The following is a 55,804-nucleotide window of genomic DNA, read 5'->3' as shown; positions in this document are numbered from 1 at the left end:
GCGATGATCCCTGCCCTGCTCTGGCGGCGGAGCCGACCCCTGGCAGCCGCTCTGGTCGGGTGGGGCATCGCCGGGCTGCTCTCCGTCCTGCAGCTCACGGCGCACGTCGCGGACCTCGGCCTCTACTCCATGACGGCCGTGCTGATCCTGCTCTACTCCTTGGTGCGGTGGGGTGCGGGACGCGAGATCGTGCTGGGGGTGGCGTTCGTGGCGGTCGTGGTGGGGCTGGGGACGTTCGCCTCGGCCGCGGGCTGGGCCGACGTCGTCGGAGGGACGGCGCTCGTGGTGTCGCTCGTCGCCCTCGCCGCGGTGTTCCGCCACCGCGCAGACCTCTGGCACCGTCGACAGCGCGAGATCCGCAACCAGGAGCGCGTGGCGCTGGCGCGCGACCTGCACGACACGGTGGCGCACCACGTCTCGGCCATCGCGGTGCAGGCGCAGGCCGGTGGCGTGGTCGCCCGCACCCAGCCGGAGATGGCTGCCGACGTCCTGGCCGCGATCGAGTCCGAGGCGTCCCGGACCCTGGCGGAGATGAGGTCCATGGTGCGGCTGCTGCGGGAGGAGGAAGCCGTGGCCTACGCGCCGCAGCCGGGTGTCGTGGACCTGCCCGCCCTGGCGCGAGTCGACGCGACGCCCGCCGTCGAGGTCTCGACGGACGGCCCGTGGACCGGGCTGACAGGCTCCGTGGACTCCGCGCTCTACCGGCTCGCGCAGGAGTCGCTGACCAACGCCCTGCGGCACGCCCGGGGCGCGACCCGTGTCACGATCGACGTCCGCCAGGAGGACGGTGTCGTCAGGCTTCGTGTCACCGACGACGGACGGACGGAGCCGAGGCCCGCCCCGGAACCAGGCTTCGGTCTGCTGGGCATGGCGGAACGCGCCCGCCTCCTCGGCGGGTCGTTCTCGGCCGGTCCGGGGCCCGTGGGCGGCTGGGTCGTCGAAGCCGTGCTGCCGGTGGGGGCCCTGCCATGAGCATCCGTGTGGTCGTCGCCGACGACCAGGACCTGGTCCGGACCGGGCTGGCGATGATCGTCGATGCGCAACCCGACCTCGAGGTCGTGGGAGAGGCGGCGGACGGGCTCGTCGCGCTCGACCTGGCGACCCGGCTGCGTCCCGACGTCGTGCTCGTCGACATCCGGATGCCCGGGCTCGACGGCGTCGAGGTGACACGGCGACTGGCCGGGCCTCAGGTGACGGACCCGATGGCGGTCGTCGTGATCACCACCTTCGACCTCGACGAGTACGTCGTCGGGGCTCTGCGCGCCGGCGCCAGAGGCTTCCTGCTCAAGGACGCCGGCCCGGAGCTTCTCGTCCAGGCGATCCACGCGGCGTCACGCGGGGACGCGCTGATCGCCCCCGACATCACGCGCCGGCTGCTCGCGACGTTCGCCGACCAGGTGCCGGCGGTCGCGGCCCAGCCCACCGACCACCTCACCGAGCGCGAGGAGGAGGTGCTCGCACTGGTCGCACGAGGTCGCACCAACGCCGAGATCGCCGCCGACCTCTACGTCGGCCTGAGCACGGTCAAGACCCACGTCGCGTCGTTGATGACCAAGATCGGCGCCCGCAACCGCGTCGAGATCGCGATCTGGGCCTACGACACCCGGCGCACCCGGGGGCTGTCGCACGGCTAGGTGCTGCGCCCCTCGGGCGGCACCACCCTGAAGCCGTCACCTCGTTCGCCGGCCCGCTCGTGACGCGCTCACCACACCCGCACGTGCTGCCCCGTCAACGCGGGACCGTCGGGTCCGAGCCGGCGGCAGAGCTCGACGAGGACGAGCGCGCACTGGCGGGCGTCGGCGCCGGCGTCGTGGTGGGCGTGCGCGGGGACGCCGAGTGCGGCGGACACGACCGGCAGGCGGTAGGAGTCGAGCCTCAGGTGCGCCTTGACGGTGTCGCGGGTGCAGAGCCAGCGGCTGCGGCCGGTGGGGACGCCGTAGGCCTCGCTGGCTCGGGTGAGGACGGAGCGGTCGAACGCGGCGTTGTGCGCGACGAGGACGTCGCCGCCGGTGAACTCGGTGAGCTTGGGCAGCACGACGTCCCAGGTGGGTGCGCCGACGACGTCGGCCGCGGTGATGCCGTGGACCTCGACGTTGCGCCAGTGGAACGTGTCGTGACCGGGCGGCGGCTGCACGAGAGTGTCGAGGGTGCCCACGACGAGGCCGTCGCGGACCTTGGTGACGCCGACGGCGCAGACGGAGGCACGTTGGGCGTTGGCGGTCTCGAAGTCGATCGCGGTGAACGACAGGCCGGGGATCGACATGGAGGGCATGCCGGACATGGTAGACAGTGCCGCCTTGTCGTCCGACCGTCGCCGGCCCACCTGCCGGAGGGCGGGACCTCGGGGGTCACGGCCGCTGCGGCCCCGTCGACTCGCGCCACACGATCCGGGCGACGGCGGCGCCCCGCTCCGGCGGGTCATCGCCACGCACGGCGGCGAGGAGCCGCTGCATCGCGCGGCGGCCGGCCTCGGTGAAGTCGACGTCGACGGTGGTGAGCGACGGCGTGAGGTACGCGCCCACGGCGTCGTCGTCCCAGCCCGTGACGACGACGTCGCCGGGCGCCGTCCAGCCGCGTTCGGCGGCGCCGCGCAGCACGCCCGCGGCCAGCAGGTCGTTGGCGGCGACGACGGCCAGGGGTGGCGCGGAGTCGGGCAGAGCCCGCAGTGCCAGTCGAGCCGCCTCGGGCGACCAGCTGCCGCCCACGACGCCGAGCGACACGACGTCGGCGGTGGCCGGATCCGTCGCGGCGCGCTCGATCGCCGCCAGGTAGGCGTCGCGCCGGGCACGTGCGGAGGCGAACTGGTCGGGGCCGGCGACGTGCAGGAACCGGCGGTGCCCCGCCTGCAGCAGAGCCTCGACGAACACCCCCACCGCCGTGGCGTCCGCAAGCTCGCCCAGGGATCGCATGTGCTCGTCGAAGGTCGCCTCGGCCACGACGACGGTGGCGCCGTCGCGCTCTCCCGGGGCTGCCGCCACGTCGGTGAGCACGTGCGGCAGCACGGGCACGAGGGTGAGGATGCCTTCGTGCTGGCGTGCGTCGGCCAGGGCCCGCACCTGGTCGGTGCGTTCCTCGATCGTGCCGTCGACGGTGTGCGTCTCGGTGGTGTAGCCGGCGGCCGCGGCGATCTCCCCGGCGCCGACGAGCACGCGAAGCTGGTGGTCGAGCGTGGGGCCCGACACGACGGCGAGGCGTCCGGTGCGGCGCGTGCGCATCGAACGTGCCGCCAGGTTCGGTCGGTACCCGACGGACTCGGCGACCTCGAGCACACGTTCGCGGGTGGCCGCGGAGATCGTCCCGCGGCCTGTCAGCGCGTACGACACGGTCGCCTGTGACACCCCGGCGATCCGGGCGACGTCGTGGCTCGTGGGCGGGTTCGGCACCGGCACAGCATGACCTCTCGATCGACGAGCACGCCAGTCGTCTTGACACGGCGACCGGGCGCGACAAGGCTGTTGCTCCTCGACATGATACGTATCATGTCGCGGGGTGACGCCGTCGTTCCACGGAGGGAAACATGCTCAGCATCGGGATCGTGGGAACCGGCGGCATCGCGCGCGCCCACGTCGAGGGATACCGCCGGTTCGGCGAGGAGTGCCGGATCGTCGCCCTGTGCGACCCCGCGCCGGGCCGCACGGAAGCGCTGCGCGACGAGCTCGGCCTGGAGGGTGCTCGCGTCCACACCGACGCCGCCGACATGCTGGCCGCGGAGTCGCTCGACCTCGTCAGCGTCGCCACTCCGCCCTCCACCCACGCGGCCCTGTCGATCGCCGCGCTGGAGGCCGGCGTCGACGTGCTCGTCGAGAAGCCGATGGCACCGTCGCTCGAGGAGTGCGACGCCATGATCGAGGTGGCGGCGCGCCACGGGCGCCTGCTGTCCGTCGTCGCGCAGAACCGCTTCCGCGACGACATGGCGACGCTCAAGGAGGTGCTGGACTCCGGGCTCGTGGGCCCTGTCTCGCACGCCCAGGTCAGCTCGTCCTGGTGGCGCTCGACCGCCTACTACGACCTGTGGTGGCGCGGGACCTGGGAGTCCGAGGGCGGCGGCTGCACCCTCAACCACGCCATCCACCACCTGGATCTCACGCTGTGGATGCTCGGTGCCCCGCGCGCCGTCACGTCGGTGCTGACCAACGCAGCCCACGAGAACGCCGAGGTCGAGGACCTCTCGGTCACCGTGCTGCAGTACGACCGTGCCCTGGCCGAGGTCACCGCGTCGGTGGTGCACCACGGCGAGGAGCAGGCGATCGTGGTCCAGGGCCGCGACGCCCGCGTCTCCCAGCCGTGGAAGGTCACGGCAGAGCTCGCCGACCCCAACGGGTTCCCCGCCCCGGTCGGCGACACCGAGCGGGAGGCTGCGATCGAGGCGGTGGCCGCCGCCCACGTCCCGCTGGAGCACCTGGGCCACGCCGGGCAGATCGGCGACGTGCTCGCCGCCGTCCGCGAGCGCCGCCGTCCCACCGTCGACGGGACGGACGGGCGCCGCGCGATCGAGCTCGTGACCGCGATCTACCGAGCGGGCATCGAGCGCCGCACCGTGGACCTGCCCCTGTCCCCCGACGACGTGTACTACCGCGCCGGGACGCTCGCGGAGCGGGCACCGCACTTCTTCGCCAAGTCGGCGTCGGTGGACTCCCTGCCCGGTGCGATCACGGTCGGGGCGAAGCGATGAGCCGGGCGAGCGGGGCGGCGTACGCGCCGGAACCGGTGCCGGCACCCGTGGTGGAGGCCGGGGAGTTCGTCTTCGCGGCGACGAGCCTCGACCACGGCCACGTGTACGGGATGTGCGAGGGCCTGGCCGGTGCGGGCGGCACGCTCAGGTGGGTCCACGACCCGGATCCGGCCAAGGTGGCGGTGATGCGGGAGAAGTTCCCGGACGTCCGGGTGGCGCGCAGCGAGGCCGAGATCCTCGACGACGCCGAGGTCCGGCTCGTCGCCGGTGCCGCGGTGACGTCGCAGCGCTGCGACCTGGGGCTGCGTGTCATCGAGGCGGGCAAGGACTACTTCACCGACAAGGCTCCCCTGACGACGCTCGACCAGCTCGCCGCCGCGCGCGAGGCGACGGCCCGCACCGGTCGTAAGTACGCCGTGTACTACTCGGAGCGGATCCATGTCGAGGCGGCGGTGCTCGCCGAGCAGCTCGTCGAACGGGGCGCGATCGGCCGGGTGCTGCAGGTCATCGGGCTCGGGCCGCACCGTCTGGGTACCGGCCGTCCCGACTGGTTCTTCGACAAGGACCGGTACGGCGGGATCCTGTGCGACATCGGCAGTCACAACTTCGACCAGATGCTGCACTACGCCGGGGCGAGGGACGCCGAGGTGAGCCACGCGGCGATCGCGAACTACCACCACCCGGAGCACCCTGGTCTCGACGACTTCGGCGAGGCGGGCATCGTCATGGACAACGGCGCCACCGGCTACTGCCGGGTCGACTGGTTCACCCCGGCCGGCCTGAGCACGTGGGGCGACGGACGCACCGTGATCCTCGGCACCGACGGTTACCTCGAGCTGCGCAAGTACGTGGACGTCGGCACGGGCCGGGGCGGCGGGCACGTGTTCCTCGTGGACGGCACCGGGGAGCACCACCTGGTGGCGAACGGCCAGGTCGGTTTCCCCTACTTCGGCCGGCTCGTCCTCGACTGCCTGGAACGCACCGAGACCGCGATGACGCAGGAGCACGCGTTCAAGGCGGCGGAGCTCAGCGTGCTGGCGCAGCGCCAGGCTCGTGAGCTCACCCCCGGTCGCACGGGACGGCTCGCGCACCCGGGGTCCTAGGGGCTACAGCACCTCACGCCGGGTGAGGATGCGGAACGCGGCGGCACCCGGCGCGATGGGCAGCCAGAAGGTCGCGAGCCGGTACAGCACCACCGCGGCCAGCGCCGTCGCGCCGTCCAGGCCGATCCCGGTCAGCGAGGCGACCAGGACCGCCTCGACGGCGCCGACGCCGCCGGGCACGGGCGCCGCGGTCGCGACGGTGCCGGCGGTGAGGGACACCAGGGCGACGGCCACGAAGGTCGCGTCGCCGTCGAACGCCCGCACCGAGAAGTACAGGCAGACCGCGTACCCGAGCGGCAGCAGGACCACGCCGCCGAGCAGCGCCGCCATCTTGCCGGGGCTGCTGACGACGTCGTGCATGGCCGTGGCGGAGGACCGGACGGCCGGCAGGACGCGCTCGACCATGATCCGCCGCACCACCGGCACCAGGAAGGCCCCCGCGACCACCACGACCACGACGCCGCCCACGAGGAGCAGGGTGCGACCGGAGGGGAGGCTGTCGACCTCCTGGGCGAGGGCGTCCGTGGTGCCCGCCCAGAGGGCGAAGGCGGCGAGCAGCGTGAGGTGCACGCACAGGACGGCGGCCTCCTTGGCGGCCGACGCGGACACGGCGACCGGTGTGGGGAACCCGCGGCGTTGCAGGTAGCGGACGTTGAGCCCCACCTGGCCGATGCCGGGAGGCGCGAACGTCGCCACGAAGGACGACGCGAGCGCGACCGCGGCGGCCTGCCCGACGGGGACGCGTCCGGGCGTGCCGCCGGCCAGGCCGAGCGCCGCACCGAGGTACGTCGCCGCCGAGGCGAGGACGACAGGTACCAACCAGGCCACGTCCACGTCCCGCACGGCCTCGACGAGCCCGGGAAGATCGGCGAGCTGGGGTGCCAGGAAGTAGACGGCGACCACCAGCATCCCGGCAGCGATCAAGGTCCGGGGCTTGAACCGTTCGATCTTCTCGAAGGTCGGTTCGTCGACGCCGCCCACGCGGCACGCCTCGGCCACGACGTCGTCGAGGCTCGTCCCGGCATGCTTCAGGGCCCCGCGGGTCTGCGACGTGAGAGCGGCCGGGACCATGCGCCCGACCGCCGCCACCACCGGCCCGCGACCGAGCACGGCCTGGGCGGCGTCCAGCGCACGCCGTGGCCCGACGACGGCGCTCGTGGCGACCGCCAGCTCGGCCACGTCCCCCGCCAGCACCGCGTCCGGCGCACCGGGCTCACCGTGCGCGAAACCCGTCACCCACACCGTGCCGTCCTCGGCGAGCACGAGACGGTGCAGCGACAGCTCACGGTGCGCCACGTGCGCCGCCCGCAGGTGCGCCACCTGCGACCACGCCTCACGCAGCAGGTCGTCGGTGACCTCGTGCTCCTCCATCATGTCCAGCCGGCGACCCGGCACCCGGTCCCCCACGAGCAGCGCCTCCCCCTCGGGCGCCCGCACCAGGGTGCGGACGGCGGGCACCCGGGCGCCGTGCGTGGCGGCCAGCTGCACCAGGACGGCCTCCAGCGCCGCAGCGCGCGCCGGTGACGCCGTCCCCTCCTCGACGAGACCCGTGCGCAGCCGCACCCGGCGATAGGCACGGCCGAGCCGTTCTCGCTGCCAGGACCGTCGGTCGACCACCCGCACGTGCAGGAGCGCCCCGTCCGGCGTGCGCGCACAGAAAGCGTCCGCGCCGTCCGCCTCGGGCAGACCCACCACGTCGACGCCGGCGTCGCCGAGAGCAGCACGCACCCCCGACGGCGTCAGGACACGCACGGTGCGCCCCACGGCGGCGGTCACGGCCAGCCCGACCAGGCCCCCCGCCCCGACCGCCTGCACGACGTCGAGCGGACCTGACGGCTCGAGCATCACGTCGAGGGCCACGAGCAGGACCACCAGGCCCCACCAGGTGCGCGCCCACACCCGCGACGGACGCAGCGCCGCCAGGACGGCCGAGAGCGCGGCCACCGCACCGAGCCCCGGACCGAAGTCGATCGGCCCCCCGGCCCCGACGCTCAGCTCCGCCTCGCCGAACCGCGCCACCACGGCGTTGCGCAGCAGCGTGGAGACGAGCACGGCCAGCACGATCGCCAGCGCCCCGGTGAGCAGCAGGCGGACGCGCCGCCGGGCGAGCAGGACCACGGGCGCCACCACCGCCGCGACGATCACCACCGCCTGCGCCGCGATCGAGATCCCGGCCAGGACCTGCCAGGGCAGCCGACCAGCCGCGGATCTCGCGTCGGCGGCCATCCCCACGGACGTCTCCGGCCCGACCGTCGCGAGCAGGATCCCGAGGAGCAACACGAGCAGGAACACACCCGCGGCACGCAGGTCACCCGCGTCCGCACGGACCACCACGTCGCGGTAGCCGCGGTCGAGGACCGGGTCACCGGTCCTGGCGCGGTCCGCTGTCATGGCAGTTACCTTGACACCGTGCCGGTCCTCCGGCACGTCGGACCGCGGCCGTCAGGCTCGACCCGGCACCGCACCGAGGGAGTGCACCCGCTCGAGGCGCTCGACGAGCGCCACGACGCCCGCCGCGAGCGGCACCAGGACGAGGTTGCCCAGCAGCATCGGACGCAGGAACGGCAGACCCGCCACATAGCTGGCGACCAGACCGTCGACGCCCGCCGGGTAGAACGTCCCGCGGCCCTGCAGCCACACCCCGAAGTTGGTCCACAGGTAGAACCACAGCGAGCTGCCGACGCCGAACCCGAGCGCGACCACGAACCGGCGCGCCCCGGAGGAACGACGCGTCCACCACGACGCGACACCGATGACGGCCCACGCGCTCCACGTGAAGACCAGGATCGCCGAGTTCGTCAGCAGCACGTCGCTCACGGCCACCACCACCAGCGGAGCGAGCATCGCGGCCCGGTGGCGCAGCAGGCCGGCCGCCGCGAACGCGGCCGCGGTGGACAGCTCCAGGTTCGGCGGGGCGCCGAGGTCGTCCTTGACGAGGCGCCACACGATCGCGGCCACGACCAGAAGCACGGCCGCGGCGGGGCGCCACCAACGCTCACCCAGGTCGCGCAGCATCAGGTCCCTGGTCCGGTCCGGCGTCGTGGAGCGCGTCACTGGTCGATCGCCTCGAGCTTCCACTGGATCTGCTGACCGTCCTCGGTCACCAGCGACCCGGCGCCCACCTCGGCCATCTCGCCGTCGACGTACAGGCCCCAGAACTCCTTGCCGTCCTCGGCGGTACGACCCTTGATGGTGGTCACGAACGCCATCTCGCCCTCACCGGTGGTCTGCGCCTCCGGGTCCTGCACGAGCAGGAGGTCCAGGGCCGTCTCACCGTCCTGGCCCGCGTAGGAGAACTCCGTGATGTTCTCGGCCATGTGCTCGTCGGCGGCCGCGTCGGAGCCGGCGCTCGCGGAGGCGCTGGGAGCGGGCGCGGGCTCGTCGTCGCTGCAGCCCGCGAGCAGGCCGACCGAGAGCAGCCCCGCGGCCGTCGCGGCGATCAGACGGGCGGGGAGGGAGAGGGTGGAGGTCGTCACGATCGACAAGCCTATCCGCTGGCCGGCCGGCCGTGCGTCAGGCGACCGGCATGCGAACGCCCGTCACGCGTCGATCTGGGACCGGTCCAGCGCGTGCGCCCCGGCCACGATGAACTCCTTGCGCGGCGCGACGTCGGACCCCATCAGGAGCTCGAACACCCGCTCGGCCGCCTCGGCGCCCTCGACGGTGACGCGGCGCAGCGTGCGGTGGCGCGGGTCCATCGTCGTCTCGGCGAGCTGGTCGGCGTCCATCTCCCCCAGGCCCTTGTACCGCTGGATGTCGTCCTTGTAGCGGCGTCCGGCCCGGTCGAGCTTCTTCAGCGTCGCGTTGAGCTCCGCCTCGGAGTAGGTGTAGACGTACTCGTTCTTGCGCCGTCCCGCACCGAGCACCTCGATGCGGTGCAGGGGCGGCACCGCCGCGAACACCCGACCGGCCTCCAGCATGGGGCGCATGTACCGGTAGAAGAGCGTGAGCAGCAGCGTCCGGATGTGCGCGCCGTCGACGTCGGCGTCGGTCATCAGCACGATCTTGCCGTACCGGGCGGCCTCGAGCTCGAACGAGCGGCCCGACCCGGCACCGAGCACCTGGATGATCGCCGCGCACTCGGCGTTGCGCAGCATGTCGCTGATGGACGCCTTCTGGACGTTGAGGATCTTGCCGCGGATCGGCAGCAGCGCCTGGAAGTCGCTGGAGCGGGCCAGCTTGGCGGTGCCGAGCGCGCTGTCACCCTCGACGATGAACAGCTCGCTGCGGGAGACGTCGTCGCTGCGGCAGTCCGCCAGCTTGGCCGGCAACGACGACGACTCCAGGGCGTTCTTGCGCCGCGAGATCTCCTTCTGCTTGCGGGCCGTCACCCGGGCCCGCATCTCGGCGACGACCTTCTCCAGAAGCAGGGACGCCTGGGCCTTCTCGTCACGCTTCGCCGAGGTCAGCAGCGCACCGAGCTCGGTCTCCACCACACGCGCGACGATGGCCCGCACCGGGGCCGTCCCCAGGACCTCCTTCGTCTGTCCCTCGAACTGCGGCTCCGCCAGCCGGACGGTGACCACGGCGGTCAGGCCCGCCAGGGCGTCGTCCTTCTCGATGCGCTCGGCCGAGTCCTTCGCCGACACCTTCAGGCGGCGCGCGTTGGCCTCCACCTGCTTGCGGATCGTCTTGAGCAGGCCCTGCTCGAAGCCGGTGCGGTGGGACCCGCCCTTGGGCGTGGCGATGATGTTGACGAAGGTGCGCAGCTCGGTGTCGTACCCGCCGCCCCACCGCAGCGCGATGTCGACCTCGCAGTCGCGGTTCACCTCCTGCGGCGACATGTGGCCCTTGGCGTCCAGCACCGGCACGGTCTCGGTGAACGACCCGGAGCCCTTCAGCTGCCAGGTCGAGGTAACCGGGGCGTCCGGGGCGAGGAACTCCACGAAGTCCACGGCACCGCCGGAGTGCTGGAACACCTCCTCGTGCGGCCCCGACTCCCCCGGCGTGCCCGCCAGGCCCCGCTCGTCGCGCACCGTGATCTTCAGTCCCGGCACGAGGAACGTCGTCTGACGGGCCCGTGTGACGAGCTCGTCGTACGCGAACACCGCAGACTTCGGGAAGATCTGACGGTCCGCCCAGTACCGCACGCGGGTGCCGGTGCGCCCGCGCGGCACCTTGCCGACGACCGTCAGCTCCGAGTGGTCCACGAACGGGGTGAACGCCGCCTCCGGCGTCGGGCCGGCGGCCGGGTCGGCGAACGTCCCCGGCTCCCCCCGGTGGAACGTCATGCGGTACGTCCTGCCCGCCCGGTCGACGTCGACGTCGAGCCGTGAGGACAGGGCGTTGACGACCGAGGCGCCCACACCGTGCAGACCGCCGGACGCGGTGTACGAGCCACCGCCGAACTTGCCGCCCGCGTGCAGCTTGGTGAAGACGACCTCGACGCCGGACAGGCCCGTCTTGGGCTCGGCGTCGACGGGGATGCCCCGGCCGTCGTCCTCCACCGTGACGGAGGAGTCCGCGTGCAGCACCACGCGGATGTCGGTGGCGTACCCGCCCAGGGCCTCGTCGACCGAGTTGTCGATGATCTCCCACAGGCAGTGCATCAGTCCGCGCGAGTCCGTCGAGCCGATGTACATGCCGGGTCGCTTGCGGACCGCCTCAAGACCTTCGAGGACGGACAGGTGGCGTGCGGTGTACCCGGACTCGGAGGTGGCTGTCACGCGCACGAGACTAGCCGAGGGCGGCGACACCACCGCGCAGACCCTCCGCCCCGTGGTGACGCCGCGACCCGGGGAGCTGATCGCCAGCAGCGAACCCCGACCCCCGGGCGGGAACATCCGGGGCCGCAGATGGTTTGATGGTGTCGTGACCACGACGACAGATTCGACGACCCAGCCGCTGACCGCTGCCGACCGCTGCGACCGCTGCGGGGCGCAGGCCTACGTCCGCGTCGTGCTGCCCGTCGGAGAGCTCCTCTTCTGCGGCCACCACGCACGTGCCCACGCCGACGCGTACCGCGAGGTCGCGCAGTCCGTGCAGGACGAGACCGACCGTCTCCACGCCGAGCACGGCCAGGCACGGCCCGAGACCGACTGACGGGCCAGGCCCGCCACCCGAGGTTCCCGAGAGCCCCGCACCGACCGGTGCGGGGCTCTCGTGCTCCACCCGCGATTCACCCGCACCCGACGTCACGAACGACCGCCCCCACCCTCCCTCCACGCGGCACCACCGACCCGAGGGAGATCTCGTGACGTCCAGCACCACCGCCGGCACCACCACGCTCGACGACGACGCCGCGCGGCACCTCGCCGCAGCGGCGGACGCCGCCACCGAGCTCCAACGCACGCTGAGCGGCACCGTCCACCGCCCCGGCGACCCCGGCTACGAGGCCGCGCTCGGCGGGTTCAACCTCGCGCTGGTCCACCGGCCCGGACTCGTGGTGCAGGCCGCCTCCCCCGCCGACGTCGCCCTCGCCCTGCGGTCCGCCGACCGCCACGGGCTCGGCGTCGGGGTCCGGTCCACGGGCCACAGCGCCGCGCCCACCGGCCCGGCGGACGTGCTGCTCGACACCTCGCAGATGAACCGTCTGGAGATCGACCCCGAGACGCGTACGGCCACCATCGGTGCCGGCGTCCGGTGGCGCGCCGTGCTCGACGCCGCGGCGCCGTACGGGCTGGGTGGGCTCTGCGGGTCGTCACCCGACGTCGGCGTGGTGGGGTACACCCTGGGCGGAGGGCTCGGCCCCCTGGCCCGCACCTTCGGGTTCGCGGCGGACCACGTGCGCTCCCTCGACGTCGTCACCCCTGCCGGGGACGTCGTCACCGCCTCGCCGACCCGGCACCGGGACCTGTTCTGGGCCCTGCGGGGCGGCGGCGGCGCGTTCGGCGTCGTCACGGCGATGACGTTCGACCTCTTCGAGCTGGCGGTCGTGCGGGCGGGTGCACTGTGGTTCGACGTCGCCGACGCCCCAGCCGTGCTGCACCGGTGGCGTGCGCTGGTCGGCTCCCTGCCCGAGTCGGTGTCCACCTCGGTGGTCCGGATCGACCTGCTGCCGCTGCCCCACCTGCCCGAGCCGCTGCGCGGGAGGGCGGTCCTGGTGGTCCGCTACGTCCGGCACGGCGCTCTCGACGCCCCGGACCCTCTGGTGGACGAGCTGCGGCGCACCGCGACACCGATCCTCGACACCGTCGGGGACCTGCCGTACGCACGGATCGGCGAGGTCCACGCCGACCCCGCCGAGCCGATGCCGCTCGTCGAGCGGGGCGCCACCCTGCACAGCCTGCCGGAGCAGGCGGTCGACGCCTTCCTCGCCGCCACCCCCGCCGGCTCGCCCGTCCTCCTGGCCGAGCTCCGGCTCCTGGGCGGCGCCGCGACCCGGCCCCCGAGGGTCTCCAACGCCGTCGGCGGGCGGGACGCCGCCTACAGCCTCTTCGTCGGAGCGGTGCCGGCGCCCGGCGGGCCGTCCGACGTCGAGGACCACCTGCGGCGCGTGGTCGACGCCATGACGCCGTGGGCCACCGGAGCCTCGCTCCTCAACTTCGCGGGACCGCGCGACCCCGTCTCGGCCGAGCGGGTGCGGTCCTCCTTCGGCGCCGCCACCTACGCCCGGCTCGTCGCCCTGCGCCGACGCGTCGACCCCCACGGGGTCCTCGACCCGACGGCTCGCTGGTCGGTGGCGCGCGGGCCCGCCTGAGCGGTCCGACGCCGCACGCACGAGAGCCCCGCACCGGTCGTCGGTGCGGGGCTCTCGTCGGTGGGCCCGGAGTTCGGGCTCGCCGTCAGTCCAGGTAGTCGCGCAGGACCTGCGAGCGCGACGGATGCCGGAGCTTCGACATCGTCTTGGACTCGATCTGACGGATGCGCTCACGCGTCACGCCGTAGACCTTGCCGATCTCGTCGAGGGTCTTCGGCTGACCGTCCTGCAGACCGAAGCGCATCGAGACGACGCCCGCCTCGCGCTCGGACAGGGTGTCGAGGACCTGGTGCAGCTGCTCCTGCAGGAGCGTGAACGACACGGCGTCCGACGGCACCACGGCCTCGGAGTCCTCGATGAGGTCACCGAACTCGGAGTCACCGTCCTCGCCGAGCGGGGTGTGCAGCGAGATGGGCTCGCGACCGTACTTCTGGACCTCGACGACCTTCTCGGGCGTCATGTCGAGCTCCTTGGCCAGCTCCTCCGGCGTGGGCTCACGGCCCAGGTCCTGGAGCATCTGACGCTGCACGCGGGCGAGCTTGTTGATGACCTCGACCATGTGCACCGGGATGCGGATGGTGCGGGCCTGGTCCGCCATCGCCCGGGTGATGGCCTGACGGATCCACCAGGTGGCGTACGTCGAGAACTTGTATCCCTTGGTGTAGTCGAACTTCTCGACCGCGCGGATCAGACCGAGGTTGCCCTCCTGGATCAGGTCCAGGAACAGCATGCCGCGGCCCGTGTAGCGCTTGGCGAGCGAGACGACGAGTCGCAGGTTGGCCTCGAGCAGGTGGTTCTTGGCGCGCTTGCCGTCGTGGGCGATCCACGAAAGGTCCCGCCACATCCGGCGCTCGTCGGCGTCGGCCTTCGACCGGTCGAAGTCGGCGTAGTCCTGGGCGAGCCGCTCCTCGGCGAACAGACCGGCCTCGATGCGCTTGGCGAGCTCGACCTCCTGCTCGGCGTTCAGCAGCGCGACCTTGCCGATCTGCTTGAGGTAGTCCTTGACCGGGTCGGCGGTCGCGCCGGCGGTGACGACCTGCTGGGCCGGCTGGTCGTCGTCGTCGGAGTCCGACACGACGAACCCGGCACCCTCCTCGTCCCGCTGACCACGAGCGCTGCGGGTCGTCGTCGGCGACGGCTCCGGAGCCTCCTCGTCGTCCTCGGGCACGCCGTCCGGTTCCGGGGCGGCCTTCTGGGGTGCGGACTTGGTGGCCTTGGTGGTCTTCGCCGCGGCCGTGCGGGGCTTCGCGGCGGTCTTGCGTGCCGCAGGCTTCCTGGCCGCCGACCGGGCGGCGGGCGCGGACTCCTCGGCAGCCTCGACGGCCGGCTCGTCGACGGCCGCGGACTCGTCGGTCACGGGCTCGGCCTTGGCAGGGGCCTTCGCGGCGGCGGTCTTGCGTGCCGTGGGCGCCTTGGCGCGGGCCTGGGTGGCCGAGCTGCCGGAGGCAGCGGCCGCGACCTTGGTCAGGGTGGGCAGGCCGACGTCGACGCCGGCACCGGCGAAGGCACGCAGCACGGCCTTCAGACGCTTGGGGTCACCCACGGTCGCCGACTCGCACGCCGACCGGAAGCTCTCCGCATCGACGCGGCCGGTCGCGGTGCCACGAGCCAAGAGCTCCTGGAGGGCCGGGTGTTCGAACTCGCGGGGCAGCGGGGGGTTCTGCGCAGTGGACGCCACAAACCGACCTTTCGGCATTCGAGGGGGGACGGTGGACCGCCGTCAGGACCGAGGTCCGAGCTGGTCGGATCGTTCGCGGCACCGGCGGACCACTCTATTGTAACCGGCGACATCGGAAAGACTGGCGGAACCGCGGCTGCGGCGCCGCGTCCTCCTCGATCCCGACCGGGTGGACAAGGTCACAACGGACGCGACCCGCGCCCTATTCCCTCGCACCGTCCACCGGGCGGTGCCGCGCCGGAGGCCTGCCGTCCCAGGGCTACCGGCGCCTCAGGGCTCTGGGCGCCTCAGGGCTTCACGGCGAGCACGGGGCAGGGCGCGTCGAGAAGGATGCGCTGGGCTCCCGACCCGAGGATGAGCTTGCCCACAGGGCTGCGGCGCCGCAGCCCGATGACGATGAGCTCGGCGCCCGACTCGGAGGCTGCTCGCACCAGGTCGTCGGCGAGGTCCCCCGTGCCTTCGACGACCCGGTGCTCCAGGCCCGCGTCCGCGAGGTGGGAGGCGAGGGCGGCGGACTCCTGCGGCGTCTCGCCGCCCGAGCTGACGACCACCACGTCCGTGTCGCGCTGGCGGGCTTCCGTCAGGGCCGCCGCGAGCGCCTCCTTGCCCTCGACGGTGCTGAGATGTCCCACGACGATCGCCATGACCGCACGCTACCGGACACCGCGTGCCGAGGTCAGGCCGGCCGCTCCTGGGCGTGGGCCTCCGCACGGATCCAGCCGGGCGGGAGCCCGGCGGTGAGCACGCTGCCCAGGAGCAGCGCCAGGCGGTACCGCGGGTCGAGCCGGTGGACCTGGGTCAACCGGTGGGACGCCCTCGGACCGTCTCCCTGCCACCACGCCAGGAAGGCCAGGAGCGTCAACGGCGCGGGCGCCAGGCGCCGTGGCGCGTGGGCGACGACCTGCTGCAGGAGGTGCACGGCGACCTCCGTCCGCTCGTCGTCGGGACGCACGGCAGAGCCGGGGTCCGTCACGGCGGCCATCATCCGGGCCGTCGCGGCGTCGGCGGTGGCCGTCGGGTCGATCGTCGCGTCCGCCGCCCCGTCGCCCCCGGGGACGAGGGTGAGCAGGGCCGCGTCGCGCACCTGACGGTCGTCGAGGGCGGCGGCGACGCGGCCGAGCAGCGCCACGGGGATCGCGGCGTCGGGCACGGTGAAGGTGTGCGCCGACTCGCGCAGCGCGGCACGCCAGGCCGCCAGGGCGTCGCGCCGCCAGGCGCGGTCGGCGTCGACGTCTCCGCCGTGCCGGTGGCGCGACTCCTCGCTGCGCCGGGCGGCACGCGCGGCGAGCCCGCGCGGTGCGGGGTCGGCGGTGTCGATCCGGAAGGCCTCCTCCGCACTGTCCGCGACGTACCTCCCGGCCAGGACGTGGGCCGCCTCGGCCGGGCTGGAGCGCAGGGTCTCCAGCGGGTGCCCGGCCTCCGGGCAGCAGGTGCCGTCCGTGCAGCCGAGCCCGCGGTAGCCCTCGGGTGTGACCAACCACTCGTCGAGCTCGACGAGCGGGCCGACGGCGTCGCGCACCGTGGACACCTGGCCGGCGACGTCCGGTGCGGCGCGCGCCGTGTAGACGACCAGGGCGCACATCGCCGGGTCCACCTGGACGACCGCGCGCCTCAGGGTGTCGAGCACGCCCGCCGGGTCGCGCTCGAGGTCGTCCAGTCCGACCCGTGCGACGAGGTCGAGCCGGCGTCGTCGGGTCACGCAGGCGAGCACCACCGACTCCGTCGGCCGGAAGCCGAGCTGGTACGGGATGCTCGCCAGGAGGTCGTGCGGCGAGCGGAGCGTGATGGGCGCCGTGGTGACGCCGGATGTCGCGGTCATGGACCCATCCCACCGACTCCTGCGGGTCCCGGGGCGGGCCGACGGACATCTGTGGACGGTCCCTCGACACCCACCGTGCGCCGTCGAGGGACCACTACGGTGGTTCCGTGCACCCGACCCCTCCCGCTTCGCGGACCGCCGTCACCGTCGTGGTCACGGTCGTGGCCACGGTCGTGCTGGGTGCCGGGATGTCCGGGTGCTCGACGTCGGACGGCACGGCGGCGGAGCCTGCTGGGGCCACCGCGTCGACCGCCCCGGCCGTGCCGTCCGCCTCGCCGATGCCGACGTTCGACCCGCAGAGCGTGGTCGGTGACTACGCACCCGGTTTTCCGGCCGACCTGCTGGCCGCCCCCGACGACATGACGGTCCTGGCGAGCTCGGCCGTCCCCCGCGACGACGACCTGGTGGAGGTCTCGCTCAACCTCGCCACCCCGTTGCCGGTGGACGACGTCGTGGAGGTCTACGCCGAGCGCCTCGCGGACGCCGGGTTCACGGCGGCGGACCCGGACGACATGTCGCCGTCGGACCTGACCACCTACACCGCGTACACGCGCACGAAGGGCAAGAAGGACCCGCGGTTCGAGTCGGTCCACCTCGGGGTGCTCGACGACGGCGAGCTGAGGCTCGTGACGATCTCCGGCGTCGTGCAACGCCCCGAGGACGGCTGACGGCACGTCGACGGCAGGCGGTGCGCAGCCGTGCGCGCCGCCGTCGAGCACGGGGCGCCACCGCCTAGGCTGGTCGTCATGCCTGCTGCTTCCCTGGTCGACCGGGAGAACCTCCGCCACGACGTCGACTCCGCCCTGCGTTCCCACCTGGATCGGCTCGCCGGGGAGGTCGCCGCCACCGGGCGGGGTACCGAAGCCATGATCGACCAGGTCGCGAGCCTGCTCGAGGGCGGCAAGCGTCTGCGTGCGGCGTTCTGCTACTGGTCGTTCCGGGCGCACGGCGGCCCCGCGACGGGTCCGCTCCGCGACGCCGCGGTCCGGATGGGGGCCGCGCTGGAGCTCTTCCAGGCCGCCGCGCTCCTGCACGACGACGTGATGGACGCCTCGGACACCCGGCGCGGCCGCCCCACGGCGCACCGTGCGTTCGCCGCGCGCCACGTCGACCAGGGATGGTCCGGCGACCCCGAACGGTTCGGCACCGCGGTGGCGATCCTGCTGGGCGACCTCTGCCTCGTCGCGGCGCACCGCGAGACGGCCCGCGCGCTCGACCTGCTGCCGGGCCACGTGGCCCGGGACGCCCGCGACCTCTTCGACGCCATGACCAGCGAGGTGGTCGTCGGCCAGTACCTCGACGTCCTGGTGCAGGCCGAGCCGTGGGGCGTCGACCCCGCCGGCGACGAGGCCCGTGCCCGCGACGTCCTGCGCGCCAAGTCCGCCCGCTACTCCGTCGAGCGTCCCCTCGCCCTCGGTGCCGTGCTGGCCGAGGCGGACGACGACGCCGTCAAGGCGATCAGCGCGGTCGGCCTGCCGCTGGGCGAGGCGTTCCAGCTGCGCGACGACGTGCTCGGCGTGTTCGGCGACCCCGCGGTGACGGGCAAGCCTGCCGGCGACGACCTGCGCGAGGGCAAGCACACGGTGCTGGTCGCCCGGACGCTGGCCGGGGCGGACGACGCCGGCCGGCGTCTCGTCGACGAGAGCCTCGGGGACCAGGACCTCACGGAGTCGGACGTCGCCGCGCTGCGCGAGGTCATCGTCGCCAGCGGGGCCCTGGACGGCGTCGAGGCGCTCATCGAGGTGCTGGCCGACGGGGCGCTCGACGCGCTCGACGAGGCCGCGCTCGACGACGCGGGCCGGGCCACCCTCGGCGACCTCGCCCGCGCGGCGGTCGACCGCCGCGCCTGATCAGGCCAGGGCCTGCGCGATCCGGCGGACCTCCGCCCGACGACCGGCCCGCATCGCCGCCACCGGGGTGGTGCCGAGGGATTCCTGGTCGCTGAAGAGCCAGCGCAGCGCCTCGTCGTCGGCGAAGCCGGCGTCACCCAGCAGGGTCAGGGTGCCGCGCAGCGTCTCCAGCACCTCCACGGCGCCGTCGGACTCCACCAGGAAGTCCGCCGGGACCTGGAAGGTCGTCCGCTGCCCGCGCTTGACACCGATCAGGTGGCCCGAGGCGACGAGCCCGCGCACCCGGCCCACCTCCGTGCCGAGCCGTTCCGCCACGTCGGGAAGGGTCAGCCAGGAGCCGACCAGGTCGTCCAGGGAGGGTTCGCGCGCGATGTCGTTCACGACACGAGCCTAGTCCGCCGTGCCTGCACCACGAACCTCGGTGCGCCAAATAGACTCCGTGCGTGGCCACCACGACGACTGACCCTCTGCTCGGCCGCCTGGTCGACCGGCGGTACGAGATCGTGGCGCGCGTGGCCCGGGGCGGCATGGCCACCGTCTACCGCGCCCGCGACCGCCGCCTCGGCCGCGACGTGGCGGTGAAGATCATGCACCCCCACCTGGCCGACGGCGTCGACGGAGCCAGCTTCGTCTCGCGCTTCCGGCGCGAGGCACGCGCGTCGGCCCGGCTGTCGCACCCCGGCGTGGTGTCCGTGTTCGACCAGGGCGTCGACGGCGAGACCAGCTACCTCACGATGGAGTACGTGCCCGGGCACAACCTGCGTGCCGAGCTGCACCGGGGCCCGCTGTCCGTGGGCCGCGCCCTCGACATCGCCGACCAGGTGCTCGCGGCCCTGGCTGCCGCGCACCGTGTCGGCCTGGTGCACCGCGACGTCAAGCCCGAGAACGTCCTCATCGCCGACGACGGACCGGTCAAGGTCGCCGACTTCGGTCTGGCCCGCGCCGTCACCGAGGTCACCTCGACCGCGACGGGCACCATCCTCGGCACGGTCGCCTACCTGGCCCCCGAGGTCATCACGTCCGGCGGGTGCTCCCCCGCGACCGACGTCTACGCCGTCGGCGTGCTGCTGCACGAGATGCTCGTCGGGGCGCTGCCCTACGCCGGCGAGACCCCCGTGCAGGTCGCGTTCCGGCACGTCCACGAGGACCTGCCGCCGCCGTCGGCACAGGTCGACTGGATCCCGACCGAGCTCGACGAGCTCGTCGCGTCGTTCACCGCCCGGCTCGTCGAGCAGCGCCCCGCCCACGCCGGGTCCGCGCTCGCGGCCCTGCGCGCCGTGCGCGCCGGGCTGGACGAAGAGGTCCTGGACCGCGCCGCCGACGCTCCGGTCCGTCCGGTCGGGGACGACGCGGCCGACGAGTCCCCCGACAGCGCACCGGGCACCGCGGCGGACGAGGCCGCTGGGAGCGCCGACGACGCCGTCTCCCTGGACTCCGCGGACCCCGTCGACGCGATCCCCGCCGCCTTCTTCTCCGACGTCTCCCCCGCCGGCCACGACACCGAGCACCTGGTGACCTCGCCGACGCAGACGCTCGACGCGTCGCAGTCGCCCCGGCGCCCGTCGCGCCGCCGCCAGGCCGTCACCTGGATCTCGGTGCTCGTCCTGCTGCTGGGCACCGGCGTCGGCGGGTGGTGGTGGTACACCGCCGGTCCGGGTGCGTGGACCACGGTCCCCACCGGCGTCGTCGGCGAGGCGGCCGACGACGCCCAGGCCGCGCTGGACGCCCAGGAGCTCGACAGCAGGATGCAGGACACCTACCACGACGACGTCGCGGCCGGCGACGTGGTCAGCAGCGACCCGGCCCCGGGCGAGGACGTCCGGCGCGACGGCGTGGTCACGCTCGTCGTCTCCCTCGGTGTCGAGATGCTCACGGTCCCCGCCGACCTCGTCGGTCTCGACCAGGCCGAGGCCACCGCCGCCCTGCGCTCCGCCGGGTTCCGCACCCCGGACGTCAAGGGCACCTACGACGACGCGGCGCCGTCCGGCGAGGTCCTGGACGTGTCGGTGGCCTCCGGGTCGGTGCAGCGCCACGACACCGACGTGGTCCTGACCGTGTCCGACGGGCCGGCCCCCGTGCGGGTCCCCCAGGTGGTGGGTCGCAGCAAGGGCGAGGCGGAGGACGACCTCGCCGAGGCGGGCCTGGACGTCGCGTACGCCGACGAGGAGCACTCCACCGAGGTCGCCGAGGGGCACGTGCTCTCCCAGGACCCGGAGCAGGGCACCGACGCGCACCGCACCGACACCGTGACGCTCACCCTGTCCGCCGGACCGCGCGACGTCGCCGTCCCCGACGTCGTCGGGATGTCGGAGCAGGCGGCGACCGACGAGCTCACCGAGGCGGGCTTCGAGGTCGACGTCAACCGCTATCTCGGCGGGCTGCTCGACACCGTGCGGTTCCAGGACACCGACGGTGAGGCCCCGGAGGGAAGCACGGTGACGCTCACCGTGTGGTGAGCATCTGCGCCACCTGGAAGGCGGTCTCGAGCGACTGCTGGTGGTTGAGCCGCGGGTCCACGAGGGTCTCGTAGCGTTCCGCCAGCCCTTCGTCGGAGATCTCCTCGCTGCCGCCGAGCACCTCGGTGACGTCGTCGCCGGTGAGCTCCATGTGCAGCCCGCCGGGCACCGTGCCCAAGGCCCGGTGCACCTCGAAGAACCCGGTGACCTCGTCCAGCACGTCGGTGAACCGGCGGGTCTTGAACCCGCTGTCCGAGGTGATGGTGTTGCCGTGCATCGGGTCGGTGACCCAGGTGACGGCGACGCCGGCCGCCGTGACACCCTCGACGACGTCGGGCAGCACGTCCCGCACCCGGCCCGCACCCATCCGGGTGACGAACGTCAGCCGTCCCTCGACGTTGTCGGGGTTGAGCCGCTCCGCCAGCGAGATGGCGGCCTGCGGCGTCGTCGTCGGCCCCAGCTTGACCCCGACGGGGTTGGCGAGCCGGGACAGCAGCTCCACGTGGGCGCCGTCGAGCTGGCGCGTGCGCTCCCCGATCCACAGGAAGTGCGCACTGGTGCCGTAGTGACGCCCTGAGCGGGAGTCGACCCGGGTGAGCGCGCGCTCGTAGTCGAGGATGAGCGCCTCGTGGCTGAGGTAGAACTCGACCGTGCGCAGCGCGTCGAAGTCGGCGCCGCAGGCGTCCATGAAGCGGATGGCACGGTCGATCTCCGTGGCCGTGCGCTCGTAGCGGGCGTACGCGGGGTTCTGCATGAACCCGCGGTTCCACTCGTGCACCCGACGCAGGTCCGCGTACCCGCCCCGGGTGAAGGCGTTCACGATGTTCGCGGTCGCCGAGGAGATCCGGTACGCCTGCTCGAGACGCTCCGGGTCGGGCGTGCGGGACTCGTGCGTGAAGGCGTGGCCGTTGACCATGTCGCCGCGGTAGCACGGCAGGGTCACCCCGTCGCGCGTCTCGGTGTCGGACGACCGTGGTTTGGCGTACTGGCCCGCCAGACGACCCATCTTGACCACGGGCGTGCTCGCCCCGTGCGTCAGGACGACCGCCATCTGCAGGATGGTGCGGACCTTGTTGCGGATGCGCGTCGCGTTGGCGTCGGCGAACGTCTCCGCGCAGTCCCCGCCCTGCAGCAGGAACGCCTCACCGCGCCCCGCCGAGGCGAGGCGGTCGGTGAGGCGGTCGATCTCGGCGGGCAGCACGAGCGGCGGCGCCACCGAGAGCCGCCGGGCGACGTCCTCCAGGGCCTCGGCGTCCGGCCAGGCCGGCTGCTGGAGCGCCGGCAGGCCACGGAAGGCGTCCAGACCCTGGGGGTCCGTCCCGGGCGCGACGGCGTCGACCGCGGTGCTCATGCTGCCCGCCCCGATCAGTGCGCGGCGGGAGCGGCCGGGACCAGCGGCTGGCCGATGCCGGCCAGCAGCTCGCCGAACCACTCGGTGTGGACGTCGAACGCCTTGCCGCCGGCGATCCGCGGGAACGCGATCGCCTTGAGGCGGTCGCCGTCCTCCTCGTCGTGGCCGATGACGCCGGACTCGCCGCGCAGCGCGCACTCGACCGCGAGGTCCGTCATGGACTTGATGAGACGCAGGTCCTCGGGGTTCGCGGCGGCGGCGCGCGAGTAGTAGCCCGACTTCTGCACCATGACCTTCTCCGCCCCCAGCTTCTCGGCGAACTGCTGGGCGAACCACTGGCCCGGGTTGATCGTGTCGAGCTTGACGTGACCGAACGGGTCGCGCTGCACCTCGGCGCCCGACGCCTCGAGCTGCGCGACGATCTCGTGCATGCCCGCGCCCTCGGAGAGGAAGATGTTGACGTTGCCCTGAGCGTCCATGATCGCCTTGAGGCGCTCGGCCTCGGCGTCGATGTCGAGCGCGAGCTCGGGCAGGAACACGGCGTGCACGTCCCAGCGCTCGCGCGTCAGGCCGAGCGCCGGCGCGAACTCCTGGGCGTCCAACCACTTGCGGTACTCGAGCGCGGCGGCGGCAGTCAGCCAGCCGCAGTGGCGTCCCATCACCTCGTGCACGATGAGCATCCGCGGTCCGCTGCGGTGCTCGCCGATGACGTTGGCCGCGAAACCTGCGGCCTCCTCGGCCGCCGTCCAGGCGCCGAGCGACTGGCGGATGGGGACGACGTCGTTGTCGATCGTCTTGGGCAGGCCCACGACGGTCAGGTCGTAGTCGTTCTCGGCGAGGTAGGCGGCCAGGTCGGCGGCCGTGGTGTTCGTGTCGTCGCCACCGATGGTGTGCAGGACGTCCACGCCGTCGGCCTGGAGCTGCTCGGCGGCGACGTGCAGCGGGTCCTGCCCCTCGGCCACGAGACCCCGCTTGACGCAGTCGGCGGCGTTGGTCAGCTTGACGCGCGAGTTGCCGATCGGCGAACCGCCGAAGCGGTGCAGGACGCCGGCCTGGCGCCGGCCCTCGGCGTCGATCTCGATCTTCGTGCCGGTGAGCAGGCCGTGGTAGCCGTACTGGTAGGCGATGATCTCGATCGAGGGGTCGAGCTCGGTGTAGCGCTCGATGAGACCACCGACCGCCGAGGACAGGCAGGGGGCGAAACCACCGGCGGTCAGCAGGGCGACACGACGGACCGACATGAGGGGGCTACCTCTCGTTGGGGGATGGAGCGGTCCCATCCTATGAGGCCGCGGGCGGCTCCTGCGCCCCGTCTCAGGCGTCGGGTGCGGAGGAGCCCGTGGGGGCCTCGCCCGTGGGGGCCGCCGGCTGCGAGGGTCCGCCCGTCCGGTCCGACGGCGGAGCCACCGGAGCCACCGGAGCCGCCGACGGCGTGCCGGGGGTGACGTCGACCGGCAGACCCTGCGCGATCCGCGCCTTGGCGGTCGCGGCGTACACGTCGACGTACTCCTGCTCGCCGAGCCGAAGGATGGCGTACATGATCTCGTCGGCCACGGCACGCAGCACGAAGCGGTCGCCCTCCATGCCACGGTAGCGGCTGAAGTCGAGCGGCTCGCCGAAGACCACACCGATCGGCATCGGCTTGGGCATGACACGACCCAGCGGCTGGGCGACGTCGGTGCCGATCATCGCCACCGGCACCACGGGAGCCCCGGACTCGAGCGCGAGGCGGGCCACCCCGGTCTTGCCGCGGTACAGGCGCCCGTCGGGGCTGCGGGTGCCTTCGGGGTAGATGCCGAACAGGTCACCCTCGGACAGCACGCGCAGGCCGGTCCTCAGGGCCGCCTCGCTGGCCTTGCCGCCCGACCGGTCGACCGGGATCGTGCCGACCCCCCGCATGAACCCCGCCACGACACGTCCTCGCACGCCACGACCCGTGAAGTAGTCGGACTTGCCGAGGAACTTCACCTGACGGTCCAGCACGATGGGCAGCACGAAGGAGTCGATGACCGCCAGATGGTTGCTCGCCAGGATCGCCCCGCCCGACTCGGGCAGGTTCTCGACGCCACGGGTCCAGGGTCGGAACGCGAGCCGGAGCAACGGCCCCGCCAGCACGTGCCTCATCACCCAGTAGAACAACGGTCCTCCTCGAGACTCCGTCGACGACAATAGAGTGGCCTCATGGCCTCACCCGACCGGAACGCGGAACCGGACGACCTCCCGGACGCGGACGTCGACGCCCGCTGGTCCGACATCGTCGCACGTCTCGGTGACGTGGAGCAGGCCGGCAGGTCGGCCGAGACCGGACCTCCGCAGCAGACGGGTCCCACCACCTCCGGGCCGCCCCTGCCGCCCGAGCCACCCGCCGACCCGTCGGTCACCCACGGGGAGGTCCGGGCGAGCGGGCCGCGCGACCGTCCGCTCACGCCCGAGGAGGAGGCGTGGGACGAGACGGAGTCGCACTTCGTGCCTCCGGTGCCCGAGCCGGTGGCGCACCGCGACCCCCTCGCGACGCTCACGTGGACCGTCGTCGTGGCCGTCCCGGTGCTGGCCGTGCTGTGGGTGATCGCCCGCGCCTGGATGCCGGAGCTGACGGCCCCGTCGTGGATCGCCCCCACGGCGGGGACGGCGTTCGTCGCCAGCGTCGGGGTGCTCGTCTGGCGGATGCCGCACCGCCGCGACCCCGACGACCACGACCCGGGCGCCGTCGTCTGACCGTCCGTCACGGGCCGGCCGTCAGCGCCGGGCCAGGTCCGCGGCACCGACGATGCCGGCCTCGTTGCCGTGCCTGGCCAGCTCGATCTGCGCCGTCGGACGGTGACCCAGCGCGGAGAGCTGCGCCTCGTACGCGTTGCGGACGGGCAGCAGCAGGAGGTCGCCCGCCTCCCCGACACCGCCGCCGATGACGAAGAGCTCCGGGTCCAGCAGGGCCGCCACCGAGGCCGCGCCCTCCCCGATCCACCGGCCCAGCGTCGCCAGCAGCTCGACCGCCAGCGCGTCGCCGCCCTGGGCCGCCTCGGTCACGTGCGGGCCCGTGATCGCGGAAGCGTTCCCACCGGCCAGTGCCAGGAGCGCCGCGGCGCGTTCCGGGGACGCCACGGCCGCGCGTCGCGCGTCACGCACCAGGGCTGTGCCCGAGGCGTACTGCTCCCAGCAGCCCTCGTGGCCGCAACCGCAGTAGTGCCCGCCCGGCACGACCCGCATGTGGCCGAGCTCGGCCGCGACGCCCCACTTGCCCCGCACCAGCTCGCGGTCGACGACGACGGCGCCGCCCAGCCCGGTCCCGATCGTCAGCATGATCATGTCGGTGGCCTCGCTGGCCGCCCCGAATCGGAACTCCGCCCACCCGGCGGCGTTGGCGTCGTTCTCCACCACCACGGGCACGTCGACGTCCAGCAGGTCGCCGACGCGCTGGGCCAGGGGGTACTCGCGCCAGGCGATGTTCGGCGCGAAGAGCACCGACGTCCGGTCCGGGGAGACGAACCCGGCGGCGGCGAGGCCGATGGCGCTCACCTCGTAGTCCTTGACGAGCTCGTTGCAGGCCTCGGCGATGGCGCGGTCGATGTCGGCGACGTCGTCGGCCACGGTCTCGCGGCGCACCTTCGCCAGGATCTTCCCGGACTCGTCCACGACGCCGACGGCGATCTTGGTTCCACCGATGTCGACTCCGATGGCGTGCATGCGTCAGACCTCACGATCGTTCGAGGGACGCCGAGCGGAGCTGACCGCCGCACCGACGCAGGGAAGCGCGCCTCGGCACGCCGAGCCACAGCCTACCGACCACACCGGCGCTCGCACACACCGCGGTCACCAGGTGACACCAGGTGACCGCGGGTGACCGCGGGTGATGTCGTCGGTCCGGCGCCCGGTCGGTCGCCGCTCTCGTCGCGGTCGCCGAGGAGCCCGCGCCCGACGCCCGCGGTGAACCGGGTGCCCGGGGCGACGTGGCCTGGAGCACCCCTGCGACCCGGTATCGTGACGCCCACCGGACGAGCCCTGCCACTGGAGCCAGCATGGACGAGATCTTCACTCCACCGCTCGTGGAGCTGCCCCTGACGTCGAACCTCAACGACGTCCTCACGGACCGCGTCGCCAAGAACGGTTCTGCCACCATGATCGAACGGTCGGTGTCGGGCCGCTGGGAGCCGATGACCGGCGCCGCGTTCGACGCCGAGGTCGTCGCGGTCGCCAAGGGACTGGTCGCCCACGGCATCCAGCCGGGCGACCCGATCGGGATCATGTCGCGCACGCGGTACGAGTGGACGCTGCTCGACTTCGCCGCGTGGGCCGCCGGCGCCGTGCCCGTGCCGATCTACGAGACCTCCTCGCCCGAGCAGGTCGAGTGGATCGTGTCCGACGCCGGGGTCAAGCTGGTCGTCGCGGAGAACGCCGAGCTGGTCACCGTCGTCGAGCAGTCCCGGACGGCGGCTCCCGCCCTCGGCGAGGTGCTCTCGATCGACGACGGCGCGATCGAGACCCTCGTCGCCGCGGGCGTGGACGTCGACGACGCCGAGATCACGCGCCGTCGCGCGCTCGCCGGCCTCGACGACGTCGCCACCATCATCTACACCTCCGGGACCACGGGCCGCCCCAAGGGTGCCGAGCTCACCCACGGGAACTTCGCCTCCCTGACCACGAACGCGGTCAAGGCGGTCCCGGAGGTCTTCTCCAGCGGCGGCCGGACCCTGCTGTTCCTGCCCCTGGCCCACGTCTTCGCCCGGTTCATCGAGGTGCTGGCCATCGCGGGCGGCAGCGTCCTCGGGCACTGGGACAACCTCAAGACGGTCACCGACGGCCTCGGGGCGTTCAAGCCGACGTTCCTGCTGGCCGTGCCGCGCGTCTTCGAGAAGGTCTACAACTCGGCCGAGCAGAAGGCCGCCACCGGCGGCAAGCTGAAGATCTTCCACTGGGCCGCCGCCACCGCCATCGAGTGGTCGCGAGCACAGGACACGGGCGGTCCGTCCTTCTGGCTGAACGTGCAGCACACGGTGGCCGGCAAGCTCGTCTACGGCAAGCTGCTCGACGCGCTCGGCGGCCAGGCACGCTGGGCCGTGTCCGGCGGTGGCCCGCTCGGCGAGCGCCTCGGGCACTTCTTCCGCGGCATCGGCCTGACCGTGCTCGAGGGCTACGGGCTCACGGAGACGACGGCGCCCACGAGCGTCAACCGCCCCGACGCGAACCGGATCGGGTCCGTCGGCCAGCAGCTGCCCGGCTGCGCGGTCCGGATCGCCGAGGACGGCGAGATCCAGCTCAAGGGCATCCACGTCTTCCGCGGCTACCACCAGAACCCCGAGGCCACGGCCGAGGCGTTCGACGGCGAGTGGTTCCGCACCGGTGACCTCGGCAAGCTGGACGACGACGGCTTCCTGTCGATCACGGGGCGCAAGAAGGAGATCATCGTGACCGCGGGCGGCAAGAACGTCGCCCCGGCGTTCCTCGAGGACCGCATCCGGGCGCACGCGCTCGTCAGCCAGTGCGTCGTGGTGGGCGACAACCGTCCGTTCATCGGCGCCCTGATCACGCTCGACGCCGAAGGGCTGCCGGGCTGGCTCGCGATGCACGGCAAGGGCGAGCTGACCACCGCGCAGGCCAAGGACGACCCCGACGTGCTGGCCGCGCTCGACGCCGCCGTCACGCGGGCCAACCAGGCCGTCTCCAAGGCCGAGTCGATCCGCAAGTTCACCGTCCTGCCCGGTGACCTCACCGTCGAGAACGGCTACCTCACCCCCAAGCAGAGCGTGCGTCGGCACGTGTTCGTCGCCGACTTCGCGGACGAGATCGACGAGCTGTACGTCGACACCCGGCAGAAGTCCGCAGGCTGACGTCCCGGGCCGGGACGGTGTCGGTGCCCCCGACTACCGTCCCGGCCATGTCGACAAGCACGACGGCGGTCGGGCCAGCAGTCTCCGCGGTCCAGCCCACGTTCACCGACCTGGGCACCCCGCTGCGGGACGTCACCTTCGTCGTGGTCGACCTGGAGACCACCGGCAGCCGCGCCGACGACGCCGGCATCACCGAGATCGGGGCCGTCAAGGTGCGCGGCGGGCAGGTGCTCGGTGAGTTCCAGTCCCTGGTCGACCCGGGCCGACCCGTGCCCGCCTTCGTCGCCCGGCTCACCGGCATCACCACCGCGATGGTCGCCACGGCACCCGAGATCGACCTGGTGCTGCCCAGCTTCCTGGAGTTCGCGCACCACAGCGTCCTGGTCGCCCACAACGCACCCTTCGACATCGGGTTCCTGAAGGCGGCGTGCGCGGAGCTGGGCTACACCTGGCCGGGGTTCCCCGTCGTGGACACCCTGCCCCTCGCGCGCCGGGTCGTGACCCGCGACGAGGCCCGCAACCACAAGCTCGCCACCCTCGCGACCCTCTTCCGTGCCCGGACCTCTCCGGAGCACCGTGCCCTCGCCGACGCGCGTGCCACCGTCGACGTCCTGCACGGCCTGTTCGAGCGCCTCGCCCCGCTGGGGGTCACTCATCTCGAGGACCTCGCCACCGCCTCGGACCCGGTGCCGGCCGACGTCCGGCGCAAGGCGCCGCTGGCCGACCACCTGCCGTCCGCGCCCGGCGTCTACCTCTTCCGCGGGCCGGGTGACGAGGTGCTCTACGTCGGCACCTCGACGAACATCCGCCAGCGCGTGCGCTCCTACTTCACAGCGGCCGAGAAGCGCCGTCGGATGGCGGAGATGGTGCGCATCGCCGAGTCGGTGACCCCGGTCGTCTGCGCGACCCCGCTGGAGGCGCAGGTCCGCGAGCTGCGCCTCATCGCCGAGCACGCCCCCCGCTACAACCGCCGTTCCAAGCACCCCGAGCGCCAGTCCTGGGTACGTCTCACCGACGAGCCCTACCCCCGGCTCTCCGTGGTCACCGACGTCCGCGGCGACGTGCCGCACATCGGCCCGTTCACCTCACGCCGGACGGCCAACGACGCCGTCGCAGCCCTGCACGACGCCCTCCCCCTGCGCCAGTGCACCCAGCGCCTCCCCCTCGTCGCCCGGGACCGCCGCAGCCCCTGCGCGCTGGCCGGTCTGGGCCGGTGCAGCGCACCGTGCACCGCCACCGACGCGCCGGACGAGTCGTACAGGCAGGCCGTCGACGCCGCGACGACGGCCCTGACCGGTGACCCCGGGGCCGTCGAGCGGGCGCTCTCGGAGCGCGTCGCCCGGCTCGCCGCGCAGGAGCGGTACGAGGAGGCCGGGCAGGTGACCGCCCGTCTGCGCGCCTTCGTGCGCGCGGCCGCCCGCTCCCAACGGCTCGACCCCCTCAGTCGCTGCCGGGAGCTCGTGGCCGCACGTCCGACGCCGGTCGGTGGCTGGGAGGTCGTCGTCGTCCGGCACGCCCGGCTGGCGGCCACCGCCGTCAGCCCGCCCGAGGAGGACCCGTGGCCGCTGATCCACTCCCTGCTGGCCACCGCCGAGGTCGTCGAGGCCCCGAACGCTCCGGCACCGGCGTGCCACCCCGAGGAGGCGGAGATCGTGCTGGCGTGGCTGGATGCTCCTGACGTCCGGCTCGTGCGGGTCAGCGACCCCTGGACCTGCCCGGTGCGCTCCGCCGTCGGGCGCACCGACCTCCGGTACGTCGCCGACAGCGTCGCGCACGCCGTCACCCCCGACCGTGCGGCGAGCGCAGGCGTCGATACGATGACGGCATGCTGACCGCGATCGTCCTCATCGACACCGCCCCCGAACGCATCCCCGAGGTCGCCGCACAGGTCACCGACCTGAACGGCGTCAGCGAGGTGTACTCCGTCACCGGCAAGGCGGACCTCGTGGCGATGATCCGCGTGCACGAGCACGACCAGCTCGCCGACGTCATCGCCGACGGCATCAGCAAGGTCCCGGGCGTGGTGCGCACCGAGACCCTCATCGCCTTCCGCGCCTACTCCAAGGTCGACCTGGAGCAGGCCTTCGCGCTCGGGCTGGACGACTGAGCGGTCGTCCTCACGCGTTCGTCGCCGCGACCCAGCGGTGGAGCACGTCCTGGGCGCCACCGTCGTCGATGCTGCGCGCCGCGTGCTCGACCCCGGCGGCCAGCCGCTCGACGAGGGCGCCCTCCCCGGTGCCGGGAAGGCCCCCGTCGGCGACCAGCGCCGCCGCCGCGTTGAGCAGGACCGTCTCACGGACGGCACCGGTCTCGTCGCCGGCGAGCACGTCGCGGGCCACCACCGCGTTGCGGGCAGCGTCACCGCCCCGCAGGTCCGCGATCTCGATCCGTCGCAGCCCCAGGTCCTCCACGGCGTCGAACCGCTCCTCGACCACCTGACCGTCGAACACCTGCCACACCGTCGTCCCACCGGTCGCCGCCAGCTCGTCCAGGCCGTCGTCGCCCCGGAACACGAGGGCGTCGGTCCCGCGCCCGGCGAGCACGCCCGCCATGAGCGGCGCCATGCGCGCGTCCGCACAGCCCACCGCCGTCGCCCGCGGCTGCGCCGGGTTGGTGAGGGGACCGAGGAAGTTGAAGGCCGTCGCGATGCCGAGCTCCTTGCGGGCCGTGCCGGCGTGCCGCATGGACGGGTGGAACATCCCGGCGAAGCAGAAGGTGATCCCGACCTCGTGCGCGATCTGCGCGACCCGGTCGGCCGGCTGGTCGAGCCGCACCCCGAGCTCCTCGAGGACGTCCGCGGAACCGGAGGACGACGACGCCGCCCGGTTGCCGTGCTTGACGACGCGCACGCCCGCACCGGCGACCACCACGGCCGCCATGGTGGAGATGTTGACGGTGTGGTGCCGGTCGCCGCCCGTGCCCACCAGGTCGACCGACCGGCCCGGGACCTCGATGCGCACCGCGTGGGCGAGCATCGCCTCCGCGAGCCCCGTGAGCTCGTCGGCCGTCTCGCCCTTGGCCCGCAGCGCCACGAGGAACCCGGCGAGACGGGTGGACGGCACCTCCCCGGACATCACCTGGTCCATGGCCCACGCCGTCTGCCCGGAGGACAGGTCGTCGCCGGCCACCAGTGCGGTGAGCAGGCCGGGCCAGGTGGACGATGTGGGGTCGATGTCGAGCACGGCGGATCCTCTTCGGTGCGTGGTGGTGGGCGCCGCTCCCGCGACGCGAGGCCTCGGGTCGTCGTCGGACGTCAGGCCACGGGGACGAGTGTGTCCACGACCGCCTGCTGCAGGGTGAGCGCATCCAAGGGGCGGGACACGACACCGTCCGCCAGGGACCACGACGCCAGCCACGCGTCGTCGCGGCGCGCGGTGATCACCAGGACCGGGGGGCAGTCGTAGATCTCGTTCTTGAGCTGGCGGCACAGGCCCATGCCGCCGGCCTTGTCGGCCTCGCCGTCGAGCACGAGCAGGTCGAACCGTCCGCCCTCGGCCGCGCTGACGACGGCGGCGGCCGTGGCCGCCTCCGTCCATCGGATGTCCGGTGCCCCGGCACCGAGGCGAGGTCCGACGGCGAGCCTCACCTGCTCGCGCACGGTGTGGTCGTCGCTGTAGAGCAGGACTCGCGGGCCGGTCGTCATCGAGCATCCCTTTCGCAGACGTTTGGTGGCATCGTGGCACAGGTCCGTCACCTCGGTCAGCCCGGCGGCGTGGTCTTTTCCTGGCACTGTGTGCAGATGCGTCATCAACATCCCGCTCGGTGGCGGGATTCTGCAGTTTCGGTGGTCACGATCTCCACCAACCACCCGCTTCGGGTCCTCGAAGCCGCCCCATGTCCGCCATAATGGCTGATGTGTCGACCGCAACGGCTGCAGCCCCCCACGCCCACCAGCACGTGACCGTCAACCGACCGAACCCTGTCTCGGTCGGGACGATCGTCTGGCTCGCGAGCGAGCTCATGTTCTTCGCGGGCCTCTTCGCCATGTACTTCACGGTGCGTTCCGTGATGCCGGAGGAGGAGTGGGCCGCCCAGGCCGACCACGTCACGCTGGTCTTCCCCCTGATCAACACCACGATCCTGGTGCTCTCGTCCTTCACCTGCCAGGCAGGGGTGTTCGCCGCCGAACGCTTCCAGCCGGCCCGCACCGGAACGCTGCTGCAGGTCAAGCAGTGGGGCATGAACGAGTGGATGACGCTCACCTACCTGATGGGCGCCTTCTTCGTGTCCGGCCAGATCTTCGAGTACGCCGAGCTCGTCGAGCACGGGCTGACGATCTCCTCGAGCGCGTACGGCTCGGTCTTCTACCTGGCCACGGGCTTCCACGGCCTGCACGTCATCGGCGGCCTGATCGCCTTCCTCTTCCTGCTCGGCCGGTCGTTCCGTGCCAAGCGGTTCACGCACCACGAGGTCACCACCGGTCTCGTGGTCTCCTACTACTGGCACTTCGTCGACATCGTGTGGATCGCGCTGTTCCTGGTGATCTACGTCCTGAAGTGATCCCCCCGGTCGGCCCCGGCGCCGGCTCCGCCCCTGCACCATCCACCTGCGAGACGAGGACATTTTCGTGAAGGCACTCGCCGCCCGCCGGCACCACCGGGCCGCCCCGGTCGTGCTGATGCTGCTGGCGCTGCTGCTCACGGGCGGCATCTATGCCGTCCTGGCACCGAGTCCGGCCAGCGCCGACACCGCCAGCACAGCGAACGACGTGGAGGAGGGCGAGCGCCTCTTCCAGGCCAACTGCGCCACGTGCCACGGCCCGAACGCCGAGGGGACCGCCGAGGTGCCCTCCCTGGTGGGTGTGGGCGCCGCAGCCGTCGACTTCCAGGTCTCCACCGGCCGGATGCCCATGCAGATGAACGGCCCGCAGGCCGCGGAGAAGCCGCGCCAGATGGACGAGGAGCAGACCGCCCAGCTCGCGGCCTACGTCGCCTCGCTCGGCGCCGGCCCCGCCGTCCCCACCGACGCGCAGATCGACCCCGAGCTCGGTGACTCCGCGAACGGCTCGCTGCTGTTCCGCACGAACTGCGCGATGTGCCACAACGCCATCGGTGCCGGCGGCGCCCTGTCGGAGGGCAAGTGGGCCCCGCCGCTGTTCGATGTGGAGGAGCGCAACCTCTACCAGGCGATGCTGACCGGGCCGCAGTCGATGCCCGTCTTCAACGACCAGACCCTCGAGCCCGACGAGAAGCGCGACATCATCGCGTTCCTCGTGGAGCAGCGCGAAGGGTCGGCAGGTGGCCTCACCCTCGGCTCCCTCGGGCCCGTCAGCGAGGGCCTGTGGGCCTGGGTCGTCGGGCTCGGTCTGATGATCGGTGCCGCAGTGTGGATCGGAGCGAAGTCCTCGTGAGCGAGAACCAGAACCCCCGCGCCGGCTCGGACGTCACGACGACGTCGGGCGCGGCTCACCCCGAGAAGTTCCCGGACCCGGGCGTCCCGGCGCACAAGCAGCGCCTGACCGACACGGACCCGAAGGCCGACAAGCGCAACGAACGCATCGTGGTGCTGCTGTTCGCGCTGTCGTGCATCGGGGCGATCGCCAGCATCGTCGTCTACTTCATGTTCCGTCCGGACGGCACCACCGCGGGGACGCGGGTGTCGACGCTGCTGCTCGGCGTCACCATGGCCGCCTCGCTGCTCGGCATCGGCGTCGCGGCCATCCACTGGGCGAAGTCGCTGATGAGCGACCACGAGCACGTCGACGAGCGGCACGAGCTCAAGAGCTCCCCGAGGTGCGGGAGGTCGCCGTCCAGGCGCTGACCGACGGCGTCGAGGACTCCGGCATCGGCCGCCGCGGCATGCTCAAGGGTGCGGCGGTCTCCGCGCTGGCCCTGTTCCCGCTGACCATCGCGGTCCCCCTCGTCTCGAGCGTGGGCGGCGACTGGGACGTCTCGAAGCTGAAGCACACCATCTGGGACAGCGGCAAGCGCCTCGCCTACGACCCCTCGGGCCGTCCGATCAAGGCGTCCGACCTGTCGGTCGGTTCCGTCGCGCACGTGATCCCGGAGGAGACCCCGGAGTACATGGCGTCGCACGAGTGGATCACGGAGAAGGCCAAGGCCGTCGTGCTCCTGGTGCGGCTCAACCCGCAGGACATCCGTTCCGACCAGTCGCCCGAGGGGCAGACCTGGTCCTACGACGGCATCGTCGCCTACTCGAAGATCTGCACCCACGTGGGCTGCCCGGTGGCCCTCTACGAGCAGCAGACGCACCACCTGCTCTGCCCGTGCCACCAGTCCACCTTCGACATGGCCGACGGCGCCAAGGTCGTCTTCGGTCCGGCGAACCGGCCCCTGCCGCAGCTGCCGATCGCCGTGGACGACGAGGGCTACCTCGTCGCGCAGAGCGACTTCACCGAGCCCGTCGGACCGAGCTTCTGGGAGCGCCTGAAGTGAGCACCGAGACCGCAGCGTCCACCAGCGACGCACCCACGACCCCCGTCGGCAAGACTGCCGACTACCTCGACCAGCGCACCAGCATCGGCGTCGCCGTCAAGGAGTTCGCGCGCAAGGTCTTCCCGGACCACTGGTCCTTCATGCTCGGCGAGATGGCGCTCTTCTCGTTCGTCGTCCTGCTGATCTCCGGCGTGTTCCTCGCCATGTTCTTCGACCCGTCGATGGCCCTGGTCGAGTACCACGGCAACGGCCCCGAGGCGATGCACGGCCAGCTCATGTCGACGGCCTTCGCCTCCACCCTGGACCTGTCGTTCGAGGTTCGCGGCGGACTGCTGATGCGCCAGATCCACCACTGGTCGGCGCTGATCTTCATGGCCTCGATCGTCGTGCACATGATGCGCGTGTTCTTCACCGGCGCGTTCCGCAAGCCGCGTGAGATCAACTGGCTCGTCGGCACCGTCCTGATGATCCTCGGCCTCGCTGCCGGCTTCTCGGGCTACTCCCTGCCGGACGACGTCCTGTCCGGCAACGGCCTGCGCATCACCGACGGCGTCGTCAAGTCGATCCCCGTGATCGGCTCGTACATGTCGTACTTCATCTTCGGTGGCGAGTTCCCGGGCGAGCACATCATCCCGCGCCTCTTCACGGTGCACATCCTGCTCGTGCCCGCCCTCATCCTCGCGCTGATCGGCGTGCACCTGTTCCTCATGGTGCTGCACAAGCACACGCAGTACCCCGGTGGCGGCCGCACGGACAAGAACGTCGTCGGCTACCCGCTGTTCCCGGTGTACATCGCCAAGATGGGCGGCAACTTCTTCATCGTGTTCGGCATCCTCGCCCTGATGGGCGGCACGATGGCGATCAACAACGTGTGGAACTACGGCCCGTACGACCCGTCACCGGTCTCCGCAGGAGCGCAGCCCGACTGGTACATGCTGTTCCTCGAGGGATCCCTGCGTCTCATGCCGGGTCACCTGACGGAATGGGTGATCTTCGGGTACACGCTCTCCTGGAACATCCTGGTGCCGGCCGTCATCATCCCGGGCCTGCTGTTCACGTTCCTCTTCGCCTACCCCTTCGTCGAGGCGAAGGTGACCGGCGACAAGCGCGAGCACCACGTCCTCGACCGTCCCCGCAACGTCCCGGCCCGCACCGGCCTCGGCGTCGCGTTCCTCACGGCGTTCATCATCCTGGCCCTGGCCGGGTCGAACGACCTCATCGCCACGCACTTCGCCCTGTCGATCAACGAGATCACGTGGGTGTTCCGCGTGCTGTTCTTCGTCGGTCCGGTCTTCGCGTACTGGGTGACCAAGCGCATCTGCCTCGGGCTGCAGCGCAAGGACCGCGAGCTCGTCCTGCACGGGCACGAGACGGGCCGCATCGTGCGGTTCGCCAACGGCGAGTACATCGAGGTCCACCGCCCTCTCGACGAGCAGGAGCGCTGGCTGCGCGTCAACTACGACGCCCACGCACCCCTGGAGATCGAGCCGGCGACGGACGCCCGTGGCGTGAAGCGACCCGGCTACCGGTCGGAGAAGCGCTGGCAGAAGCTGTCGCGGTTCTTCTACGAGGACCGTGTCGAGCCTGTCACCCCGGCCGAGCTCGCCGCCGCGCACTCGCACGGCGAGCACGACGAGATCGCCCACTCCGACTCCCCCGCCGAGGTCACGACGGGGGCCGACAACGTCGAGCGGGAGCACTGAGACTCCTGACTGGCTGAGGCAGCGACCCGCGCACTGCGCCCGTTCCGGCGGACGCCGTCCGCGGGTCGCTGCCTTTGGTCGACCGGTGGTGGCTCCATCGTCGGTTCGACGACGCAAGACCGTGCGCAGCCTGGACGCGCACGGACCGACAACGGAAGGTACATGAGCATGGCTGTCTACACGCTGCCTGACCTGCCCTACGACTACAGCGCGCTCGAGCCGCACATCAGCGGCAAGATCATGGAGCTGCACCACGACAAGCACCACGCTGCCTACGTCACGGGCGCCAACACCGCGCTGGAGAAGCTCGCCGAGGCTCGCGACGCCGGCGACTTCGCGGCGGTGAACCTCCACGAGAAGAACCTCGCGTTCCACCTCGGTGGGCACACCAACCACACGGTGTTCTGGAACAACCTCTCCCCCGAGGGTGGCGGCGAGCCCGAGGGCGAGCTGGGTGAGGCCATCAAGGACCAGTTCGGTTCCTTCGCGGCCTTCCAGGGCCAGTTCGCCGCCGTGGCCAACGGCATCCAGGGCTCCGGCTGGTCCGTTCTCGGCTGGGACTCCATCGGCAAGAAGCTGGTGATCTTCCAGCTGTTCGACCAGCAGGCCAACGTTCCCCTCGGCGTCACGCCGATCCTCATGCTCGACATGTGGGAGCACGCCTTCTACCTCGACTACCTCAACGTCAAGGCGGAGTACGTCAAGGCGTTCTGGAACATCGCCAACTGGCAGGACGTCGCGGCACGCCTCGAGCGTGCCCGGACCCAGACCGCGGGACTCATGTCCCCGCCTGATCCAGGGTCCCCGGCGAACGCGGGCGTCGCCTCCTCCACGGAGCACGGCCCCGGTCCGCACAGGGAGGGCCCCGCACACGCTCCGGCGTGTGCGGGGCCCTCTTCGTCCCTCCGAGCGGCGTTGCGGTCTCGAGCCACAGGTCACCGGCCACAGGTCACGGGGCCCTGCGTGCGCACGGCTCCCCCGACCTACGCGAGTAGCCCGGGTACCCCGCGCCTGTGCCACGGCCTGCGTGTGGTGTGCCTCGCGAGCGGCGCCCGGCCGGTGTGCGAGCCACACGGCTCCGGATCCGAGGGGTCATCCCGCCACGGTCGAGCCCACGCGCCCGGCGCAGGAGCACTCGGTGCACGCCTCGGTGCGCGCTCCTCCGCTGGCTTCCTGGCCCTCGCACCCGGCCACGCCGGCCAGTGGCGAATCGACACGCGCAGAGACCGCGCAGAGGTCGCGCGCAGAGACGAGAGCAGCGGCCCTCGTCCCTGATGTTCAGGGACGAGGGCCGCTGCTGGCCCCAGGGGCCGGTCAAGTGTTGGTGGCGACTCAGTGGGAGTGCTGGCCGCGGCTGAACTCGAAGACCCAACCGATGAGGCCGACGATGCCGATCATCACGCTGATGTAGAACACCCACCAGCCGACGGCGAGACCGAGGAACGACACGGCAGCGGCCGCACCGAGGACGAGCGGCCACCAGGACCACGGGGCGTAGACGCCCTGGTCACCGGCTCCCTGTTCGATCTCACCGTTCTCGTCGTCCTCGGGACGCGGGTCGGTGTGCTTGGCCTGCACGGCGAGGTACGCACCGATCATGGCCATCAGGCCGCCGACGAGGGGGATCCCCAGGTAGCCCACGGGCTCGGTGAAGCCGGTGAGGGCCCCGTAGATCAGGCCGACCGCCACGAAGAAGGGGGCCAGCCAGACGAACAGCCGGATCTCGATCTTCACTTGCTGGTCTCCTCGTCGTCGGGACGCTCGGCGTCGATGACCGTGGTGGTCGACTGACGCCTCTCGGGGCTCTCGCCCTCGACGAGGCCGTCGACGTGGTCCTTGTGCCCGTTGCGGTCAGGACCGCCGTAGATCTGCTCCGCGACACCGTGGCGGTGGTCGTGGTTCTCCATGGCCGCGACCTCAGGGTGGTGGAGGTCGAACGCCGGCGACTCGGAGCGGATGCGCGGCAGCGAGGTGAAGTTGTGCCGCGGCGGCGGGCAGGAGGTCGCCCACTCGAGCGAGCGCCCGTAGCCCCACGGGTCGTCGACCTCGACCTTGGGCGCGTTGCGCCAGGTCGTGTAGACGTTCCACAGGAAGGGCAGCGTGGAGGCCGCGAGCACGAACGCGCCGACGGTCGAGAGCTGGTTCTCCCAGGTAAAGCCCTCGTCCGGCATGTAGTCGGCGTAGCGGCGGGCCATGCCCTCGACGCCGAGCCAGTGCTGGACGAGGAACGTCATGTGGAAGCCGATGAACAGGATCCAGAAGTGGATCTTGCCGAGGCGCTCGTTGAGCATGCGCCCGGTGAACTTCGGCCACCAGAAGTAGAAGCCGGCGAACATGGCGAACACGACGGTGCCGAAGACGACGTAGTGGAAGTGAGCCACGACGAAGTAGGAGTCGGAGAGCTGGAAGTCCAGAGCCGGGCTCGACAGGATGATGCCGGTCAGGCCACCGAACAGGAAGGTGACCAGGAAGCCGATGGACCACAGCATCGGCGTCTCGAAGGTCAGCTTCCCTCTCCACATCGTGCCGATCCAGTTGAAGAACTTCACGCCGGTCGGGATGGCGATGAGCATCGTCATGAAGGCGAAGAAGGGCAGCATCACGGCGCCGGTGACGTACATGTGGTGGGCCCACACGGTGACCGACAGGGCCGCGATCGCGATCGTCGCGTAGACGAGGCCCTTGTAGCCGAAGATCGGCTTGCGGCTGAACACCGGGAAGATCTCGGAGACGATGCCGAAGAACGGCAGCGCGATGATGTAGACCTCCGGGTGACCGAAGAACCAGAACAGGTGCTGCCAGAGCACGGCGCCGCCGTTGTCCGGGTTGAACACCTGGGCGCCGAACCGACGGTCCGCACCGAGCGCGAAGAGCGCCGAGGCCAGGGGCGGGAACGCCATCAGCACGAGGAGGCTCGTGACGAGGGTGTTCCAGGTGAAGATCGGCATCCGGAACATCGTCATGCCGGGCGCACGCATGCAGATGATGGTGGTGATGAAGTTGACGGCACCGAGGATCGTGCCGAATCCACCGAGGGCCAGTCCGAACACCCAGAGATCTCCGCCCAACCCTGGACTGAAGGTGGTGTTGGACAGTGGCGCGTAGGCGAACCAGCCGAACGAGGCGGCGCCCTGCGGGGTGAAGAAGCCGGCGGCGGCGATGAGGCCACCGAAGAGGAACAGCCAGTAGGCGAACATGTTCAGTCGCGGGAAGGCGACGTCCGGCGCACCGATCTGCAGCGGCATGATCACGTTGGCGAAGCCGGCGAACAGCGGCGTCGCGAACAGCAGCAGCATGATCGTGCCGTGCATGGTGAAGAGCTGGTTGTACTGCTCCTTGCTCTGCACGATCTGGATGCCGGGCATGAAGAGCTCGGCCCGGATCAGCAGGGCGAGGATGCCTCCCACGGCGAACCAGAAGAACGACGTGATGAGGTACATGTAGCCGATCGTCTTGTGATCGGTGGAGGTGATCCACTTGATCACGGTGCGACCCAGGGTCTGGCGCTGCGGGCGCAGTCCGGGGACGACCTCGGCGCCGTACGTGTTCTCGGCGGCAGTCATCAGCCTTCGACCTCCGCGGTCTCGTCGTGCGCGGCACCCGACTCCGGGTGCTGCTGGCGGTTGAGGTCGAGTCCGAGCTCGCCGGTCTGACCCTTGTCCCGCAGCTCGTCCATCTTGGCGTCGTAGGTCGCGCGGTCGACGACCTGGACGTTGAACAGCATGCCGGAGTGGAACTCGCCGCAGAGCTCGGCGCACTTGCCGGCGTAGGTGCCCTCGCGCTCCGGGACCACCTGGAAGGTGTTCGTCTTGCCGGGGATCATGTCCATCTTGAACAGGAACGCGGGGATCCAGAACGAGTGGATGACGTCGCGCGAGTCGAGCGTGAACTCGACACGCTCACCGACGGGCAGGTAGAGCGTCGGCAGCTTGGCCGACGTCCCCGGGGTGCCGTCGACCTCGTCCGCGGCGGTCTCGGAGCCAGGCTCCAGCAGGTGCTGGCCCGACTCGTAGACGCCGTCGTCCAGGTAGTTGAAGTCCCAGCTCCACTGCTTGCCGATGACCTGGACGCTGACGTCCGGCTCGGCGGTGGTGTCGAGGATCTCCCCCATGTCGCGGTTCGTGTAGAAGAACAGCACGAGGACCATCAGCGTGGGCACGATGGTGTACATGATCTCGAGCGGCATGTGGTACCGCGTCTGCACCGGCAGGCGGTGGTCGTCGCGGCGCTTGCGGTAGGCGGCCACGCACCAGAGCATCAGGCCCCACGTGACCACGCCGACGGCGAGAGCCGCGATCCAGGAGCCGACCCAGAGGTCGGTGATACGTCCGGTCTGGTTGGTGACCTCGCCGTCGCTGTACCCGGGAAGGTAGCCGCGGGAGGCGGCGTCGCTGGCGCAACCTGTGGCGAGCCCCGCGACGACGACGGCGAGCGCCGTCGCGCGCAGCGCCACTGCCTTCCGACTGCGGGGGGTTCTCTTCGAGTGCAAGGGGGGCCTTTCACGTCTCGTCCGAGAGTCGCGTCCAGTGGCGCGGCATACGGGTGGACATTCGTCCTCGATGGGAGCAGCCTAGCGCGACCTTCACGCTTTCGACGCCAGAAGGACCCCCTTCCTACGTGACGCCGACCAGGTCCGGCGTCGCCATCCGGCTCCTTCGCGACACGCTCCCGGACCATGTCAGATCGCCACCACTTCTCACGGGTGACGCGGACGTCGTCGGCGCGCGCGGCATGATGGGAGAGCAAGGAATTGCTCGTTCCCGGACCCCCGAGAGGACCCGTGTGACTCATCCCACCCCTGACCGGCCGTCGCGGACCTACCTCGACAACGGCGGGTCCGCGCTGCTGCACCCCCTGGCCAGGCAGGCGATGCTGCAGGCGCTCCAGGACGGCTGGGCGGACCCCCGACGCCTTCACGCCGAGGGACGCCGCGCGGGGGCCCTCCTCGCGGCCGCGACCGAGTCCGTGGCCACGGTGCTCGGGGCCCGCACCGAGGAGATCCGTTTCACCCCCTCGCACACCTCCTCGCTCCACCAGGCGATCGGCCAGGTGGCCGAGGCGCGTCGTCGCACGGGCGGCGGTGCGGTCGTCGGTGCGACCGAGCGCGCCGCAGCCCTGCACGCGGCCGAGCACGCCTGCGCCCGGCACGGCGGACGACGCACCCTCGTGCCGGTGGACCGGTCGGGCCGTGTGGACGTCGAGGAGTTCGTCCGGGCCCTCGGGGCCGCCGGCGTCGCGGTGGCGGCCCTGCAGCACGCGAACGGCGAGGTCGGCACCCTGCAGCCGGTCGAGGCCGTCCACGAGGCGGCCCGGGCGCACGACGTGCCCCTGCTCGTGGATGCCGGGGCGAGCGCCGGCCACGTCGAGCTGCCGGGTTCGTGGGACGTGCTGGCACTCGACCCGGCGGACTTCGGCGGGCCGGCGGGCGTGGGTGTCCTCGCGGTCCGCCAGCGGGTGCGCACCGTCCCCGTCGGCCCCGAGGACCCGCAACCCTGGGCCCCGGGCGGGGTCAACCTGCCGGCGGTCTTCGCCACCGCGGTGGTGCTGGAGGCGGTCACCGCGGACCGCGCCGCCGAGGACGCGCGCCGCCGGGCCCTCGTGGACCGGCTACGACGATCGGTCGCGTCGATCCCGGACGTCGAGGTGGTGGGCCCCGAGGACGACCGGCTCCCCCACGTCGCGACGTTCTCGTTCCTCTACGTCGACGGCGAGGCCCTCGTCACCGAGCTCGACCGCGCGGGGTTCGCCGTCGGGTCCGGGTCGGCGTGCACGGCGAGCACCCTGGAGCCGTCCCACGTCCTGGCCGCCATGGGGGTCCTCACGCACGGCAACGTGCGGGTCGCGCTGGACCGGACCACGACCGCGGACGACGTCGACCGTCTCGTCGCCGTCCTGCCAGGGGCCGTGGCGCGGGTGCGGGCAGCCCTCGGCGCGGAGAGCCTGTGAGCGGGGTGGCGGGGGCCGCGGAGCCCCCTGCCGGCGAGGGACGTCACCAGGTCGACGCGCGGGGGCTGCGCTGCCCGCTGCCCGTCGTCCGGCTCGCCGCCGTCGCGCGGGACCTGCCCACCGGCTCGATCGTGTCGGTGCTGGCGACCGATCCCGCCGCACGCCACGACGTGCCCGCCTGGGCACGGATGCGGGGGCACGTCATGGAGGGCGAGGAGCTCGTGGACACGCCGGACACCTCGGCCACCCCGCGAGACGCGGGACAGCCCGCGACGCGGCACGACGCCGTCTGGCGCCTCACGGTCCGGCTGGGTGCGGCGGGCTGACCCGCACCCGCCGTCGCGTCGGCGGCGGGGCCGGTGACCCGACCGGGACACGACGACGGCCGCCACCCCGGGGAGCACCCGGGGCGGCGGCCGTCGCGAACCGTGCGGTCGGACTCAGCCGAAGGAGCCGCCGCAGGCGCAGGACTCGCCGGCGTTCGGGTTGTCGATCGTGAAGCCCTGCTTCTCGATCGTGTCGGCGAAGTCGATCTTCGCGCCGTCGAGGTACGGGACGCTCATGCGGTCCACGACGACCTCGACGCCGTCGTAGTCGCGCAGGGCGTCACCGTCGAGCAGACGCTCGTCGAAGTAGAGCTGGTAGATCAGGCCGGAGCACCCGCCGGGCTGCACGGCCACGCGCAGCCGCAGGTCGTCACGGCCCTCCTGCTCGAGGAGGCTGCGGACCTTGTTCGCGGCGAAGTCGGACAGCTCGACGCCGTGGGTGGCGATCTCGGTGGTGTCGGTCATGCTTCCTCCAACAGGTTGGGCTGCGCTGCTGTTCCCGATCCTACGCTCGAATTCCCGCCCGTCGATGAGGTGGGTCACATCACGTGCCGTGGGACCAGGACGGCACCCACGTCCGCGCCGCCCGGGCCACGAGCCCGGCCTCCCACGGGTCGCCCACCACGTGGGTGCCGGACACGCCCGCGGCGGCGAGCTCGCGCCGCGAGGTCCGGTCGGCGCCGGCGAGCACCACGACCGGCACGCCGTGGGGCGCGGCGGCACGGGCGGCCTCGGCCACGGGGCCGTCGTGCAGGGCTGCGGCGTCGAGCACCCGGGTGTGCACCACCACGACGTCCGCCGCCGCGGCGCGCTCGTGGAGCAGGGCGACGTGCGCGGGCGGCGTCGGCGCGCCCACGCTGCGCAGCCCGAGCGCCGTCGTCGGGACGAAGACGCCGGGGCGGACGTCCGCGGCGGGCAGCGCCGGAGGACCGTCCGCCTCGGACGACTGATCGGACGACTGATCGGACGACGGCTCGGACGACGGGCCTGCCGACGGCGCGCCCGACGACGGCGCCGGGGCGGGGCACGCGAGCGTCTCGACGACGCAGCGCGGCGCTGCGCCGCCCCACGCCGCCGCGAGGGACGGGCCGTCGTCGTCCACGGGTGTCACGAGCAGTACCAGCACGTGCCGATCGTGACACATCACGGCGACGTGGGAAGATGGCCCCCGTGAGCACTCTGCTGAACGAGACCTCGACGTTCGCCGAGCCGGCGGCCTCGCCGCTGCTGCTGCTGGGCCAGGGCCGCGACCTCGCCTCCGAGCGCGGGGTCGAGTGCACGGGCGCCCTGCCCGCCGCCTCGGACCCCGACCTCGTGGAGCGGGCGCGCGCGGCGCGCGCGGCGCTGGGCGAGCGGGCGTTCGTGCTCGGCCACCACTACCAGCGCGACGAGGTCATCGACTTCGCCGACGTCACCGGCGACTCCTTCAAGCTGGCGCAGCGGGCGGCTGCCCGCCCCGAGGCCGAGTTCGTCATCTTCTGCGGCGTGCACTTCATGGCCGAGTCGGCCGACATCCTCACCTCCGACGCCCAGCAGGTCGTCCTGCCGGACATGGCGGCGGGCTGCTCGATGGCGGACATGGCCGAGATCGGTCAGGTCGAGGAGGCCTGGGCCGTCCTCGAGGACGCCGGGATCGCGGGCGACACCGTCCCGGTCACCTACATGAACTCCACGGCAGCGATCAAGGCGTTCACCGGCCGCCACGGCGGTACCGTCTGCACGTCGTCCAACGCCCAGGTGGCGCTGCGCTGGGCGTTCGACAAGGTCGGCGGCGTGGACGGCACCGGCAAGGTGCTGTTCATGCCGGACCAGCACCTGGGTCGCAACACCGCCGTGCTGCAGCTCGGGCTGGACCTGGACGACTGCGTCGTCTTCGACCCGCGCAGGCCGGGCGGGGGGCTGACCGCCGCCGAGCTGCGCGACGCGCGGATGATCCTGTGGCGCGGCCACTGCTCGGTGCACGGGCGGTTCTCGGAGCGCAACGTCTCCGACGTCCGCGCCAAGGTGCCGGGCGTCAACGTCCTGGTGCACCCGGAGTGCAAGCACGAGGTCGTCACGGCCGCCGACATGGTGGGTTCGACGGAGTACATCATCAAGGCGCTCGACGCCGCCGAGCCGGGTTCGTCGTGGGCGATCGGCACCGAGCTGAACCTGGTGCGTCGGGTCGCCCGCGCGCACCCGGACAAGCAGGTGCACTACCTGGACTCGACCGTCTGCTTCTGCTCGACGATGAACCGCATCGACCTGCCGCACCTGGTGTGGACGATGGAGTCCCTCGTCGAGGGTCGCGTCGTCAACCGGATCGTCGTGGACGCCGACGACGCCCACTGGGCGCGGGTCGCGCTCGACCAGATGCTGGCGCTGCCAGGTCTGTGAGGAGAGGGCGGTCCGCATGAGCACCGAGGGCGGGTTCCACGTCGGGATCCTCGTCTTCGACGACGCCGAGGAGCTCGACGTCGTCGGCCCGTTCGAGGTGCTCGCCGAGTGGATGGAGCACTCGGACCTCAAGGTGCACGTGAGCACGTTCTCGCGCGACGGGGACGGGGTCCGGCTCGCCAAGGGGATGCGGATGGTCCCGGCGCACTCCGCGGACGACGTCGGCCCGCTGCACCTGCTGGTCCATCCGGGCGGCTGGGGCGCACGCGCCCTGATGGCCGACCCGGCGCACCTGGAGTGGTTGCGCCTGGTCCGCGCCCAGACGCCGGTGGTGGCGAGCGTCTGCACGGGTTCGCTGGTTCTGGCCGCGGCCGGGCTTCTCGCCGGTCGCCCGGCGACCACGCACCACCACCACTACGACGAGCTCGCGCAGGTCGATCCCAGCGTCGTGATCGACACGGAGGCCCGGTTCGTCGACGACGGCGACGTCGTCACCTCGGCGGGGGTCTCCGCCGGTATCGACATGGCCCTGCACCTGGTGGCCCGGCTGGAGTCCGACGTCGTCGCCCGGACCGTGCGCGCGGCCCTGCAGTACGACCCCGCTCCCCCGGTGTGACCACCTGCCCCGCAATACCTGCTACCGCGAGTCGCTGATATAAGTTCGGGTCATGACCCGCATGCTGCAGCTCGCCAAGGCCACCCTGTTCCCCCGCAAGCGACTGCCGGGCTTCGGCGCGCTCGACACCTCCACCACCGTGCTGCGCGTCCACCCCGGCGACCTCGACCTCTACCGCCACGTCAACAACGGGTCGTACCTGCAGATGATGGACGTGGCGCGGTCCAACCTGCTGGGAGACATCGGCGGGCTGACCCGGCTCAAGGAGCGCGGCTGGTACCCCGTGGTCGCCTCCTCCACGATGACCTACAAGCGGTCGCTGCAGCTCTTCGAGAAGGTCACGATCTCCACCCGCGTGCTCGGCTGGGACGCCCGGGTCGTCTACATCGAGCAGACGTTCCGCGTCGGTGACCGTCACTGTGCCCGCGGCTGGGTCGCCGGCCGCTTCCTCGGCAAGGACGGCAGTCGGGTGGCGCCCCGGGACGTCCTCGACCTGTTCGTCGACGGAGTGGCCCCCGAGAGCCCGGCGCTGCCGGACGACGTCGCCGCCTGGGCCCGCGCGGTCGACGTCGCCCACCGCGACCCCGACGTCCCGGCGGCCCGCTGACGTACCGGCCGGGCCCCGCCGCGCTCAGGCACGGACGGAGCGGCCGACCTCCCGCAGCAGGAGCGCCTCGGCCAGGACGACCTTGCGCAGCTCACCCAGGTGCACCGACTCGTTGGCGCCGTGCGCGCGCGAGTCCGGGTCCTCGACGCCGGTGACCAGCACGGCCGCGTCCGGGTAGGCCTCCAGCAGGTCCGCGATGAACGGGATCGACCCGCCCACGCCGATGTCCACGGGGTCGGTGCCCCACGCTGCGGCGAAGGCGGCCCGGGCTGCCTGCATGGCGGCCGAGTCCTCGGGCGCGCCGAAGGACCTGCCCCGCTCGCCCGGCGTCCAGGTCACGCGCGCACCGAACGGGGCGTTGGCCTCCAGGTGGGCCCGGAGCGCGTCCTCGGCCGTCCGCGGGTCCTGCCCCGGGGGGATGCGCAGCGAGAGCTTGGCGGCCGACCGTGCCGCGAGCGTGTTGGACGCGTGCGCGACCGACGTCGCGTCGATGCCGATGACGGCGAGCGCCGGCTTGGTCCAGAGCCGCCCGGCGATGGTTCCCTGCCCGGCGAGGCGGACGCCGTCGAGGACCGAGGAGTCGGTGCGGAAGTCGGCCTCGGCGTAGTCGACCTCGGGTTCGGCACCGGTCACCAGGCCGTCGACGGCGACGTTCCCGGCGTCGTCGTGCAGGGTCGCGACGAGGCGGGCCAGCAGCGTGTTCGCGTCCAGGACCGGCCCGCCGAACATCCCGGAGTGGACCGCGTGCCCGAGCACCTCGACGGTGACGACGCCGTCGACGAGACCGCGCAGCGAGGTGGTGAGCGCGGGGACGCCGACCTTCCAGTTGGTGGAGTCGGCGACGACGATGACGTCCGCGGCGAGCAGCTCGTGGTGGTCTGCGAGGAACCGGGCGAAGCTGGGCGACCCCGACTCCTCCTCCCCCTCGACGAACACGGTGACGCCGACGTCGGGCTCGTGGCCGAGCGCGGCGAGCGCACGCAGGGCACCGACGTGCGCCATGACGCCGGCCTTGTCGTCCGCCGCGCCGCGGCCGAAGAGCCGCTCACCCCGCTGCACCGGTTCGAACGGGTCGGTGTCCCAGGTGGCGGCGTCGCCCGTCGGCTGGACGTCGTGGTGGGCGTACAGCAGCACCGTCGGTGCGCCGTCGGGCGCGAGCCGGCGGGCGACGACGGCTGGCGCACCGGGCGTCCCGTCGGGGCGATCGGAACGCAGGACGCGCACGTCGGGCATGCCGACGTCGCGCAGCAGCGCGGCGACCGCGTCCGCGCTCGTGGCGACGTGCGCCTGGTCGAAGGCCCCGGCGGACACGCTCGGGATGCGCACCAGAGCCTCGAGGTCGCTCTGCACGGACGGGAAGACGGTGTCGACGTGGGACCGCAGAGCGGCCACGTCCTGGTCGGCGTGGTTCACACGTCAACGCTACCCGCGTGTCCCGGAACACTCGCGCGCTCGACTACCCTGGTGGGGTGTTCTCCCGCAAGCGCGAAGCCGCCGAAGCCTCCTCCGCCGGGTCGCCCGGCCGTCCCGCCGACGCCGTCGCGGCCGCCGCCGCCCTCGAGGAGACGGGACGTCCCACGAGCAAGGGCCGTCCGACGCCGAAGCGCAGCGAGTCCGAGGCGAAGAACAAGCGCCCGCTGGTCCCCACCGACCGCAAGGCCGCCCGCACCGCGTCCCGGGAGAAGATGCGCGAGGAGCGCAACCGCGAGTACAAGGCGATGCAGACCGGCGACGAGCGCTACATGCCGGCCCGCGACCGCGGCCCGGTGCGCCGTTACGTGCGCGACCACGTCGACGCGCGGTGGAACCTCGGCGAGTTCTTCCTGCCGGTCGCCTTCCTGTTCATCTTCGTCAACATCCTGGTGATGCAGAACCCGACGCTCGGCGCCCTCGTGCTGCTGGCGCTCTACGCCGTCGTCATCATCACGCTGCTGGACGCCGTCATCATGTGGCAGCGCCTCAAGCGCAAGCTGCGCGACCGGTTCGGCACCGTCGGCGCGGACGGTGCGATGACCTTCGAGGTCCCGCGCGGCACGATGATGTACGCCGTCATGCGAGCCTTCCAGATCCGGCGGTCGCGCCTGCCCAAGCCGACGCACAAGAAGCACGGCGTCTGGCCTCAGTGACGCCGTCGTAGGGTGGCGGGATGGTCAACTACCGCTACCTCGGCAACAGTGGTCTCAAGATCTCGGAGATCACGTACGGCAACTGGCTCACCCACGGCTCGCAGGTCGAGAACGATGTCGCTACCCAGTGCGTGCGCGCTGCTCTCGACGCCGGCATCACCACGTTCGACACGGCGGACGTGTACGCCAACACGGCGGCGGAGCAGGTCCTCGGCGACGCGCTGAAGGGCGAGCGCCGCGAGTCGCTCGAGGTCTTCACCAAGGTGTACTGGCCCACGGGACCGAAGGGCCCCAACGACACCGGGCTCTCCCGCAAGCACGTCATGGAGTCGATCAACGGCTCCCTGCGCCGCCTCGGCACCGACTACGTCGACCTGTACCAGGCCCACCGCTTCGACGTGGAGACGCCCCTGGAGGAGACGATGCAGGCGTTCGCCGACATCGTCCGCCAGGGCAAGGCGCTCTACATCGGCGTCAGCGAGTGGACGGCCGAGCAGATCCGCGCCGGCGCGGCGCTCGCCCAGGACCTCGGCTTCCAGCTCATCAGCTCCCAGCCGCAGTACTCCATGCTGTGGCGCGTCATCGAGGACGAGGTCGTGCCCGCCTCCCGCGAGCTCGGCCTGTCGCAGATCGTCTGGTCCCCGATGGCGCAGGGGGTGCTGTCCGGCAAGTACGTCCCGGGCAAGGAGCTTCCTGCCGGGTCGCGCGCCACCGACGACAAGGGCGGCGCGCGGATGATCGAGCGCTTCATGCGCGACGACGTCCTCGAGCGCGTGCAGCGCCTCAAGCCGGTCGCGGACGAGCTGGACCTGACGATGGCGCAGCTCGCCGTCGCCTGGGTGCTGCAGAACGACAACGTCGCCGCGGCCCTCGTGGGCGCCTCGCGCCCGGAGCAGGTGGCGGAGAACGTCAAGGCCTCGGGCGTGACGATCCCGACCGAGCTGATGGGCCGGATCGACGAGGTCCTCGGCGACGTCGTCGAGCGCGACCCGGGCAAGACCCTCGAGGGCATGCCGAAGGCCCGCGTGGTCTGACCGGGCCGGCCGCTCTCCTCAACGCGGGCTCTCGCCGTGCTCCGCCCGGACCACGGCGAGGGCCCGTTCGATGCGTGCGGCACGACGGCGCAGGGCCGCGTCCGGGCCGTCGGCGTGCGGCACGACGGCATGCGGCACGGCTGGACGCGGCACGGCTGGCGGCACGGCGAAGCGCGTGGGCGGCGACACGGTGAGCCCGGCCGGCACCAGCCAGCGCCACCGGGTGGTCGTCTGGACCACCACGCCGACACCGAGCGCGTAGGCGACGGTCGCCCACCCGAGGGTGCCGCCGAGCGCCCACCCGAGGACGACCACCGTGACCTCGATGCCGGTCTTGACCAGGCGGACCGACCAGCCGCTGCGCGCCACGATCCCGGTCAGCAGGCCGTCGCGGGGGCCGGGACCCAGGTGGACGCCGACGTAGGCGGCCGTGGCCACCCCGTTGAGGACGATCCCCCCGCACGCGAGCACGACGGCGGCCACGGGGCCCGGATCGGGCACCACGGCCGCCACCAGTGCGAGGCAGGGCTCGATCGTCAGGGCGATGACCACCACGTTGGCCAGGGTCCCGATCCCCGGACGCTGACGCAACGGCGCCCAGGCGCACAGCACGAGCACCGACGACACGGCGACCGTGACGCCGAACGACCAGCCGGTGGTGCGCACGACGCCCTGGTGCAGCACGTCCCACGGCGTGCCGCCGCGTCCCGCGTGCAGCATCATCGCCATCGACAGCGTGAAGGCGAGCAGCCCCAGCACGAGCTGCACACCGCGCCGCCGTCCACCCATCGCCAGACCCCTCGCCGGGCCCGCCGAGCCGACGGTCGGTCCCGGGGTCGCTCCCGGGTTCGTCTCCGGCCGCGCCGTGGGCCGGTTCCGCGGGGGCACGCCCGCTCGACTCCCGATCATCATGCCCGCCATGGTGGCCAGAATTGGCCTGGAATCCCATAGCCACTTGCGGCACAGTGGACCCATGCCACCGACCGCCGCCCCTCCTGCCCGCGCCACCGCCGTCCGCCACCTCTCCGTGCCGGCCACGACGCGGCTGCTGGGCGACTGGCACGCCGGTGGGCCCGCCTACGTCGCCCTCGCGGACGCGCTGCGCGCCGCGCTGCTGGCCGGCACGCTGCCCGCCCTGACCCGGCTGCCGAGCGAACGCGACCTCGCACGCGGCCTCGGGGTGTCCCGCACGACGACGTCGGCCGCCTACGCCCGGCTGCGCGAGCACGGGTTCGCCGCCAGCCAGGTCGGCTCCGGCACCGTCACCGTCCTGCCGCGCACACCCGTGCGCACCCGCACCCCGGCAGCCGGGGACGCCCCCGTTCCCGACCGCCGGCTCGCGGGCCCCGTCGACCACGAGACGATCGACATGTCGCAGGCCACCCCGTCCGCGACCCGGGCGCTGCACGGCGCCTACTCCCGGGCGCTCGAGACCCTGCCCGCCTACCTCGACGGCGGCGGCTACGCCCACCTGGGCATCGACCCCCTGCGGGCGGCGATCGCGGACCGCTACACCCGGCGCGGCCTGCCCACCGATCCCGACCAGGTGCTCGTCACCACCGGCGCCCAGCAGGCCATCTCGTTGCTCGCCGCGACCGTGGGGCGCCGCGGCGAGCACGCCGTGGTCGAGTCACCCACCTACTTCCACGCCGTCGACGCCCTGCAGCGGGCCGGCAGCCGCGTCGTCGGCGTCCCGCCCGGGGACGTCGACGCCCTCGACTCCGCGGTGCGCCGCACCCGAGCACGCCTCGTCTACCTCGTGCCCGACGTCCACAACCCCACCGGCAGCACGCTCGACCTCGACCAGCGTCGCCAGGTCGCCGCCGTCGCGGCGCGCCACGACGTCACCGTCGTCGGGGACGAGACCCTCACCGACCTCGACCTGGACGGCAGCGGCGCACCCGCACCCTTCGCCCTGGACGGTGCCGACCCCCGGCTCGTGACCGTGGGGTCGGCGTCCAAGTCGTTCTGGGGCGGCCTGCGCGTCGGATGGGTGCGGGCCGACGCCCAGCTCGTCGGGCGGCTCGCCCAGGTACGCCAGGCCCAGGACATCGCCACCCCGGTGCTGGAGCAGCTCGCCGTCGTGGAGCTGCTCGGCGGCAGGGAGCAGATCCTGCCCGAACGGCGGGACGCCCTGCGGGCCCGCCGCGACGAGCTCGTGGACCTGGTGCGCCGGCGGTTCGCCTCGTGGGAGGTCCCGTCGCCCTCGGGCGGGATGTGCCTGTGGGTCTCGCTGCGTCGACCCGTCGCCACGGCACTGGCCGCGGCCGCCGTCGGCGAAGGGCTGCGCATCGCGCCGGGCCCACGCTTCACCCCCGACGGCTCGCACCGTGACCGGATCCGGCTCACCTACACGGCACCGCCCGAGACGTACCCCGAGGTGCTCGACCGGCTCGAACGCGCGTGGCTGCGGGTCACGTCCTGAGACGAACGCATCCCTGCCGCAGGTCCCGAGGGCCGACGGCGATCCCCGAGGGGCCGCCCGTGCGCGCAGGTCAGGGAGCGGGCAGCTCGACCGTCGGCGTCACCTGGCGGCCGTCGTTGACGAGCTTCGCGCGGGCCGCGCCGTGGCCCGCCAGGTGACTCCAGTGCTCCCCCAGCCACTGCTCGGCGTCGTACTGGGTCGTGAACACCGGGCTGAGCGAGGCGTCCAGCGCGTCACCGGCCGCGTCCTCGAGCGTCCACTCCCACCGGGGCCGGATCATGCGACACGTCCCGCGCTGATCGAGCCCGCCGAGCGGGTCAGTGCCCGGTTGATCCGTGAGGGCCACGTCGGGCCGGAGTAGACGAACGACGTGTACCCCTGGGCGAGGTCGGCACCGGCACGCAGGTAGGCCCGCACGTCGTCGGCGTCGGTGACGCCACCGACCCCGATGATCACCGGGTCGGCGCCCAGGCGGGCGCGCAGCCGGGCGACGACGTCGAGCCCGCGGGGCAGCAGCATCGGCCCCGACAGGCCGCCCGGGCCCCGGTCGTGGCCGATCGTCGTGTTGACCGCCACCACGCCGTCCAGCCCGAGCTCGAGCACCAGGTCGGCCACCGCGTCGACGTCGTCGTCGGCGAGGTCCGGGGCGATCTTCACCAGCAGCGGTGTGCGACGCACGCCCGCGGAGCGCGTCGCCGCGTCGGCCGCCTCGCGCGCGGCCGACAGGATCGGTCGCAGCTCGGCCGTGGTCTGCAGGTCGCGCAGGCCGGGCGTGTTCGGCGAGGAGACGTTGACCACCAGGTAGTCGGCGTGCGGCGCCAGCAGCCGCGCGCAGGTCGCGTAGTCCGCCGCGGCGTCCTCGACGGAGGTCGACTTGTTCTTGCCGATGTTGACCCCGACGACGGCGGCACGCCCGGCGGCCGTGCGGCGCAGCGCGCGCAGCCGCTCGGCCATCTCCGCCGCGCCGTCGTTGTTGAAGCCCATCCGGTTGCGCACCCCGCGCACGTCCAGCTCGCGCCACATGCGCGGCGCCTCGTTGCCGGGCTGCGGTCGCGGCGTCACCGTGCCGACCTCGACGAACCCGAAGCCGAGCATCGTCAGGCCGCGCACGGCCCGCGCGTTCTTGTCGAAGCCACCCGCGAGCCCGAACGGAGCCGGCACCACACGCCCGAGCACCTCGACGCTGCCCGGGCCACCGGTGCCCCGCCCCAGGTAGGGCGCGAGCGCGCCCTGCACGACGTCGCGCAGCACGGGCACCCGACCGGCGACCTCGATCGCCCGGAAGGCGACCTCGTGCGCGCGCTCCGGGTCCATGCGACGGAACACACCCTGGAACAGCAGGTCGTAGGGGGTCATCGGTCCTCCGTGGATCGGGCCGGGCGCTGTTCGGGTTCGAGCTCGTGGTCAGGGTGCCGTGGCCGAGTGTGCCAGAGCCACCAGAGCCCGACGAAGGGAAGGACGAGCGGGACGTAACCGTAACCCTGACCCAGGTGGGACCACACCGTGGCCTCGTGGAACAGCTCCGGGCGCGCGAACGACAGCAGTCCCACGACCACCACGCCCACCGCCTCCACCACCACCGCGCACCAGGCGACGGTGCGCCAGCGGTTGCGCCCGCCCCGGGCCAGCGCCACGGTCGCGACGACGTAGACCATCGCGGCGAGCAACGACAGCAGGTACGCCGTCGGGGCCTCGGAGAGCTTCGTCGCCACCTGGTACGCCGAGCGTCCGACGGCCGCGAACGCGAGGATCCCGTAGACGGTCACCAGCAACCGCCCGAAGCCCCTCCCGGTGCGCCCGGGAGCGCCGGCGGCCCCGTCGGCGGCCCCGTCGGCGGCGTCGGCCCGGCGCTCGGGGATCTCTCTCATGCTCCGGCCTCCCAGATCGTCCACAACCGCCACTGCAGGAACGCCACCGTCAACGACGCCACGCACAGCACCACCGAGGACCACTTCGTGCGTTCGGCGAACGCCCACACCGCGGCCAGCGGCAGCAGGAGCGCCGCCGTCAGGAGGTACCCCCAGAAGAGCACGCCGTCGACGGCGTGGCCCTGGGCCTGGAGCACCCCGGCCACGACGGCCTGGACGACCAGCACCGCCTCGACGACGCCGGCACCGAAGAGCTGCCGCAGGACGACGGCACGGTCCCGCACGACGAACCAGCCCGACCATCCGGCCACCGCCAGGCACGCCACGAGCGCCAGCACGTAGAGGGGAAGGACCACGACCGCAGACTACCCGCGCCCCACGGACCACGGTGCCGACGACGCCGGGTTAGCCTGGTGGGCGTGGCTGACCTCACTCTGACCGGCAAGAACCCGACCCAGCTCTCCGCCGACGCGCTCGTCGTCGGGACCTGCTCGACGTCCGACGGTGTCGCCGTCGTCGCCGACCAGCTCCCGGCCTCGGTCGTCGAGCGGATCGAGACCCTCGCACCCCGCCTCGGCGTCACCGGTGCCCTCCAGGAGGTGCGCACCGTCCCCGCGGGGGACGGCGTCGCCGCCGACGTCCTGGTGCTCGCCGGGCTCGGCGAGCGCCAGGAGGACGGCACCTTCGACCGCGAGGCGCTGCGTGCCGCCGCGGGCAGCGCAGTGCGCTCGCTGGCGGGCTCCGCGTCCGCCGTCGTCGCCCTGCCCGCGATCGACGAGTCCGAGCTCGGTGCCGTCGTCGAGGGCGCCCTGCTGGGCGCCTACTCCTACACCGCCTACCGCGACGCGAAGGCGGCGGCCAAGCAGACCCCCGTGGGGACCCTGCAGGTCGCGACGTCGTTCGCGCGGACCGCCCGGGCCAAGGCGGCCGTCGCGCGGGCCGAGGTGCTCGCCGCCGCCGTGCACGGGGCCCGCGACCTGGTGAACACCCCGCCGAACGTCCTGTACCCGGCGTCGTTCGCCGACGCCGCCCGTACGGCCGTCAAGGAGCTCGGCGCCAAGGGTGTCAAGGTCACGGTGCTCGACGACAAGCAGCTCGCCGCCGGCGGCTACGGCGGCCTGACCGGCGTCGGCCAGGGCTCCGCCCGCGGCCCCCGCCTGGTCAAGCTGACCTACTCCCCCGCGAAGGCCACCGGCAAGGTCGCGCTCGTGGGCAAGGGCATCACGTTCGACACCGGCGGCATCTCGATCAAGCCCGCGGCGGGGATGGACTCCATGAAGTCCGACATGGCCGGTGCCGCCGCCGTGCTGCACACCGTGGTCGCCGCGGCGCGGCTCGGCCTGCCCGTGGCGGTCACCGGCTACCTCTGCCTGGCGGAGAACATGCCCGGCGGCAACGCCCAGCGTCCCGCCGACGTCGTGACGATCCGCGGCGGCAAGACGGTCGAGGTGCTCAACACCGACGCCGAGGGACGCCTCGTCATGGCCGACGGCCTGGTCTCCGCCGTGGAGGACGGCCACGACGTCGTCCTCGACATCGCGACCCTCACCGGCGCGCAGATGGTCGCTCTCGGTCGGCGGGTCTCCGCGGTCATGGGCACCGAGGACGTCCGCGACGAGGTGAAGGTCGCCGCCGACACCGTCGGCGAGCAGTTCTGGCCGATGCCGCTGCCGGACGAGCTGGCCGAGGGCCTGCGCTCGAAGGTCGCGGACATCGCCAACGTGGGCGAGCGCTGGGGCGGCATGCTCGCCGCCGGCCTCTTCCTGCGTTCGTTCATCGAGGGCACCCCCTGGGCCCACCTCGACATCGCCGGACCGGCGTACAACGAGAAGGGCGCTTTCGGGTACACCCCGGCGGGCGGCACCGGCGTCGGTGTGCGCACCATGCTGGGCTTCCTGGAGAGCCGCGCGGGCGTCGAGAGCTGAACCACCCGCACCTCGGCGGTCCTCGTGCCGCGTGCTGACGCGACGACGCCCCGGCCACCACGGCCGG

Annotated in this window: 52 protein-coding genes and 2 pseudogenes (1 of these 54 cut by a window edge); 27 read left to right on the top strand and 27 right to left on the bottom strand. The window is 72.6% G+C overall.

From position 1 onward, the window contains the following. On the top strand, positions 1 to 972 hold the 3' portion of the coding sequence (locus tag ACNHYB_RS01845; protein ID WP_418276677.1) for a sensor histidine kinase. It extends 168 nt beyond the left edge of the window; the window shows 972 of its 1,140 coding nt (coding positions 169–1,140); the start codon falls outside the window, past its left edge; its stop codon occupies positions 970 to 972. Continuing rightward, positions 969 to 1,634, top strand: a complete 666-nt coding sequence (locus tag ACNHYB_RS01840) for a response regulator (RefSeq protein WP_418276676.1) — start codon at positions 969 to 971, stop codon at positions 1,632 to 1,634. Before ACNHYB_RS01845 ends, ACNHYB_RS01840 begins: the two co-directional genes overlap by 4 nt. A 68-nt stretch (positions 1,635 to 1,702) precedes the next feature. Here ACNHYB_RS01840 and ACNHYB_RS01835 read toward each other — a convergent pair whose 3' ends face one another. Then, entirely contained in the window at positions 1,703 to 2,272 is a 570-nt protein-coding gene (locus ACNHYB_RS01835) for a 3'-5' exonuclease (RefSeq protein ID WP_418276675.1), read from the bottom strand. Positions 2,273 to 2,348: 76 nt separating this feature from the next. Continuing rightward, a complete protein-coding gene (locus tag ACNHYB_RS01830; protein WP_418276674.1) occupies positions 2,349 to 3,383 on the bottom strand; it encodes a LacI family DNA-binding transcriptional regulator in 1,035 nt (344 codons plus the stop codon). 134 nt (positions 3,384 to 3,517) lie between these two features. On the opposite strand from ACNHYB_RS01830, the gene ACNHYB_RS01825 reads away from it, so the two are divergent. Beyond that, on the top strand, positions 3,518 to 4,672 hold the full coding sequence (locus tag ACNHYB_RS01825) for a Gfo/Idh/MocA family protein (protein WP_418276673.1): 1,155 nt from the start codon (positions 3,518 to 3,520) through the stop codon (positions 4,670 to 4,672). Next, a complete protein-coding gene (locus ACNHYB_RS01820; protein ID WP_418276672.1) occupies positions 4,669 to 5,775 on the top strand; it encodes a Gfo/Idh/MocA family protein in 1,107 nt (368 codons plus the stop codon). The genes ACNHYB_RS01825 and ACNHYB_RS01820 overlap by 4 nt, the downstream gene beginning before the upstream one ends. 3 nt (positions 5,776 to 5,778) lie before the next feature. Here ACNHYB_RS01820 and ACNHYB_RS01815 read toward each other — a convergent pair whose 3' ends face one another. The 4 genes from ACNHYB_RS01815 to ACNHYB_RS01800 form a co-directional block, all read right to left on the bottom strand. Further along, positions 5,779 to 8,166, bottom strand: a complete 2,388-nt coding sequence (locus tag ACNHYB_RS01815) for a lysylphosphatidylglycerol synthase transmembrane domain-containing protein (RefSeq protein WP_418276671.1) — start codon at positions 8,164 to 8,166, stop codon at positions 5,779 to 5,781. A 51-nt stretch (positions 8,167 to 8,217) separates the two neighbouring features. Beyond that, positions 8,218 to 8,829, bottom strand: a complete 612-nt coding sequence (locus ACNHYB_RS01810) for a DUF6580 family putative transport protein (RefSeq protein ID WP_418276670.1) — start codon at positions 8,827 to 8,829, stop codon at positions 8,218 to 8,220. Next, on the bottom strand, positions 8,826 to 9,251 hold the full coding sequence (locus tag ACNHYB_RS01805; protein WP_418276669.1) for a DUF4430 domain-containing protein: 426 nt from the start codon (positions 9,249 to 9,251) through the stop codon (positions 8,826 to 8,828). Before ACNHYB_RS01805 ends, ACNHYB_RS01810 begins: the two co-directional genes overlap by 4 nt. A 63-nt stretch (positions 9,252 to 9,314) precedes the next feature. Beyond that, positions 9,315 to 11,441: a DNA gyrase/topoisomerase IV subunit B gene (locus tag ACNHYB_RS01800; protein ID WP_418276668.1), complete on the bottom strand. Its 2,127-nt coding sequence runs from the start codon at positions 11,439 to 11,441 to the stop codon at positions 9,315 to 9,317. 145 nt (positions 11,442 to 11,586) lie between these two features. Between ACNHYB_RS01800 and ACNHYB_RS01795 the strand changes: the two genes are divergently transcribed. Both ACNHYB_RS01795 and ACNHYB_RS01790 read left to right on the top strand, forming a co-directional pair. Further along, positions 11,587 to 11,817 carry a DUF7455 domain-containing protein gene (locus ACNHYB_RS01795; RefSeq protein ID WP_418276667.1) on the top strand — a complete coding sequence of 77 codons (231 nt, stop codon included), beginning with the start codon at positions 11,587 to 11,589 and terminating at the stop codon, positions 11,815 to 11,817. A gap of 151 nt (positions 11,818 to 11,968) precedes the next feature. Beyond that, entirely contained in the window at positions 11,969 to 13,414 is a 1,446-nt protein-coding gene (locus ACNHYB_RS01790) for an FAD-binding oxidoreductase (protein ID WP_418276666.1), read from the top strand. An 85-nt stretch (positions 13,415 to 13,499) separates the two neighbouring features. On the opposite strand, the gene ACNHYB_RS01785 is transcribed toward ACNHYB_RS01790, so the two are convergent. The 3 genes from ACNHYB_RS01785 to ACNHYB_RS01775 all read right to left on the bottom strand — a co-directional run bounded on the left by ACNHYB_RS01785 (position 13,500) and on the right by ACNHYB_RS01775 (position 16,911). Further along, the gene (locus ACNHYB_RS01785; protein ID WP_418276665.1) at positions 13,500 to 15,092 is read right to left on the bottom strand and encodes an RNA polymerase sigma factor; all 1,593 of its coding nucleotides are present in this window, start codon (positions 15,090 to 15,092) and stop codon (positions 13,500 to 13,502) included. A gap of 287 nt (positions 15,093 to 15,379) precedes the next feature. Further along, a complete protein-coding gene (locus tag ACNHYB_RS01780) occupies positions 15,380 to 15,736 on the bottom strand; it encodes a universal stress protein (protein ID WP_418276664.1) in 357 nt (118 codons plus the stop codon). 32 nt (positions 15,737 to 15,768) lie between these two features. After that, positions 15,769 to 16,911, bottom strand: a complete 1,143-nt coding sequence (locus tag ACNHYB_RS01775; RefSeq protein WP_418276663.1) for a DUF4192 domain-containing protein — start codon at positions 16,909 to 16,911, stop codon at positions 15,769 to 15,771. 107 nt (positions 16,912 to 17,018) lie between these two features. Here ACNHYB_RS01775 and ACNHYB_RS01770 point away from each other — a divergent pair, with 107 nt between their 5' ends. Together ACNHYB_RS01770 and ACNHYB_RS01765 are read left to right on the top strand one after the other, a co-directional pair. Continuing rightward, positions 17,019 to 17,579, top strand: coding sequence for a hypothetical protein (locus ACNHYB_RS01770; protein WP_418276662.1), 561 nt, complete (start codon positions 17,019 to 17,021; stop codon positions 17,577 to 17,579). Between the two features lie 78 nt (positions 17,580 to 17,657). Further along, positions 17,658 to 18,761 (top strand): polyprenyl synthetase family protein, encoded by a 1,104-nt coding sequence (locus tag ACNHYB_RS01765; protein ID WP_418276661.1) that lies wholly within the window; start codon positions 17,658 to 17,660, stop codon positions 18,759 to 18,761. On the opposite strand, the gene ACNHYB_RS01760 is transcribed toward ACNHYB_RS01765, so the two are convergent. Next, the gene (locus ACNHYB_RS01760; protein WP_418276660.1) at positions 18,762 to 19,142 is read right to left on the bottom strand and encodes an Rv2175c family DNA-binding protein; all 381 of its coding nucleotides are present in this window, start codon (positions 19,140 to 19,142) and stop codon (positions 18,762 to 18,764) included. Between the two features lie 62 nt (positions 19,143 to 19,204). On the opposite strand from ACNHYB_RS01760, the gene pknB reads away from it, so the two are divergent. Continuing rightward, complete coding sequence (gene pknB, locus ACNHYB_RS01755) at positions 19,205 to 21,217, top strand: Stk1 family PASTA domain-containing Ser/Thr kinase (RefSeq protein ID WP_418276659.1); 2,013 nt, start codon at positions 19,205 to 19,207, stop codon at positions 21,215 to 21,217. On the opposite strand, the gene ACNHYB_RS01750 is transcribed toward pknB, so the two are convergent. From ACNHYB_RS01750 to ACNHYB_RS01740, 3 genes are all read right to left on the bottom strand, one after another. Beyond that, on the bottom strand, positions 21,204 to 22,568 hold the full coding sequence (locus tag ACNHYB_RS01750) for a class II 3-deoxy-7-phosphoheptulonate synthase (RefSeq protein ID WP_418276658.1): 1,365 nt from the start codon (positions 22,566 to 22,568) through the stop codon (positions 21,204 to 21,206). The genes pknB and ACNHYB_RS01750 overlap by 14 nt on opposite strands. A 14-nt stretch (positions 22,569 to 22,582) precedes the next feature. Beyond that, positions 22,583 to 23,809 (bottom strand): pyrophosphate--fructose-6-phosphate 1-phosphotransferase, encoded by a 1,227-nt coding sequence (locus ACNHYB_RS01745; RefSeq protein WP_418276657.1) that lies wholly within the window; start codon positions 23,807 to 23,809, stop codon positions 22,583 to 22,585. A 73-nt stretch (positions 23,810 to 23,882) separates the two neighbouring features. After that, the gene (locus ACNHYB_RS01740; protein ID WP_418276656.1) at positions 23,883 to 24,692 is read right to left on the bottom strand and encodes a lysophospholipid acyltransferase family protein; all 810 of its coding nucleotides are present in this window, start codon (positions 24,690 to 24,692) and stop codon (positions 23,883 to 23,885) included. 57 nt (positions 24,693 to 24,749) lie between these two features. On the opposite strand from ACNHYB_RS01740, the gene ACNHYB_RS01735 reads away from it, so the two are divergent. After that, positions 24,750 to 25,283 (top strand): hypothetical protein, encoded by a 534-nt coding sequence (locus ACNHYB_RS01735; protein ID WP_418276655.1) that lies wholly within the window; start codon positions 24,750 to 24,752, stop codon positions 25,281 to 25,283. A gap of 21 nt (positions 25,284 to 25,304) precedes the next feature. Here the strand turns inward: ACNHYB_RS01735 and ACNHYB_RS01730 are convergent, their stop codons facing one another. Then, positions 25,305 to 26,249: an ROK family glucokinase gene (locus ACNHYB_RS01730; RefSeq protein WP_418276654.1), complete on the bottom strand. Its 945-nt coding sequence runs from the start codon at positions 26,247 to 26,249 to the stop codon at positions 25,305 to 25,307. A 332-nt stretch (positions 26,250 to 26,581) separates the two neighbouring features. Here ACNHYB_RS01730 and ACNHYB_RS01725 point away from each other — a divergent pair, with 332 nt between their 5' ends. The 3 genes from ACNHYB_RS01725 to ACNHYB_RS01715 are packed head-to-tail and all read left to right on the top strand — an operon-like array spanning position 26,582 to position 30,497. Beyond that, positions 26,582 to 28,390: an AMP-dependent synthetase/ligase gene (locus ACNHYB_RS01725; RefSeq protein WP_418276653.1), complete on the top strand. Its 1,809-nt coding sequence runs from the start codon at positions 26,582 to 26,584 to the stop codon at positions 28,388 to 28,390. Between the two features lie 47 nt (positions 28,391 to 28,437). Further along, positions 28,438 to 30,222, top strand: coding sequence for a DEDD exonuclease domain-containing protein (locus ACNHYB_RS01720; protein WP_418276652.1), 1,785 nt, complete (start codon positions 28,438 to 28,440; stop codon positions 30,220 to 30,222). Next, entirely contained in the window at positions 30,216 to 30,497 is a 282-nt protein-coding gene (locus ACNHYB_RS01715) for an Lrp/AsnC family transcriptional regulator (RefSeq protein ID WP_418276651.1), read from the top strand. Before ACNHYB_RS01720 ends, ACNHYB_RS01715 begins: the two co-directional genes overlap by 7 nt. A 10-nt stretch (positions 30,498 to 30,507) precedes the next feature. Here the strand turns inward: ACNHYB_RS01715 and trpD are convergent, their stop codons facing one another. After that, entirely contained in the window at positions 30,508 to 31,563 is a 1,056-nt protein-coding gene (trpD, locus tag ACNHYB_RS01710) for an anthranilate phosphoribosyltransferase (protein WP_418277966.1), read from the bottom strand. Positions 31,564 to 31,643: 80 nt separating this feature from the next. Continuing rightward, positions 31,644 to 32,033 (bottom strand): response regulator, encoded by a 390-nt coding sequence (locus tag ACNHYB_RS01705; RefSeq protein ID WP_418276650.1) that lies wholly within the window; start codon positions 32,031 to 32,033, stop codon positions 31,644 to 31,646. A 203-nt stretch (positions 32,034 to 32,236) separates the two neighbouring features. Here ACNHYB_RS01705 and ACNHYB_RS01700 point away from each other — a divergent pair, with 203 nt between their 5' ends. From ACNHYB_RS01700 to ACNHYB_RS01680, 5 genes and pseudogenes are all read left to right on the top strand, one after another. After that, a complete protein-coding gene (locus ACNHYB_RS01700) occupies positions 32,237 to 32,890 on the top strand; it encodes a cytochrome c oxidase subunit 3 (RefSeq protein WP_418276649.1) in 654 nt (217 codons plus the stop codon). 67 nt (positions 32,891 to 32,957) lie between these two features. Beyond that, positions 32,958 to 33,740 (top strand): c-type cytochrome, encoded by a 783-nt coding sequence (locus tag ACNHYB_RS01695; protein ID WP_418276648.1) that lies wholly within the window; start codon positions 32,958 to 32,960, stop codon positions 33,738 to 33,740. Continuing rightward, positions 33,737 to 34,785 (top strand): annotated as a pseudogene (locus tag ACNHYB_RS01690) (Rieske 2Fe-2S domain-containing protein). Before ACNHYB_RS01695 ends, ACNHYB_RS01690 begins: the two are co-directional and overlap by 4 nt. After that, the gene (locus tag ACNHYB_RS01685) at positions 34,782 to 36,488 is read left to right on the top strand and encodes a cytochrome b (RefSeq protein ID WP_418276647.1); all 1,707 of its coding nucleotides are present in this window, start codon (positions 34,782 to 34,784) and stop codon (positions 36,486 to 36,488) included. Before ACNHYB_RS01690 ends, ACNHYB_RS01685 begins: the two are co-directional and overlap by 4 nt. A gap of 168 nt (positions 36,489 to 36,656) precedes the next feature. Then, positions 36,657 to 37,277, top strand: a pseudogene (locus ACNHYB_RS01680) (superoxide dismutase); the annotation flags it as partial. A gap of 543 nt (positions 37,278 to 37,820) precedes the next feature. Here ACNHYB_RS01680 and ACNHYB_RS01675 read toward each other — a convergent pair. From ACNHYB_RS01675 to coxB, 3 genes are read right to left on the bottom strand one after another with little or no spacing between them, the layout of a single operon-like run. Next, positions 37,821 to 38,222 (bottom strand): cytochrome c oxidase subunit 4, encoded by a 402-nt coding sequence (locus ACNHYB_RS01675; RefSeq protein ID WP_418276646.1) that lies wholly within the window; start codon positions 38,220 to 38,222, stop codon positions 37,821 to 37,823. Next, complete coding sequence (ctaD, locus tag ACNHYB_RS01670) at positions 38,219 to 40,051, bottom strand: cytochrome c oxidase subunit I (protein WP_418276645.1); 1,833 nt, start codon at positions 40,049 to 40,051, stop codon at positions 38,219 to 38,221. Before ctaD ends, ACNHYB_RS01675 begins: the two co-directional genes overlap by 4 nt. After that, positions 40,051 to 40,977: a cytochrome c oxidase subunit II gene (coxB, locus tag ACNHYB_RS01665; RefSeq protein WP_418276644.1), complete on the bottom strand. Its 927-nt coding sequence runs from the start codon at positions 40,975 to 40,977 to the stop codon at positions 40,051 to 40,053. Before coxB ends, ctaD begins: the two co-directional genes overlap by 1 nt. 293 nt (positions 40,978 to 41,270) lie before the next feature. On the opposite strand from coxB, the gene ACNHYB_RS01660 reads away from it, so the two are divergent. Together ACNHYB_RS01660 and ACNHYB_RS01655 are read left to right on the top strand one after the other, a co-directional pair. Then, positions 41,271 to 42,434, top strand: coding sequence for a cysteine desulfurase family protein (locus ACNHYB_RS01660; RefSeq protein WP_418276643.1), 1,164 nt, complete (start codon positions 41,271 to 41,273; stop codon positions 42,432 to 42,434). Continuing rightward, a complete protein-coding gene (locus ACNHYB_RS01655) occupies positions 42,431 to 42,760 on the top strand; it encodes a sulfurtransferase TusA family protein (RefSeq protein ID WP_418276642.1) in 330 nt (109 codons plus the stop codon). The genes ACNHYB_RS01660 and ACNHYB_RS01655 overlap by 4 nt, the downstream gene beginning before the upstream one ends. 114 nt (positions 42,761 to 42,874) lie before the next feature. Here ACNHYB_RS01655 and ACNHYB_RS01650 read toward each other — a convergent pair whose 3' ends face one another. Next, a complete protein-coding gene (locus ACNHYB_RS01650) occupies positions 42,875 to 43,225 on the bottom strand; it encodes a HesB/IscA family protein (protein WP_418276641.1) in 351 nt (116 codons plus the stop codon). Positions 43,226 to 43,304: 79 nt separating this feature from the next. Further along, positions 43,305 to 43,886 carry a hypothetical protein gene (locus ACNHYB_RS01645; protein WP_418276640.1) on the bottom strand — a complete coding sequence of 194 codons (582 nt, stop codon included), beginning with the start codon at positions 43,884 to 43,886 and terminating at the stop codon, positions 43,305 to 43,307. Between the two features lie 35 nt (positions 43,887 to 43,921). On the opposite strand from ACNHYB_RS01645, the gene nadA reads away from it, so the two are divergent. From nadA to ACNHYB_RS01630, 3 genes are read left to right on the top strand one after another with little or no spacing between them, the layout of a single operon-like run. Beyond that, positions 43,922 to 45,136, top strand: a complete 1,215-nt coding sequence (gene nadA, locus ACNHYB_RS01640) for a quinolinate synthase NadA (protein ID WP_418276639.1) — start codon at positions 43,922 to 43,924, stop codon at positions 45,134 to 45,136. A 16-nt stretch (positions 45,137 to 45,152) separates the two neighbouring features. Beyond that, a complete protein-coding gene (locus ACNHYB_RS01635; protein ID WP_418276638.1) occupies positions 45,153 to 45,752 on the top strand; it encodes a DJ-1/PfpI family protein in 600 nt (199 codons plus the stop codon). Between the two features lie 52 nt (positions 45,753 to 45,804). After that, positions 45,805 to 46,359, top strand: a complete 555-nt coding sequence (locus ACNHYB_RS01630; RefSeq protein WP_418276637.1) for an acyl-CoA thioesterase — start codon at positions 45,805 to 45,807, stop codon at positions 46,357 to 46,359. Between the two features lie 24 nt (positions 46,360 to 46,383). On the opposite strand, the gene ACNHYB_RS01625 is transcribed toward ACNHYB_RS01630, so the two are convergent. Next, positions 46,384 to 47,772, bottom strand: coding sequence for a dipeptidase (locus tag ACNHYB_RS01625; protein WP_418276636.1), 1,389 nt, complete (start codon positions 47,770 to 47,772; stop codon positions 46,384 to 46,386). A 17-nt stretch (positions 47,773 to 47,789) separates the two neighbouring features. On the opposite strand from ACNHYB_RS01625, the gene ACNHYB_RS01620 reads away from it, so the two are divergent. Beyond that, the gene (locus tag ACNHYB_RS01620) at positions 47,790 to 48,485 is read left to right on the top strand and encodes a DUF3043 domain-containing protein (protein WP_418276635.1); all 696 of its coding nucleotides are present in this window, start codon (positions 47,790 to 47,792) and stop codon (positions 48,483 to 48,485) included. 20 nt (positions 48,486 to 48,505) lie between these two features. After that, positions 48,506 to 49,519 (top strand): aldo/keto reductase family protein, encoded by a 1,014-nt coding sequence (locus ACNHYB_RS01615; RefSeq protein WP_418276634.1) that lies wholly within the window; start codon positions 48,506 to 48,508, stop codon positions 49,517 to 49,519. Positions 49,520 to 49,537: 18 nt separating this feature from the next. On the opposite strand, the gene ACNHYB_RS01610 is transcribed toward ACNHYB_RS01615, so the two are convergent. Continuing rightward, positions 49,538 to 50,431, bottom strand: coding sequence for a YczE/YyaS/YitT family protein (locus ACNHYB_RS01610; protein ID WP_418276633.1), 894 nt, complete (start codon positions 50,429 to 50,431; stop codon positions 49,538 to 49,540). A gap of 61 nt (positions 50,432 to 50,492) precedes the next feature. On the opposite strand from ACNHYB_RS01610, the gene ACNHYB_RS01605 reads away from it, so the two are divergent. Then, positions 50,493 to 51,944, top strand: a complete 1,452-nt coding sequence (locus ACNHYB_RS01605) for a PLP-dependent aminotransferase family protein (RefSeq protein ID WP_418276632.1) — start codon at positions 50,493 to 50,495, stop codon at positions 51,942 to 51,944. A gap of 70 nt (positions 51,945 to 52,014) precedes the next feature. Here ACNHYB_RS01605 and ACNHYB_RS01600 read toward each other — a convergent pair whose 3' ends face one another. Genes ACNHYB_RS01600 through ACNHYB_RS01585 form a run of 4 tightly spaced genes read right to left on the bottom strand, consistent with a single transcriptional unit; the run spans position 52,015 to position 54,168 of the window. After that, positions 52,015 to 52,224 (bottom strand): hypothetical protein, encoded by a 210-nt coding sequence (locus tag ACNHYB_RS01600; protein ID WP_418276631.1) that lies wholly within the window; start codon positions 52,222 to 52,224, stop codon positions 52,015 to 52,017. Next, on the bottom strand, positions 52,221 to 53,300 hold the full coding sequence (locus tag ACNHYB_RS01595) for a quinone-dependent dihydroorotate dehydrogenase (protein ID WP_418276630.1): 1,080 nt from the start codon (positions 53,298 to 53,300) through the stop codon (positions 52,221 to 52,223). The genes ACNHYB_RS01600 and ACNHYB_RS01595 overlap by 4 nt, the downstream gene beginning before the upstream one ends. Then, positions 53,297 to 53,812: a hypothetical protein gene (locus tag ACNHYB_RS01590; protein WP_418276629.1), complete on the bottom strand. Its 516-nt coding sequence runs from the start codon at positions 53,810 to 53,812 to the stop codon at positions 53,297 to 53,299. The genes ACNHYB_RS01595 and ACNHYB_RS01590 overlap by 4 nt, the downstream gene beginning before the upstream one ends. Then, the gene (locus ACNHYB_RS01585; RefSeq protein ID WP_418276628.1) at positions 53,809 to 54,168 is read right to left on the bottom strand and encodes a hypothetical protein; all 360 of its coding nucleotides are present in this window, start codon (positions 54,166 to 54,168) and stop codon (positions 53,809 to 53,811) included. The genes ACNHYB_RS01590 and ACNHYB_RS01585 overlap by 4 nt, the downstream gene beginning before the upstream one ends. A gap of 63 nt (positions 54,169 to 54,231) precedes the next feature. Between ACNHYB_RS01585 and ACNHYB_RS01580 the strand changes: the two genes are divergently transcribed. After that, entirely contained in the window at positions 54,232 to 55,737 is a 1,506-nt protein-coding gene (locus tag ACNHYB_RS01580; RefSeq protein ID WP_418276627.1) for a leucyl aminopeptidase, read from the top strand. Positions 55,738 to 55,804: the final 67 nt, after the last annotated feature.

Source organism: Isoptericola jiangsuensis (assembly GCF_048320105.1).
GTDB lineage: Bacteria > Actinomycetota > Actinomycetes > Actinomycetales > Cellulomonadaceae > Isoptericola > Isoptericola jiangsuensis_A.
The sequence above is the reverse complement of the archived record's forward strand: the minus strand, read 5'-3'. Positions and strand labels throughout refer to the sequence as shown.

What these genes read in the sequence shown, in the direction of transcription:
- ACNHYB_RS01840 (WP_418276676.1), top strand. Translation starts at nt 969, where the DNA reads ATGAGCATCCGTGTGGTCGTCGCCGACGACCAGGACCTGGTCCGGACC.
- ACNHYB_RS01835 (WP_418276675.1), bottom strand. Translation starts at nt 2,272, where the DNA reads ATGCCCTCCATGTCGATCCCCGGCCTGTCGTTCACCGCGATCGACTTC.
- ACNHYB_RS01825 (WP_418276673.1), top strand. Translation starts at nt 3,518, where the DNA reads ATGCTCAGCATCGGGATCGTGGGAACCGGCGGCATCGCGCGCGCCCAC.
- ACNHYB_RS01820 (WP_418276672.1), top strand. Translation starts at nt 4,669, where the DNA reads ATGAGCCGGGCGAGCGGGGCGGCGTACGCGCCGGAACCGGTGCCGGCA.
- ACNHYB_RS01815 (WP_418276671.1), bottom strand. Translation starts at nt 8,166, where the DNA reads ATGACAGCGGACCGCGCCAGGACCGGTGACCCGGTCCTCGACCGCGGC.
- ACNHYB_RS01780 (WP_418276664.1), bottom strand. Translation starts at nt 15,736, where the DNA reads ATGGCGATCGTCGTGGGACATCTCAGCACCGTCGAGGGCAAGGAGGCG.
- ACNHYB_RS01775 (WP_418276663.1), bottom strand. Translation starts at nt 16,911, where the DNA reads ATGACCGCGACATCCGGCGTCACCACGGCGCCCATCACGCTCCGCTCG.
- ACNHYB_RS01765 (WP_418276661.1), top strand. Translation starts at nt 17,658, where the DNA reads ATGCCTGCTGCTTCCCTGGTCGACCGGGAGAACCTCCGCCACGACGTC.
- ACNHYB_RS01750 (WP_418276658.1), bottom strand. Translation starts at nt 22,568, where the DNA reads ATGAGCACCGCGGTCGACGCCGTCGCGCCCGGGACGGACCCCCAGGGT.
- ACNHYB_RS01745 (WP_418276657.1), bottom strand. Translation starts at nt 23,809, where the DNA reads ATGTCGGTCCGTCGTGTCGCCCTGCTGACCGCCGGTGGTTTCGCCCCC.
- ACNHYB_RS01740 (WP_418276656.1), bottom strand. Translation starts at nt 24,692, where the DNA reads ATGAGGCACGTGCTGGCGGGGCCGTTGCTCCGGCTCGCGTTCCGACCC.
- ACNHYB_RS01735 (WP_418276655.1), top strand. Translation starts at nt 24,750, where the DNA reads ATGGCCTCACCCGACCGGAACGCGGAACCGGACGACCTCCCGGACGCG.
- ACNHYB_RS01730 (WP_418276654.1), bottom strand. Translation starts at nt 26,249, where the DNA reads ATGCACGCCATCGGAGTCGACATCGGTGGAACCAAGATCGCCGTCGGC.
- ACNHYB_RS01725 (WP_418276653.1), top strand. Translation starts at nt 26,582, where the DNA reads ATGGACGAGATCTTCACTCCACCGCTCGTGGAGCTGCCCCTGACGTCG.
- ACNHYB_RS01720 (WP_418276652.1), top strand. Translation starts at nt 28,438, where the DNA reads ATGTCGACAAGCACGACGGCGGTCGGGCCAGCAGTCTCCGCGGTCCAG.
- ACNHYB_RS01715 (WP_418276651.1), top strand. Translation starts at nt 30,216, where the DNA reads ATGCTGACCGCGATCGTCCTCATCGACACCGCCCCCGAACGCATCCCC.
- ACNHYB_RS01705 (WP_418276650.1), bottom strand. Translation starts at nt 32,033, where the DNA reads ATGACGACCGGCCCGCGAGTCCTGCTCTACAGCGACGACCACACCGTG.
- ACNHYB_RS01700 (WP_418276649.1), top strand. Translation starts at nt 32,237, where the DNA reads ATGGCTGATGTGTCGACCGCAACGGCTGCAGCCCCCCACGCCCACCAG.
- ctaD (WP_418276645.1), bottom strand. Translation starts at nt 40,051, where the DNA reads ATGACTGCCGCCGAGAACACGTACGGCGCCGAGGTCGTCCCCGGACTG.
- ACNHYB_RS01650 (WP_418276641.1), bottom strand. Translation starts at nt 43,225, where the DNA reads ATGACCGACACCACCGAGATCGCCACCCACGGCGTCGAGCTGTCCGAC.
- nadA (WP_418276639.1), top strand. Translation starts at nt 43,922, where the DNA reads ATGGCCCCCGTGAGCACTCTGCTGAACGAGACCTCGACGTTCGCCGAG.
- ACNHYB_RS01635 (WP_418276638.1), top strand. Translation starts at nt 45,153, where the DNA reads ATGAGCACCGAGGGCGGGTTCCACGTCGGGATCCTCGTCTTCGACGAC.
- ACNHYB_RS01630 (WP_418276637.1), top strand. Translation starts at nt 45,805, where the DNA reads ATGACCCGCATGCTGCAGCTCGCCAAGGCCACCCTGTTCCCCCGCAAG.
- ACNHYB_RS01615 (WP_418276634.1), top strand. Translation starts at nt 48,506, where the DNA reads ATGGTCAACTACCGCTACCTCGGCAACAGTGGTCTCAAGATCTCGGAG.
- ACNHYB_RS01610 (WP_418276633.1), bottom strand. Translation starts at nt 50,431, where the DNA reads ATGATGATCGGGAGTCGAGCGGGCGTGCCCCCGCGGAACCGGCCCACG.
- ACNHYB_RS01605 (WP_418276632.1), top strand. Translation starts at nt 50,493, where the DNA reads ATGCCACCGACCGCCGCCCCTCCTGCCCGCGCCACCGCCGTCCGCCAC.
- ACNHYB_RS01600 (WP_418276631.1), bottom strand. Translation starts at nt 52,224, where the DNA reads ATGATCCGGCCCCGGTGGGAGTGGACGCTCGAGGACGCGGCCGGTGAC.
- ACNHYB_RS01595 (WP_418276630.1), bottom strand. Translation starts at nt 53,300, where the DNA reads ATGACCCCCTACGACCTGCTGTTCCAGGGTGTGTTCCGTCGCATGGAC.
- ACNHYB_RS01590 (WP_418276629.1), bottom strand. Translation starts at nt 53,812, where the DNA reads ATGAGAGAGATCCCCGAGCGCCGGGCCGACGCCGCCGACGGGGCCGCC.